At 61.4% G+C, this 57,671-nt stretch carries 48 protein-coding genes, 4 tRNA genes and 1 pseudogene (1 of these 53 cut by a window edge); 36 read left to right on the forward strand and 17 right to left on the reverse strand.

Annotation, left to right across the window (positions count from 1 at the left end):
• The 4 genes and pseudogenes from HMPREF2944_RS02350 to HMPREF2944_RS02365 all read left to right on the forward strand — a co-directional run.
• Nucleotides 1-233: pseudogene (locus HMPREF2944_RS02350) on the forward strand (ATP-dependent RNA helicase); the annotation flags it as partial.
• 258 nt (nt 234-491) lie between these two features.
• Nucleotides 492-563: transfer RNA gene (locus HMPREF2944_RS02355), tRNA-Thr, on the forward strand.
• 34 nt (nt 564-597) lie between these two features.
• Nucleotides 598-671 (forward strand) — tRNA-Met (locus tag HMPREF2944_RS02360).
• Nucleotide 672: 1 nt separating this feature from the next.
• A tRNA-Thr gene (locus HMPREF2944_RS02365) sits at nt 673-744 on the forward strand.
• Between the two features lie 181 nt (nt 745-925).
• Here the strand turns inward: HMPREF2944_RS02365 and HMPREF2944_RS02370 are convergent.
• Nucleotides 926-1,927: an LLM class flavin-dependent oxidoreductase gene (locus HMPREF2944_RS02370; protein WP_070649891.1), complete on the reverse strand. Its 1,002-nt coding sequence runs from the start codon at nt 1,925-1,927 to the stop codon at nt 926-928.
• 193 nt (nt 1,928-2,120) lie between these two features.
• Here HMPREF2944_RS02370 and HMPREF2944_RS02375 point away from each other — a divergent pair, with 193 nt between their 5' ends.
• The 3 genes from HMPREF2944_RS02375 (at nt 2,121) to HMPREF2944_RS02385 (ending at nt 4,375) form a co-directional block, all read left to right on the forward strand.
• A complete protein-coding gene (locus tag HMPREF2944_RS02375) occupies nt 2,121-2,573 on the forward strand; it encodes a MaoC family dehydratase N-terminal domain-containing protein (RefSeq protein ID WP_070483612.1) in 453 nt (150 codons plus the stop codon).
• Nucleotides 2,573-3,034, forward strand: a complete 462-nt coding sequence (locus tag HMPREF2944_RS02380) for a MaoC family dehydratase (protein WP_049346397.1) — start codon at nt 2,573-2,575, stop codon at nt 3,032-3,034. The genes HMPREF2944_RS02375 and HMPREF2944_RS02380 overlap by 1 nt, the downstream gene beginning before the upstream one ends.
• A gap of 234 nt (nt 3,035-3,268) precedes the next feature.
• Nucleotides 3,269-4,375 (forward strand): UDP-N-acetylmuramate dehydrogenase, encoded by a 1,107-nt coding sequence (locus HMPREF2944_RS02385; protein ID WP_070680113.1) that lies wholly within the window; start codon nt 3,269-3,271, stop codon nt 4,373-4,375.
• Nucleotides 4,376-4,518: 143 nt separating this feature from the next.
• Here the strand turns inward: HMPREF2944_RS02385 and HMPREF2944_RS02390 are convergent, their stop codons facing one another.
• Both HMPREF2944_RS02390 and HMPREF2944_RS02395 read right to left on the reverse strand, forming a co-directional pair.
• Nucleotides 4,519-5,508: a histidine kinase gene (locus tag HMPREF2944_RS02390; RefSeq protein ID WP_070680116.1), complete on the reverse strand. Its 990-nt coding sequence runs from the start codon at nt 5,506-5,508 to the stop codon at nt 4,519-4,521.
• Between the two features lie 118 nt (nt 5,509-5,626).
• Entirely contained in the window at nt 5,627-7,030 is a 1,404-nt protein-coding gene (locus HMPREF2944_RS02395) for an MFS transporter (RefSeq protein ID WP_070680119.1), read from the reverse strand.
• 212 nt (nt 7,031-7,242) lie between these two features.
• Here HMPREF2944_RS02395 and HMPREF2944_RS02400 point away from each other — a divergent pair, with 212 nt between their 5' ends.
• A complete protein-coding gene (locus HMPREF2944_RS02400) occupies nt 7,243-7,620 on the forward strand; it encodes a TIGR02611 family protein (RefSeq protein ID WP_070680122.1) in 378 nt (125 codons plus the stop codon).
• Between the two features lie 154 nt (nt 7,621-7,774).
• Here HMPREF2944_RS02400 and asd read toward each other — a convergent pair whose 3' ends face one another.
• From asd to HMPREF2944_RS02435, 7 genes are all read right to left on the reverse strand, one after another.
• Nucleotides 7,775-8,914 carry an aspartate-semialdehyde dehydrogenase gene (gene asd, locus HMPREF2944_RS02405; RefSeq protein ID WP_049331813.1) on the reverse strand — a complete coding sequence of 380 codons (1,140 nt, stop codon included), beginning with the start codon at nt 8,912-8,914 and terminating at the stop codon, nt 7,775-7,777.
• Between the two features lie 204 nt (nt 8,915-9,118).
• The gene (locus HMPREF2944_RS02410) at nt 9,119-9,793 is read right to left on the reverse strand and encodes a dihydrofolate reductase (protein ID WP_070680126.1); all 675 of its coding nucleotides are present in this window, start codon (nt 9,791-9,793) and stop codon (nt 9,119-9,121) included.
• A 24-nt stretch (nt 9,794-9,817) separates the two neighbouring features.
• A complete protein-coding gene (locus tag HMPREF2944_RS02415; protein ID WP_070680129.1) occupies nt 9,818-10,702 on the reverse strand; it encodes a thymidylate synthase in 885 nt (294 codons plus the stop codon).
• Between the two features lie 135 nt (nt 10,703-10,837).
• Complete coding sequence (locus HMPREF2944_RS02420) at nt 10,838-11,848, reverse strand: NUDIX hydrolase (protein WP_070680132.1); 1,011 nt, start codon at nt 11,846-11,848, stop codon at nt 10,838-10,840.
• A gap of 255 nt (nt 11,849-12,103) precedes the next feature.
• Nucleotides 12,104-14,374, reverse strand: coding sequence for an RNA degradosome polyphosphate kinase (locus HMPREF2944_RS02425; RefSeq protein ID WP_083313054.1), 2,271 nt, complete (start codon nt 14,372-14,374; stop codon nt 12,104-12,106).
• A gap of 114 nt (nt 14,375-14,488) precedes the next feature.
• On the reverse strand, nt 14,489-15,523 hold the full coding sequence (mshD, locus tag HMPREF2944_RS02430; protein WP_141755725.1) for a mycothiol synthase: 1,035 nt from the start codon (nt 15,521-15,523) through the stop codon (nt 14,489-14,491).
• 122 nt (nt 15,524-15,645) lie between these two features.
• The gene (locus tag HMPREF2944_RS02435; RefSeq protein WP_049343273.1) at nt 15,646-16,323 is read right to left on the reverse strand and encodes a winged helix-turn-helix transcriptional regulator; all 678 of its coding nucleotides are present in this window, start codon (nt 16,321-16,323) and stop codon (nt 15,646-15,648) included.
• A gap of 503 nt (nt 16,324-16,826) precedes the next feature.
• On the opposite strand from HMPREF2944_RS02435, the gene HMPREF2944_RS02440 reads away from it, so the two are divergent.
• Nucleotides 16,827-17,519, forward strand: coding sequence for a heme-binding beta-barrel domain-containing protein (locus HMPREF2944_RS02440; protein WP_049331824.1), 693 nt, complete (start codon nt 16,827-16,829; stop codon nt 17,517-17,519).
• A 70-nt stretch (nt 17,520-17,589) separates the two neighbouring features.
• Nucleotides 17,590-18,843, forward strand: coding sequence for a CAF17-like 4Fe-4S cluster assembly/insertion protein YgfZ (locus HMPREF2944_RS02445; protein WP_070680138.1), 1,254 nt, complete (start codon nt 17,590-17,592; stop codon nt 18,841-18,843).
• 97 nt (nt 18,844-18,940) lie between these two features.
• Here HMPREF2944_RS02445 and HMPREF2944_RS02450 read toward each other — a convergent pair whose 3' ends face one another.
• On the reverse strand, nt 18,941-19,972 hold the full coding sequence (locus HMPREF2944_RS02450) for a 6-phosphofructokinase (RefSeq protein ID WP_049343271.1): 1,032 nt from the start codon (nt 19,970-19,972) through the stop codon (nt 18,941-18,943).
• A gap of 356 nt (nt 19,973-20,328) precedes the next feature.
• On the reverse strand, nt 20,329-21,531 hold the full coding sequence (locus HMPREF2944_RS02455; protein ID WP_070680142.1) for a pyridoxal phosphate-dependent aminotransferase: 1,203 nt from the start codon (nt 21,529-21,531) through the stop codon (nt 20,329-20,331).
• Nucleotides 21,532-21,894: 363 nt separating this feature from the next.
• On the opposite strand from HMPREF2944_RS02455, the gene HMPREF2944_RS02460 reads away from it, so the two are divergent.
• From HMPREF2944_RS02460 to HMPREF2944_RS02515, 12 genes are all read left to right on the forward strand, one after another.
• Nucleotides 21,895-21,967, forward strand: a tRNA-Trp gene (locus tag HMPREF2944_RS02460).
• Nucleotides 21,968-22,043: 76 nt separating this feature from the next.
• Nucleotides 22,044-22,322 carry a preprotein translocase subunit SecE gene (gene secE, locus HMPREF2944_RS02465; RefSeq protein ID WP_049331833.1) on the forward strand — a complete coding sequence of 93 codons (279 nt, stop codon included), beginning with the start codon at nt 22,044-22,046 and terminating at the stop codon, nt 22,320-22,322.
• A 124-nt stretch (nt 22,323-22,446) separates the two neighbouring features.
• Nucleotides 22,447-23,193 (forward strand): transcription termination/antitermination protein NusG, encoded by a 747-nt coding sequence (gene nusG / locus HMPREF2944_RS02470; protein ID WP_049331835.1) that lies wholly within the window; start codon nt 22,447-22,449, stop codon nt 23,191-23,193.
• 287 nt (nt 23,194-23,480) lie between these two features.
• On the forward strand, nt 23,481-23,909 hold the full coding sequence (gene rplK, locus HMPREF2944_RS02475) for a 50S ribosomal protein L11 (protein ID WP_049331838.1): 429 nt from the start codon (nt 23,481-23,483) through the stop codon (nt 23,907-23,909).
• A gap of 136 nt (nt 23,910-24,045) precedes the next feature.
• The gene (gene rplA / locus HMPREF2944_RS02480) at nt 24,046-24,741 is read left to right on the forward strand and encodes a 50S ribosomal protein L1 (protein WP_049331841.1); all 696 of its coding nucleotides are present in this window, start codon (nt 24,046-24,048) and stop codon (nt 24,739-24,741) included.
• A 292-nt stretch (nt 24,742-25,033) separates the two neighbouring features.
• Nucleotides 25,034-26,008: a TDT family transporter gene (locus HMPREF2944_RS02485; protein ID WP_070680145.1), complete on the forward strand. Its 975-nt coding sequence runs from the start codon at nt 25,034-25,036 to the stop codon at nt 26,006-26,008.
• Between the two features lie 101 nt (nt 26,009-26,109).
• Entirely contained in the window at nt 26,110-27,306 is a 1,197-nt protein-coding gene (locus HMPREF2944_RS02490) for an ABC transporter ATP-binding protein (protein WP_070680148.1), read from the forward strand.
• 374 nt (nt 27,307-27,680) lie between these two features.
• Nucleotides 27,681-28,211, forward strand: coding sequence for a 50S ribosomal protein L10 (gene rplJ, locus HMPREF2944_RS02495; protein WP_049331849.1), 531 nt, complete (start codon nt 27,681-27,683; stop codon nt 28,209-28,211).
• A 152-nt stretch (nt 28,212-28,363) separates the two neighbouring features.
• On the forward strand, nt 28,364-28,738 hold the full coding sequence (rplL, locus tag HMPREF2944_RS02500) for a 50S ribosomal protein L7/L12 (protein ID WP_049331852.1): 375 nt from the start codon (nt 28,364-28,366) through the stop codon (nt 28,736-28,738).
• A 169-nt stretch (nt 28,739-28,907) separates the two neighbouring features.
• The gene (locus HMPREF2944_RS02505; protein ID WP_070680151.1) at nt 28,908-30,449 is read left to right on the forward strand and encodes a glycoside hydrolase family 32 protein; all 1,542 of its coding nucleotides are present in this window, start codon (nt 28,908-28,910) and stop codon (nt 30,447-30,449) included.
• Nucleotides 30,450-30,688: 239 nt separating this feature from the next.
• Nucleotides 30,689-32,680, forward strand: a complete 1,992-nt coding sequence (locus HMPREF2944_RS02510) for a PTS sucrose transporter subunit IIABC (protein ID WP_070680154.1) — start codon at nt 30,689-30,691, stop codon at nt 32,678-32,680.
• Between the two features lie 270 nt (nt 32,681-32,950).
• Entirely contained in the window at nt 32,951-33,613 is a 663-nt protein-coding gene (locus HMPREF2944_RS02515) for a GNAT family N-acetyltransferase (RefSeq protein ID WP_070680157.1), read from the forward strand.
• Nucleotides 33,614-33,738: 125 nt separating this feature from the next.
• Here HMPREF2944_RS02515 and HMPREF2944_RS02520 read toward each other — a convergent pair whose 3' ends face one another.
• The 5 genes from HMPREF2944_RS02520 to moaA form a co-directional block, all read right to left on the reverse strand.
• Nucleotides 33,739-34,833 (reverse strand): LacI family DNA-binding transcriptional regulator, encoded by a 1,095-nt coding sequence (locus HMPREF2944_RS02520; protein ID WP_070680160.1) that lies wholly within the window; start codon nt 34,831-34,833, stop codon nt 33,739-33,741.
• Between the two features lie 136 nt (nt 34,834-34,969).
• On the reverse strand, nt 34,970-36,265 hold the full coding sequence (locus HMPREF2944_RS02525; protein ID WP_049331865.1) for a molybdopterin molybdotransferase MoeA: 1,296 nt from the start codon (nt 36,263-36,265) through the stop codon (nt 34,970-34,972).
• A 69-nt stretch (nt 36,266-36,334) separates the two neighbouring features.
• Nucleotides 36,335-37,039 (reverse strand): molybdenum cofactor guanylyltransferase, encoded by a 705-nt coding sequence (locus HMPREF2944_RS02530; protein ID WP_070680162.1) that lies wholly within the window; start codon nt 37,037-37,039, stop codon nt 36,335-36,337.
• A gap of 1 nt (nt 37,040) precedes the next feature.
• The gene (locus HMPREF2944_RS02535; RefSeq protein WP_070483641.1) at nt 37,041-37,307 is read right to left on the reverse strand and encodes a MoaD/ThiS family protein; all 267 of its coding nucleotides are present in this window, start codon (nt 37,305-37,307) and stop codon (nt 37,041-37,043) included.
• A gap of 64 nt (nt 37,308-37,371) precedes the next feature.
• Complete coding sequence (moaA, locus tag HMPREF2944_RS02540; RefSeq protein ID WP_049343260.1) at nt 37,372-38,583, reverse strand: GTP 3',8-cyclase MoaA; 1,212 nt, start codon at nt 38,581-38,583, stop codon at nt 37,372-37,374.
• A 236-nt stretch (nt 38,584-38,819) separates the two neighbouring features.
• On the opposite strand from moaA, the gene modA reads away from it, so the two are divergent.
• From modA to gcvT, 14 genes are all read left to right on the forward strand, one after another.
• Nucleotides 38,820-39,611, forward strand: a complete 792-nt coding sequence (gene modA, locus HMPREF2944_RS02545) for a molybdate ABC transporter substrate-binding protein (protein ID WP_070680165.1) — start codon at nt 38,820-38,822, stop codon at nt 39,609-39,611.
• A gap of 163 nt (nt 39,612-39,774) precedes the next feature.
• Nucleotides 39,775-40,635, forward strand: a complete 861-nt coding sequence (locus tag HMPREF2944_RS02550; protein WP_070680168.1) for an ABC transporter permease — start codon at nt 39,775-39,777, stop codon at nt 40,633-40,635.
• 99 nt (nt 40,636-40,734) lie between these two features.
• Entirely contained in the window at nt 40,735-42,114 is a 1,380-nt protein-coding gene (locus HMPREF2944_RS02555; RefSeq protein ID WP_049345772.1) for a molybdopterin molybdotransferase MoeA, read from the forward strand.
• An 88-nt stretch (nt 42,115-42,202) separates the two neighbouring features.
• Nucleotides 42,203-42,697: a cyclic pyranopterin monophosphate synthase MoaC gene (gene moaC / locus HMPREF2944_RS02560; RefSeq protein ID WP_049345775.1), complete on the forward strand. Its 495-nt coding sequence runs from the start codon at nt 42,203-42,205 to the stop codon at nt 42,695-42,697.
• A gap of 56 nt (nt 42,698-42,753) precedes the next feature.
• The gene (locus tag HMPREF2944_RS02565; RefSeq protein WP_049345777.1) at nt 42,754-43,272 is read left to right on the forward strand and encodes a MogA/MoaB family molybdenum cofactor biosynthesis protein; all 519 of its coding nucleotides are present in this window, start codon (nt 42,754-42,756) and stop codon (nt 43,270-43,272) included.
• On the forward strand, nt 43,262-43,786 hold the full coding sequence (locus HMPREF2944_RS02570) for a molybdenum cofactor biosynthesis protein MoaE (RefSeq protein WP_070680171.1): 525 nt from the start codon (nt 43,262-43,264) through the stop codon (nt 43,784-43,786). The genes HMPREF2944_RS02565 and HMPREF2944_RS02570 overlap by 11 nt, the downstream gene beginning before the upstream one ends.
• A gap of 120 nt (nt 43,787-43,906) precedes the next feature.
• Entirely contained in the window at nt 43,907-45,100 is a 1,194-nt protein-coding gene (locus tag HMPREF2944_RS02575; RefSeq protein WP_070680174.1) for a ThiF family adenylyltransferase, read from the forward strand.
• A 76-nt stretch (nt 45,101-45,176) separates the two neighbouring features.
• A complete protein-coding gene (locus HMPREF2944_RS02580; RefSeq protein WP_070680176.1) occupies nt 45,177-48,896 on the forward strand; it encodes a nitrate reductase subunit alpha in 3,720 nt (1,239 codons plus the stop codon).
• On the forward strand, nt 48,896-50,509 hold the full coding sequence (gene narH, locus HMPREF2944_RS02585) for a nitrate reductase subunit beta (protein ID WP_070680179.1): 1,614 nt from the start codon (nt 48,896-48,898) through the stop codon (nt 50,507-50,509). Before HMPREF2944_RS02580 ends, narH begins: the two co-directional genes overlap by 1 nt.
• A 3-nt stretch (nt 50,510-50,512) precedes the next feature.
• Nucleotides 50,513-51,253, forward strand: coding sequence for a nitrate reductase molybdenum cofactor assembly chaperone (narJ, locus tag HMPREF2944_RS02590; protein WP_049343398.1), 741 nt, complete (start codon nt 50,513-50,515; stop codon nt 51,251-51,253).
• A gap of 23 nt (nt 51,254-51,276) precedes the next feature.
• Nucleotides 51,277-52,110 carry a respiratory nitrate reductase subunit gamma gene (narI, locus tag HMPREF2944_RS02595; protein WP_070680182.1) on the forward strand — a complete coding sequence of 278 codons (834 nt, stop codon included), beginning with the start codon at nt 51,277-51,279 and terminating at the stop codon, nt 52,108-52,110.
• Between the two features lie 30 nt (nt 52,111-52,140).
• A complete protein-coding gene (locus HMPREF2944_RS02600; RefSeq protein ID WP_070680185.1) occupies nt 52,141-53,364 on the forward strand; it encodes an MFS transporter in 1,224 nt (407 codons plus the stop codon).
• 306 nt (nt 53,365-53,670) lie between these two features.
• The gene (gene gcvP, locus HMPREF2944_RS02605) at nt 53,671-56,511 is read left to right on the forward strand and encodes an aminomethyl-transferring glycine dehydrogenase (protein WP_070680189.1); all 2,841 of its coding nucleotides are present in this window, start codon (nt 53,671-53,673) and stop codon (nt 56,509-56,511) included.
• A 162-nt stretch (nt 56,512-56,673) separates the two neighbouring features.
• A protein-coding gene (gene gcvT / locus HMPREF2944_RS02610) for a glycine cleavage system aminomethyltransferase GcvT (protein WP_070680192.1) crosses the window boundary here: on the forward strand, nt 56,674-57,671 show its 5' portion. 121 nt of this gene lie beyond the right edge of the window; the window shows 998 of its 1,119 coding nt (coding positions 1-998); the start codon lies at nt 56,674-56,676; its stop codon lies off the right edge, out of view.

The following is a 57,671-nucleotide window of genomic DNA, read 5'->3' on the forward strand; positions in this document are numbered from 1 at the left end:
GCCGTAATAACCGTCGTGACGATAACCGTCGCGAGGGCGGCTACCGCGGTAACCGTGACGGTGGTCGTGACTTTGGCGGCGACCGCGACTTCAAGCGTCGTGACGACCGCGGTGCTCGCCGCGATGACCGCGGCGGCCGCGAGTACGGTAACCGCGACTTCGGCGGCCGTAATAACCGTCGTGACGATAACCGTCGCGACGGCTACCGCGGCGGTCGCGGCAAGCGCTACTAAGCGGGCGTTGTATCCCGGAAGCCGTATCCCGCGCCGCGTGACCGGAGCGTCGCGTAGCGCGGGGAGGGCTCAAAGCGTCCAGGCCGGTGGGGGACGAATTATCCGTTTCTCCGCCGGCCTTTTGTTTGTCTCGCGCGTCCGATTGCGGCGGCATGGCGGGGAGCATGGAGGAGTGGATTCCCGAGGGTAAAATTGTGGTGTATGCCATACTATTCGCGCTTGCGGGTGCCCCTAAAGCCATGTATAGTTTTACCTGTTGCCCCGATAGCTCAGTGGTAGAGCGCCATCTTGGTAAGATGGAGGTCCCGGGATCGATTCCCGGTCGGGGCTCTGTCATTAGCCCGTTATGCGGCGTTAATGATGTGGCGGTGTAGCTCAGCTGGTTAGAGCGCACGACTCATAATCGTGAGGTCGACGGATCGAGCCCGTCCACCGCTACGCCCCGATAGCTCAGTGGTAGAGCGCCATCTTGGTAAGATGGAGGTCCCGGGATCGATTCCCGGTCGGGGCTCAGATAAGCCTGTCTCTTCGGAGGCAGGCTTTTTTGTTTGCCAATTTTCTCTGCCTATTTTCTTTGCCTGAAGCCTGGTCTGCAGGTGCTCAATAGGTACTCAGCGCACGGCTCGATACCGGGCATAGCGAAGCCCCCGAGAAAAACTCGGGGGCTTCATCTTTATGCTCTGATCAAAGCGTTAGGAGGCGCGGCGCACCACCGGCAGCTGGGACAGCAGCTCGTAGGAGCGCAGGCGGTCCTCATGCTCCCATGCCTCGGTCATGACGATGAGCTCATCAGCGCCCGTGCGCGCCACCAGGTCCTCAATGCGAGCCTGCGCGGTGGCGGGGGAGCCTACGATTGCTTCGGCGGTCATGCGGTCGATGTGCATCTTCTCCGCGTCGGTCCAGACGGCGTCCATATCTTCCACGGGAGGTGCGAAAGACAGATTGCCGCGCACCACGCCCAGGAAGTGCTGCTGCTGGCTCGTGTACAGGTAGCGTGCCCGCTCATCGGTATCGGCGAGCATTGCGGTGGCGCCCACCATGACGTAGGGCTGCTCCAGGTGCTCCGAGGGCTTGAAGTTTGCGCGGTAGGTGTCTACCGCCTCCTGCAGCATTGCGGGCGCAAAATGCGAAGCGAACGCGTAGGGCAGACCCAGCTGTGCGGCAAGCTGCGCACCGAACAGGGAAGAACCCAGAATGTACAGGGGCACCTTCGAGCCCTGGCCGGGGATGGCGTGCACGCGGTGCATGGGGGAGGGTTCACCCAGGAAGCGCTGTAGCTGCTGCACCTCGGCGGGGAAGCTCATGGCGGCAGAATCGTCGCGGCGCAGAGCGGCGGCGGTCATCGGGTCGGTGCCGGGTGCACGGCCCACACCCAGGTCAATGCGGCCGGGGTGGAATGCGTTGAGGGTACCGAACTGCTCCGCCACCACGTAGGGTGCGTGGTTGGGGAGCATAATGCCGCCCGAACCCACGCGAATACGTTCGGTTGCGGCGGCAATCTCCGCCATGACCACGACGGTCGCCGAGGACAGCAGGGAGCCGGCATTGTGGTGCTCGGCGACCCAGAAGCGCTCGTAACCGTAGGACTCAGCCGCGCGGGCGGCATCGATGGTGTTGAGCATGGTCTGGTGCTGGCTCTGGTCGGGGCGGTGCGGCATCAGGTCAAGCACCGAAATTTTTACGTTGGAAGACACAATTTTTCCTTCTTGATTGATTGCGGGTACTCGCCCAGCCTACGCCTGCTTGGGCTGGATGGGTAGGGGCCTTCGCTAGCAGGTAAAAATGCGACGAAATACTGCACGCCTGCATGCCGGTTACTTGCACAGCGGTCTGTCCACTCTGCGCGTTCGAGCTGAACACTGTGCACAAGAACGGTAGACTGAAATCATGAGCATTAACCCTGAGATTGTGGGCAGGGTCTACCCGTCCGAGAACACCTACGTTGTCGGTCGCGAAAAGATCCGCGAGTTTGCCCGAGCAGTTCACGCAGAAAACCCCCTCCACCACGACGTTGAGGCAGCCCGCGCGGCAGGGTACGCAGATGTGATTGCCCCGCCGACCTTCGCCATTATCCTGGCGCAGGCAGCCGACGCGGCACTCATCAACGACGAGTCCGCGGGCATCGACTTCTCGCGCGTCGTGCATGCCGACCAGCGTTTCACTCACCACCGCCCCATCGTGGCCGGTGACGAGCTGCGCACCGAGGTTCACGTGGACTCCGTGCGCGTTATGGGTGCCGGCGCAATGCTGACCACCCGCGAAGAAATCGTTGACGCCCAGGGCGAGCCGGTCACCACCTGCATTTCTTCCCTGCTGGTTCGTGCCGAGGAGGAAAACTAATGGTGCGTTTTGAAGATCTTGAAAAGGGCCAGGACATCGGTTTGCGTACCGTGGAGCTTTCCCGCGCTTCGCTGGTGCGTTACGCTGGCGCATCCGGTGACTTCAACCCGATTCACTGGAACGAGCGTTTTGCTCAGTCGGTGGGTCTGTCCGGCGTGATTGCTCACGGCATGCTGACCATGGGTACCGCCGTGCAGCTCGTGAGCGACTGGGTGGGCGACCCCGGCGCGATTGTGGACTACCAGACTCGATTCACCAAGCCCGTTCCCGTGGCGGATGCACCCGGCGGCGAAAACCCCGACACCCCCACGAACGCCCTGACTATCAGCGGTAAGGTGGGCGCCCTGAATGAGGAGGAGCGCACCGCCCGCATCGACCTGACCGTCACCGCGCGTGACGAGGAAGGCAAGGAGCAGAAGGTTCTGATGAAGAGCCAGGCTCTGGTGCGTCTTTCGGCATAGTCCCTCGGCACAGAGTTTCTGTGCTCGCAGATAGCTGCGTGAAGGCCCCGACGCTGCCCGTTGCGGTGGTGCCGGGGCTTTCACGCGCTCACCGCTTTTGTGCGCTTACCGGCGGGGTAGTTGCGTTTTCTGAGAAAGGTGCGGCGGAAAATGAAGGCAAAATCACCATAAGGTTTCAGTGACTTTAACGCGTGGCGGGTGTTGACCTCCCGCAACGCCCGCTATTCTTAACCTATGACTGAAAAGCTGTTGAGCGAACTGACCACCGCCCAGGTAGGCGGCCCCGCCAAAACCTACGTCCGTGCCACCTCCGAGGCAGAAATCATCGAAGCAGTCTCCGCTGCAGACGCCGCCGGTGACCCCGTCCTGATTGTCGGTGGAGGCTCCAACCTGCTGGTTTCCGACGCGGGATTCGACGGAACCGTCGTGCACATCGCCTCCGACGGCGTGGAGAAGCTACCCATTCCCGCCTGCGGCGGCGCCAACGTGCGCGTGCAGGCTGGCACCATCTGGGACGACTTCGTAAAGCTCAGCATCGAGAACGAATGGGTCGGCCCCGCGGCTCTCTCCGGCATTCCCGGCACCGTGGGTGCAACCCCCGTGCAGAACGTGGGAGCCTACGGCGTGGAGGTGGGCGAGTTCATCGCCTCCGTACGCACCTGGGACCGCGAGAAGAACGCCCTGAAGACCTTCGCCGCCGCCGACCTACGCTTCGGCTACCGCGACTCGGTGCTCAAGCGCGCAACCGTCAACGGCTCGCCCCGCTACGTGGTGCTGACCGTCGATTTCCAGTTCACCCTGGGGAGCCTCTCCTCCCCGATTAAGTACGCCGAGCTGGCTAAGACCCTGGGCGTGGAGCCCGGTCAACGCGCCGACTCCGCGCTGGTACGCCAGAAGGTTCTGGAACTGCGCGGCTCCAAGGGCATGGTGCTCAACCCCGGGGACCGCGACACCTTCTCGACCGGTTCGTTCTTCACCAACCCGATTGTGCCCCGCTCGACCCTGGAGTCCCTGCCCGAGGGCGCCCCGAACTTCCCGGTCATTACCAAGGTGAACCCCTTCGGCCCCGGCACCGAGGACCCGGACCGCGTGAAGCTCTCTGCGGCCTGGCTGATTCAGCACGCCGGTTTCGACAAGGGCTTCGGTCTGGAGGGCGAGTCCCGCGAGATTGCCCACGGCCGCGCAAGCCTGTCGACCAAGCACACCCTGGCCATTACGAACCGCGGTGGCGCCTCCGCCGAGGATATCTTCGCGATTGCTCGCGCCGTGCGTGACGGCGTGCGCGAGCGCTTTGGCGTAACCCTCATACCCGAGCCCGTCGTGGTCAACGGCGAAATCTAGACGCCATTGTAGTGACGATGCCCCGGTTCCGTTTCGTGTGAAACGGAACCGGGGCATCGTGCGTTTATGGAGAAGCGGTCATTCCACCCGGAGCCTGCCTGACCGCAAGCGACTGTGCCGGAAGTGACCGTGCCGGATGCAACCTAACGGGGATCGGCCGAAGGGGACTCGCCGGGGGCCGGTAGGTTCTGGCTCCGCGGAGGGGCCTTGCGGCCGGTAGCTGCGGGAGCCTCGGGCAGATGCTGCACGAGTGCCTGTACGGCAAAGGGGACCCGTTCGCGGGGGCAGGGAGCGTGGAAAATCGGCTTGTGCCTCACGGGACGGTAGGGGAAGTATTCGGCGTCCTCGCGGGTGGACCAGACGATATTGCCGAACTCGTTCGGCACGGGCGAGAGCACGTTGGCGTAGTAGGCGCGGGCCTCCCCGCCCGCGGATTCATCCTGCTCAATGATGAGCGCGCGCACCATGCCCGCGGAAACCTCCCGGCCCGCCTCGGTCCCGCCCGGGCGTTCGGAGGGGTTCAGATGTACAGCCCGCAGCCTGTCCCCGAGCTCGTCCACGCGGGCCTCGCCGGGGGCCAGAACAGAGGCCTGTGCCGCGAGAGATGCGCAGAGGCCCTCACAGAGGGCACGAATCAGTGCCATGCGGGCCGGGTAGATGTCGGTGATATCCCAGCCGAGCAGAGGCGGGGCGGAAGAGACCGCGGGGGAAGAAGCCCCCGCCTCGCCCCGGTTCTCATCGTGCCGGGGCGTTCCGGGCGCATCCAGTGGAAGGTAGCCACGAGGTATCAACCCGCACTCCACCACGCGACCGTCACGCTGCTCCCAGAAGCTACGCGAGGACACGCTGAAAAGGAGTTGCGCATCGCGCACCTGCACGGTGAGCACGAAGTCCTGCGGGTAGGAGTTCTTGTACCGGGGCCTCAACGCAATCGGCTTATCGGTGGGTCCGAAGTTCTCGGGCCAGTCCAGGTAGTAGCTCATGGAAGCCCCGTCGCTACGATGCACCGTGAGCTCGCCGGGGAGCAGCTGGGCCTCGGGCGTTCCCGCGCGGCGGGCGGTGGCGTAGCGCTCGCTCACGGGCCAGGGCGTGAACTCTGTCCGGTAGGCGGTGGGTACAAAAGAATCAAGCATTGCGGTGACCCCTCACAGACGTATTCTAGGTCTTCAACCATTATGGCCCACAAGAACGCCGTGCCCTCCCCCAAAAGCTGCGGGAGGGCACGGCGTGCGGGTTTACAGCGAATCGCGGTTAGAGCGACTGGCCGCGACGTTCAGGCAGGAAGAACACCGTGGTTGCGGCGGTCAGGAAGGCCAGAGCGAAGAGCGTGAACAGCAGTGGGGTTCCGCCGAAGGCCACGAGCGGGGGCACGATGAGCGGTGCCGCAATCGAGGCCAGGCGTCCAATACCGGCCGCAGCACCGGTGCCGGTGCCGCGCAGGTGGGTCGGGAAGATTTCCGGGCTCAGGGCGTAGAGCGCACCCCAGGCACCCAGGTTGAAGAAGGAGAGCAGGCAACCCGCGATGATGATGAACACGTCGGAGTGTGCCAGGCCGTATCCCGCCGCGGCCAGCGCGGATCCAATCAGGAAGGCGGCCAGGGTGGCGCGGCGGCCCCACTTCTCGATGAGGTAGGCGGCCACGGCGTAACCGGGCAGCTGCGCGAGGGTCATGATGAGTGTGAACGCGAAGGACTTGACCAGGCTGAAGCCCTGAGCGCTCAGCAACGCCGGAATCCAGATGAAGGCACCGTAGTAGGAGAGGTTAATGCAGAACCAGATGATGCACAGGGCGATGGTCTTGCGGCGCTGACCCGCGGCCCAAATCGAGTGGACCTTGGCGGATTCGGCGTTGTCGGTGCTCTCCTCGGTGCCGTGGACGGCGGTCTCCTCGGCCTTCTGCGCCTTGGGGAAGAGAGCGGGGGAGGCTTCGAAGCGTTCGACGACGCGGCGGGCGTCATCGTGCTTGCCGACGGACTCCAGGAAGCGCACGGACTCGGGGGTGCCCATGCGGACCACCAGCGAGTAGATGGCGGGAATCAGGCCGATGGCCAGGGCCCAGCGCCAGCCGTTGGCCTGGGGAACGACAAAGGTGCCGATGACGGCGGCCAGAATCCAGCCGACGGCCCAGAATGCTTCAAGAGCGACCACGACGCGACCGCGGATGGAGCGGGGCGAGAACTCGGAGATGAGCGTGGAGGCCACGGGCAGCTCGGCACCCAGACCCAGGCCGACCAGGAAACGGAAGACGAGCAGTACACCCAGGGAGGTTGCCAGGGCGGAGGCGCCGGTCGCCAAGCCGTAAATCAGCAGGGTGAGGGCGAAGATATAGCGGCGGCCGAGCTTATCGGCGAGCAGACCGCCGAAGGTTGCGCCGAGTGCCATGCCGGCGAAACCGATGGAGCCGAGCCAGGAAGCCTCGGTGGGGCTGAGGTGCCATTCCTTGAGGAGCGCGGCCATGACGAAGGAGATAAGGCCTACGTCCATGGCGTCGAGTGCCCAGCCGAGGCCCGAGATGCCCAGGAGCTTGCCGTGGGCGCGGGTGAAGGGGAGGTTTTCGAGGCGCTCGTTGAGAGTGGGTGCGGCGTTGCGTTCCGTGGCGGGCGCAGCGGCGTTGGTGCTGGATGAGTCCGTTGAGACGGGACGGGAGGAGGACACGGTGGTGGGTCGCTTCCTTAGTGTTTAGGCGTAATGCCGGTGAATTGTTTCCCCTACAGTGTATAAAGGTATTTTCGACTTGAACACTATAGAAACGAAAAAACGTGAAGATGACAAAAAATCTCATAGATTAAGAAATCCTTCACAGCCCCCGCCCAGCAGCAGATGATATTCTCTAACCAGCCCGCCGCTCGGCGAAACTCGCCGCCCGTTTGGAAGGACCACCCCTGAAAACCATCGAAGACGAAGTCAAGGAAAGCGAAACCAGCCGCTTTCACCGCTGGCTCGAAGCCCGCAAGGAGCGTATGAACGCGCATCCGGTCCTGCGGCACCTCTACAAGCCCCTCGTGATCGGTGTGGGTGCCTTCTGCTTCATCGCCGGGCTCATCATGCTCGTCACCCCCGGCCCCGGCTGGCTCTTCATCTTCATCGGCCTGGGCATCTGGGGCACCGAATTTCCCTGGGCCCGCCGCGCCAACCGATTCATGAAGCACGTGGTGCTCACCGCCTGGTACCGCTACCGCGCCTGGAGCCAGCAGCGTAAGGAACGCAAAGCCGCACGCAAGGCGGCCCGAGCTCAGCAACGCTAGAGCCCGCCTCACGCCTGCATCCCACCCGCCGGCGCTATTGACAGAGCAAAAGCCCTCGCCTCCATCCGCCGGCGCTATTGACAGAGCAAAAGCCCTCGCCTCCATCCGTCCGGGATGGAAAGCGAGGGCTTTCGTATGTGCTAATCAGCGAGCTTTAGAGCTTGCCCACGGCAATCTGCAGCATGCGGCGAATCGGCTCGGCGGCACCCCACAGCAGCTGGTCACCCACGGTGAACGCGCTAATGTACTCGGGGCCCATGGCCAGCTTGCGCACGCGGCCAACCGGAATCTCCAGGGAGCCGGAGGCGGCCACGGGGGTCAGCTGCTCCATCGAGGCCTCGCGCTCGTTCGGCACGAAGCGAACCCAGGGGTTATCCTCGGCGATGATACGCTCGATTTCCTCCAGCGGCAGGTCCTTCTTGAGCTTGATGGTCAGCGCCTGAGAGTGCGAGCGCATCGCGGCGATACGGACGCACAGGCCGTCCATGGTGACCTTATCGTCGGCGGAACGGCCCAGAATCTTGTTGGTTTCGACCTCAGCCTTCCACTCCTCACGGGACTGGCCGTTACCCAGATCCGAATCAATCCAGGGAATCAGGGAGCCGGAGAGCGGCACACCGAACTGGGTGGAATCCAGCTCGCCGGAACGCTGCTTGGCCAGAACCTTGCGGTCAATGTCCAGAATTGCGGATGCGGGGTCGTCCAGCTCGGCGGCCACCTCATTGCCCAGGTCGCGGAACTGTGCGAGCACCTCGCGCATGTGGCGGGCGCCGCCGCCGGAAGCGGCCTGGTAGGTCATGGAGGTTGCCCACTCGACCAGATCGTTCTTGAAGAGACCGCCCAGACCCATCAGCAGGCAGGAGACGGTGCAGTTGCCGCCGATGTAGTCCTTCACGCCGGAGGCCAGGCCGCGGTCGATGACGTCGCGGTTAATGGGGTCCAGCACGATGATGGAGTCATCGTTCATGCGCAGGGTAGAGGCGGCGTCAATCCACAGGCCGTCCCAGCCGGCCGCGCGCAGCTTCGGGTGCACGGCCTCGGTGTAGCCACCGCCCTGAGCGGTCACGATGATGGAGTGCTTGCGCAGCTCATCAATGTCGTAGGCGTCCTTCAGCTCGGACGGCTCGAGAACGCCGTCGAAGGTGGGCGCCTGGCCACCAACGTTAGAGGTGGTGAAGAAGACGGGGGTAATGCCCTCGAAGTCGCCTTCCTCAACCATGCGCTTCATGAGGACCGAGCCCACCATGCCGCGCCAGCCAACAAAACCTACAGAGTCACCGGGATTAAAGTTCATGGTTCCCAGTGTACTCTCAGGTTGGCGCATCCGGGATAACACCGTACAAAAAATCTGGTATTCGGAACGGAACATCCCGCGGAGGCGCGGAGCTTACCGCCGGGGCTTATCCTCGGGGCGCTCGGGGCGGGTTAAACGCTCAAGCCCGCGGCACTCCGGGTGAAGTATCCGCGGGCTTGAGATGCAGTTTACGGGATGCGTCCTTTAGGGGAGACGTTCGAGCCTCTGGAAGGAGAAGTACATGGGGTTCTTCGTGCCCGACTCATCGAGCAGATACCCCTTCTCGCTCTTCTCCCAGGCCGTCTCGGAGACCACGTGCCAGCATCCGTTCGGGGAGCCTACCGCGCAGTTTCCGTGAGAGTCCGCGAGCTGCAGTTCGGGCGCTCGCGTATCGCCGGTAATCTCGTTGCCTTCCTGGCAGTAGAAGAACGTACGCTCCACCACTTCCACCCGACCGAAGGCGGGCAGGTCGTTGCGGGAGAGCGCCTCCGCGTACACGGAACCGCCGCCAATAATCCAGGCATCAACGGTAGGGGTGTTAGCCGCGGTGCTTTCCGGCAGCTCGGGATTCGGCTCAATCGGTGCGCCCACGGCGTCGCGAGCCGCGTACAGGGCCGCATCCAGCGAGGGAACCCACAGGGCACCATCGCGTTCTTCAGCCTCAGAAACCGAACGGCTAATCACAATATTCGTGCGGCCCGGCAGCGGACGGAAACGCGGCGGGAAGGACTCCCACGTGCGGCGCCCCATGATGACCGGAGCCCCCAGGGTGACCGCCTTGAAGTGCGCCAAATCCTCCGGGGCGCGCCAGGGCATATCCCCCGCGCGGCCAATGACTCCGGCATCGGTTTGAGCCCAAATAGCACCCAGACAATACATCATGCCTCCTAGAGCTACCTGCAGTTAGACCGCAATCGGGGCGGCAATGCCCGGGTGGTGCTTGTAATCCACCAGCTCGAAGTCTTCGTACTCGTAATCGAAAATAGAAGGCTTCTTGGTTTTAATAACGAGCTTCGGGTACGGGTAGGGCTCGCGCGGCGGGTAGGGGTTGCCCTCCGGATCGGTGCCGTAACCCAGCTGCTTCTTCACCTGCTCCAGGTGGTTCGAGTAGATGTGGCAGTCACCGCCGGTCCACACGAACTCGCCCGGAACCATGCCCACCTCTTCGGCAATCAGGTAGGTCAGCAGGGCGTAGGAGGCGATGTTAAAGGGCACGCCCAGGAACATGTCCGCGCTACGCTGGTACAGCTGGCAGGAGAGCTCCTTCACGCCGTCCGGGCGCTCGTGCACGTAGAACTGGAAGAGCGCGTGACAGGGCGGAAGCGCCATGTTGTCCACCTCGACCGGGTTCCACGCCGAAACGATGTGGCGGCGCGAGGCGGGGTTGTTCTTGAGCGAGTCGATGACCTTGGCAATCTGATCGATCGTGCCTCCGTCGGGGGTCGGCCAGGAACGCCACTGCACGCCGTACACCGGACCCAAGTCACCGTTCTCGTCGGCCCATTCATCCCAAATGGTCACGCCGCGCTCCTGCAACCAGCGGACGTTCGAGGAACCGCGCAGGAACCACAGCAGTTCAATTGCCACCGACTTAAAGTGCACGCGCTTGGTGGTAATCAGCGGGAAGGAATCCCGCAGGTCGAAGCGCATCTGGCGGCCAAACACGCCGAAGGTGCCGGTGCCGGTGCGGTCGGAACGCTGAGCGTCGGCGGCGATGGCGTCCTTGTTTTCCTCCAGGATGTCGCGCAGAAGATCTTCGTACGGGGTGGGGATGGGTGCGTCGCTCATGATAAGCCTTCGTGGTAGTCCGTGCGGGATGGCCGGGCGCGGTTCGTGCCGGGCCGTTTATCCATTGTAGAAGCGCGCGAACGCGCCGAGGAGTAAGAATCGGCGCGTTCGCGGTCAGAAGTTAAAAGCGGAGGGCTAGTCCAGGGCCGGGCGTACCCGCTCCACCGAAACGATGCGCGGGTTCTCACCCTCGGTCACCTGCAGCACCAGGGCATCGCCGGGCTCCAGGTAGGGGTCGGCGGCCGGCAGGATATCAGCGGGCGATCCCTCCCACAGGTGCTCGCCCAGAACCTCCATGACGATGGGCAGCACGGGGCGGTGCGTGCACAGCAGCGAGGGGGCGTCCTTCTCGAAGAGGGAGGCCACGGTACGGGTCGTGCGCGCCGGGTGACGCTGAGCGCCGGCCTCCGAGAGGGACTTCTTCTCCTTGACCGCCACGCCGTGCTCCACGGAGTAGGGGGTCACCGTCTGCAGGCAGCGCAGCCACGGCGAGGAGAGGATTCGGTTGGGCGCCCAGGCGGCGTACAGGCCGCTGGAGGCGAGGGCCTGGCGCTTACCGGTGCCGGCCAGCGGGCGGTCATCCTCGGCTGCGGCCCAGTGCGAACGCGGCTTGGCCTTCGCGTGGCGGGCAATGATGACGGGGCGGGTGCGCAGCGCATCCGCCTCGCGCAGAGCCTCGAGGGAATCCAGCGGGCCTAGATCATCACGGTTGGTCAGCAAGGCGCGGGCCACCTCGGGGGTCACCCAGCGCAGCTCGTCCACTTCACCCTCATCGGCCAGGGCGAGAGCACCCTCGGGAAGCTGAGCGGACCAGTAGAAGACATCCTTGGGGCGGCCGCCCACGGGGTAGGAGGTGACGGCCAACGGCACGCCCAGGGTCACCTGCAGGCCCACTTCCTCACGAATCTCGCGGATTGCGGTTTCTGCGAGGGACTCGCCCGGGTCCTGCTTGCCCTTGGGCCAGGACCAGTCGTCGTAGTTGGGTCGGTGAATGATGAGCAACTCGAAGACATCGTCGCGCACGCGCCAAATCAGCGCGCCGGCAGCAACGATTTCTGCGGTGTTGGCGGGGGAACGGTCGACGCTGTTCACCGCGTCGAAGCGTCGGGCCGAGTAGTAGATGGAGGAGGAATCCTGCGGGGCCATGTCTCTCTAGTCCTTGGTGGTTGGGTCTGCACGGCGCGGTGGAAGCGCCGGGTTCCGCGTCTTATTGTACGGGAGAAAAACCACAACCTGTCACCTTGACGTAACCTTCTGTTCACCTTTGCGTCCGGGTTGCATTCGGGTTATGTCTGGGTGGGCGTGCGGGAACCGGCAAACCGACGCAGGATAGCGAAGGAGCCCCGCTCCCCACCGTACGGGGTGGGAAGTGGGGCTCCTTGTGGAAGGGACGATACCGGCCTAGACCTTGTCCACGTTCTTACGCGAGCGCGAACGCAGGTAGTAGGACTGCACATCCTGCAGGGGCTTGCCCTCGCTATCGGTGTTGTGACGGGTCCAGGTGCCGTCCGCGGCCAGGTGCCAGGTGCGCGAGGAATCACTCATGTAGGTGGTGAACATATCGAGTAGGTACTTGATGTGGCGCGGATCCTTGATCTGTACGAGCGCCTCGATGCGGCGGTCCAGGTTGCGGTGCATCATGTCGGCCGAGCCGATGTACACGACCGGATCGCCCGCATTCTCGAAGGCGAACACACGCGAGTGCTCCAGGAAGCGGCCCAGAATCGAGCGCACACGAATGTTTTCGCTCAGACCGGGAACGCCGGGGCGCAGGGCACAGATACCGCGTACGACCACATCCACCGGCACGCCCGCCTGGGAAGCGCGGTAGAGCGAGTCGATGACGGCTTCGTCCACCATCGAGTTGCACTTGATCTGAATCTTGGCCGGCTTACCCGCCTGGTGGTTCTCAATCTCGCGGTCGATGCGCTCAATCAGGCCGCTACGCAGGGAGCGGGGTGCAACCAGCAGCGACTTGTAGCTGGTCTTCGGGGCGTAGCCGGAGAGCTGGTTGAACAGGCGCGAGACGTCCTCGCAAATCTGCTCGTCGCAGGTGATGATGCCCAGGTCCTCGTAGAAACGGGCCGTGGAGGGGTGGTAGTTACCGGTGCCGATGTGGGCGTAACGACGCAGGTGGTTGCCCTCGCGGCGCACCACCAGGGAGAGCTTGCAGTGCGTCTTCAGACCCACGATGCCGTACACCACGTGTACGCCGGCGCGTTCGAGCTTGCGAGCCCACGAGATGTTGGCCTCCTCGTCGAAGCGGGCCTTAATCTCGACCAGCGCCACGACCTGTTTGCCGGCCTCGGCGGCCTCAATCAGGGCGTCCACGATGGGGGAATCGCCGCTGGTGCGGTACAGGGTCTGCTTGATGGCCTGCACGCGCGGGTCGGCGGCGGCCTGAGCCAGGAAAGCCTGCACACTGGTGGCGAAGGAATCGTAGGGGTGGTGCAGCAGCACGTCGTGGTCGCGGGCTGCGGCGAAGACATCCGCTTCCTTGGCGGTCTCGGCGGCGTTGAGCCAGCGGGAGGTGTGCGCAATGTGCTTGGGGTAGTGCAGCGCCGGACGGTTGGCGCGCACGATGGCACTCAGACCACGCAAATCCAGCGGGGCCGGCAGGCGGTACACCTCGGACTCGTCGATGTTCAGTTCAGAAATCAGCAGGTCGAGGATGGTGGGGTTAATAGTATCCTCAACCTCCAGACGCACCGGCGGGCCGAAGCGGCGGCGCAGAAGCTCCTTCTCCAGGGCCTTCAGCAGGTTCTCGGCGTCGTCCTCTTCCACCTCGAGATCCTCGTTACGGGTCACGCGAAAGACGTGGTGCTCCACAACCTCCATGCCGGGGAAGAGCGTGTCGAGATGCTCCGCGATGATGTCCTCAAGCGGAATGTAGCGGCTCTCGCGGCCGGCGGTGTTGGCGGCGCGGGCACCGTCCACGGAGACCATACGGTCCAGCTGATCGGGTACCTTGACGCGGGCGAAAAGCTCCTTGCCGGTCTGCGGGTTGCGCACCAGCACGGCAAGGTTGAGCGAAAGACCCGAGATGTAGGGGAAGGGGTGAGCCGGGTCCACGGCCAGCGGGGTCAGAATCGGGAAGATGTCGCGCATGAAATCCTGGCGCAGGCGTACCTTGGCGTCGGTGTCCAAATCCTCCCAGCTCACGATGCGGATGTTCTGCTCCTCCAGGGCGGGCAGCACCTGCTCGTGGAATACCTTGGCGTGGCGCTCCTGCAGCTTGTGGGCGTGCTCGGCGATCTCCTCCATCTGCTCCTCGGGGCTCAGACCGGCGGCGGAGGGCACGGCCAGCCCGGTGGCGATGCGGCGCTTCAGGCCGGCCACGCGCACCATGAAGAACTCGTCGAGGTTGGACGCGACGATGGACAGGAAGTTCAGGCGCTCCAGCAGGTACAGGTCCGGATCCTCCGCCAGCTCCAGCACGCGGGTGTTGAAGTCGAGCCAGCTGCTCTCGCGGTCGAAGAAACGCTCGGGGCCGAACTCTTCCTCCAGGCTGAAGTAGGATCGCTTCTCGCCCTTCTCGATGCGGTCGCCGCGGGAGTCCGCGCGCTCGATCTTGGAGATGTCGTTGCCGATGTGGATAACGCCGGTCATGGGCGCCGGCTCGGTGGGCTTGGGTTTGGGTGCCTTATTCAGACCGTTAGGGGCGGGTACCATACTGTACTTCCTTTCCTGTGTAGTGGTTAGCTAAATCGGTGGGCGCACCCGCGGCTGCGCGCCGGGGCGGGCCCGGCATGTAATGAGGCCTGAGCGGGCTCGCGTGCGGGAGGGCTAGGCGGCGTGACCGGGAGCGTACATACGGTCCACCGTGGCCACGCTGAATCCCAACGAGGTGTACAGCGAGTAGGCCGCAGTGTTGTCGGCATCCACGTAGAGCTCGATGGCGTGCAGGGGCTCGCCCGACTCGTCGGCGGCCAACGCCAGGTAGGCCAGCGCTCGCAGGGTCAGGGTGCGGCCCAAGCCGCCTCCCTGCGAGTCGGGGTTCACTCCCACCACGTAGATTTCGCCGGCGGGGGAGAGCTCGCCCCTCACCTGCCCGGTCGGAATCTTGGTCCAGGTAAACGCAGCAATCGAAGCGTCGTCTTCCTTCTCGGAGGCGATGAAGAAGCCCTCGGGACGGAACCAATCGGAGCCGGTGCGCTCGCGCAAATCGGCCAGGGTGAGCTTGCCCTGCTCCGGGTGGTGCGCAAAGGCGGCCGCGTTGACCCGCAGCCAGGGGAACTCGTCCGCGCCCGTGTAGGTTCGCATCCGCAGGTTCTCGGGGAGCGCGCGCGCGTCGGAGCGTTCAACGAGGTCCTCGCGGGTTGACTCGTCCAGCGGCAGAACCATCTTGTACAGAACGCGCACCGGGCTGAACCCGTGCAGGGTCGCGAAGGCGTGCGCGGGGGTTTCGATGCCGGTGTCGTTGGCGCTTCCGTGCACCCAGAGGCGGTATCGCACGGCATCCTCCCCGAGCTGACGGACGGCGTGCTCGAAGAACGCGCTTCCCGCGCCGCGACCGCGGTAGGCGGGGGCCACGGCCGCCTCGATGACGCCGCCGTCCTCATCGGAGATGGGAGTGAGGGCCACGAAGGCGGCCGCGATGGTGCCGCCGTCCTCGGCCAGGAAGAGGCGGGGAGGGGTGAGGGGGCGCTCGCGCAGGGCCTTGGTGAGTTCGATGCGGGTCTGCTCGGAGAACGCCGAGACGCCGTCGTGGAGCGCAACCTCGCGGGCAAAAGTATCGAAACGGTCCAGCAGCTCGGCGGTGAGTGCGGGTTCGGTGTAGACAAGGTCGGTTGAGGGAGGGGTTGTCTGACTGGTGGCCATCATTGCCTTCTTTCGTAGCCTTCCCTTTAACTCTACCGGGGAATATTGTTCTTTGAAGAGTTTGGTCTAGGTTACGAACGAATATGACGGGAACCGACCGTCCTACGCCCCTCGCGTGTCGGTTAACGGGTCGAGCTGAAGGAATATCCCACGTTGCGGACGGTCGAAATCATCTGCTCGTGCTCGGTGCCCAGCTTCGATCGCAGGCGACGCACGTGCACGTCGACCGTGCGGGTGCCGCCGTAGTAGGAATCGTAGCCCCAGACCTCCGAGAGCAGCTGCGCGCGCGAGAAGACGCGGCCCGGGTGCATGGCCATGAATTTGAGGAGCTCAAACTCCTTGAAGGTCAGGTTGAGCGCGGCCCCGGAGAGATGTGCCGAATAGGCCTGCGTGTCGATAACCAGGTTGCCGGCCCGGATGATGCGTTCCTGCGTCGAATCGTCCTGGGGCTCGGCCTCACTCACGATGGCCAGGCGCAACCGAGCGTCCATTTCGGAGGGGGAAGCCTGATCCGAAACGATGTCGTCCACCTGCCAGGAGGAGGCAACCGCCGCCATACCACCCTCGTTAAGAAGCGCGATGAGGGGGAGCTGTAGGCCGGATGCACGGAGCAGCTGGGCGCTGTGGCGAGCCTGCACGAGCGCGGTGCGGGCATCCAGTATGACCAGGTCAAACCCCTGATCCTCGAGGACCTTATGCGCCGTGTCGAGGGGGAAGAGCTGCACCCGGTGGCTGAGGAGGCTCAGAGAGGGAACGACGTCCTGAGCCGTGGTGTCGCTCAGAAGCGCAATACGGTACACGTTCTCTCCCTTCCTACACGTCACGCGGCGGCTTGATAAATCTCTTCTAGTGTACCCGCCCGGCCCCCAACCGCCGGGAGCGGCGCCAGCCTCAGACTAAGGACACCCCGCCGCCAGCCCCCCCGTGCGCTCTTTCGCGCTGGGGCGTGTGGTAGCTTTAAGACATGGATAACAATCTTATGGCTCTCGAAGCTTTCTTCATGGTGCTGATGGCTATCATCTCCGTGTGCATCGCAATCGGTGCTTTCGCGGTGTTGCGCGGCCTCTTCAGCGGTCAGAAGTAATCTTCCGATAAGGGCAGAAGCATAAGCCTGACATAGGGCATTGGGCGGTTCGCGAGCCGCCCGCGCCAATGACGGCGTAAACCCCCGTCCGGGTTCATCCGGGCGGGGGTTTCCTATGCCTGTTTTCTCCGGTGGGCTACCGGCGGTAGGCTTCTGGGCCGCTGGCGAACTCGTAACATATCTCTATCCGTTACCTGCCCTAGCCGGTAAAATGTGGGTATGGCTATTGAAATTCCTTCCAACCTAACCCCTGAACTCGTTCCCTTTGCGTGGCTCCTCGGCACCTGGGAAGGCACCGGAACCATGTGGTACGAGGGTCAGGAAAACACCCCCTTCGGCCAGATTATTACCTTTGAGCAGGATGGCCTGCCCTTCATTGAGTACCGCGCCGAATCTTTCCTCCTCGACGACGAGGGTAAGAAGCTCCGTCCCATCACCGTAGAGACCGGCTTCTGGCAGATCGATCGCCCGCTCACCGATGCCGACGGCGGCTTCGGCATCGTGCCCAAGGACGTTGTTCCCGCCTTCGCCGACGCGGAGAGCGTCGAGACCCTGCGTAACGAGGACGACGGCTTCTCCCTGCTCGCAACCATCGCCCACCCCGGCGGTATCAGCGAGAACTACGTGGGCATGGTTAAGGGCCCGGTCGTGCGCATGCAGACCGGCAACCTGCTGCGCGACGAGATTTCCCACGAGTACGCCGGCTCGGTGCGCCTGTGGGGCCTGGTCAACGGTAACCTCATGTGGGACTGGGAGATTGCGGACGCCGAGGGCAAGTTGCACAAGCACGCTTCCGCCGAGCTGCGCAAGACCTCCTCGATGACCGGCGATTCCTTGGGAACCTCGATGTTCGGTTCCCTGGACGGCGAAGAGCCCACCGGCGAGCCTTCCGATAAGCCCGCCGCCGAATAGTTTGTGCCAATCATCAGAGCCTGCCCCGCTCCCCGGTGGGGTGGGTTCTTTCGTGTGAAAGGTTTCCTCCGTGACTGAATCTTTGACCGACCCGGTCCGGGCCGAACAGGACCGGACCGCACGCCTCGCAAGCCCCCTGCTTTCGGTGAGCGGGGCTTTCGCCGCCGGCGGCCCCGACGAGGGTGTGGCGGCCCACTACGGCGACCCCATCCACGAGCAGCGAGCCCTGAGCCGCGACCGTTCCGCCGGGGCGGACGAACCCCTGGTGGTGGTAGACCGCTCGTCCCTGGGTATCGTGCGAGTGACGGGCCCGGACCGCCTGACCTGGCTGACCTCCATCGCCTCGCAGATTCTGAGCGATATGAAGGCCGGCGATAGCCGTGAATTCCTGCTGTTGACCCCGCAGGGACGCATCGAATACGCCCCCGCAGCCTTCGAAGACGGTGAGGCCCTCTGGCTCATCGTCGAGGGTGACCAGGCCGAATCCCTGGAGGAGTACCTCAACCGCATGAAGTTCATGTTGCGCGTCGAGATTCAGAATCTCAGCGACGAGTACGCGGTGCTCGAGACGAGCCGCGATCCCCGCGGTGCTGATGGAGTAGTACATCCGGCCCTGGCCGCGGCGCTCGCCGGTGCCTCCGCCGAAGGCCTGCCGGTGTGGGAGGACCCCTGGAACACCCCCGCCCCGGGTGGCTACCGCTACGACGAGGCCGGGGATGCGCACCCGGGCGCCGACTACGTGCGGTTCTGGACGATTATTCCCCGCGGGACGCTGAACGCCCTGGCGGAGAACCGCGAGGGCGTTCGCCTCGCGGGTGTATGGGCCGCCGAGGCCCTGCGCATCGAGGCCTGGCGTCCCCGCTACGGCACCGAGGTGGATGACAAGAGTATTCCGCAGGAGCTGGACTACTCCCGCACTGCGGTGCACTTCGATAAGGGATGCTACAAGGGGCAGGAGACGGTCGCGCGCGTGCACAACCTGGGCCGCCCGCCGCGCCGCCTGGTATTCTTGGACATCGATGGTTCGGAGCACACCCTGCCGGCCGTCGGTAGTGAGCTCTTCGTGGAGGGCAAGGCCCGCCCGGTTGGCCGTATCACTTCGGTGGCGCTGCACCACGAGGCCGGGCCCATCGCCCTGGCCGTCATTAAGCGTGGCGTTGATTCGAAGGCGCCCCTGCGCGCGGTAGACGGTGGGGATTTCCTGCCCGACGGGTCCCCGGCACCGGCCACGGAGTATGCGGTGGCTCAGACGACTGTGGTTTCGCCCGATTCGGGCGAGGTGGCGCGCCGCTCCCTCTCCGGCCAGGAGTTCTTGAAGCGTTAGAAACCGACTCTCTGTTCTTTCTGGAAGCGTAGAAACCGCTGAGGCGGGCACTCGCGATGGAGTGCCCGCCTCAGCGGTTTTGTGTACGGGGAGCGGCTTAGCGGCCGAAGAGAACGGAGGCCTCGTCCCAACGTTCCTGCGGAACGGACTTCAGGCCGTCCAGAGCCTCTTCCAGCGGCACGTACTTGACGACGGTGCCCTGGACCGAAACCATCTTGCCCCACTGCTTCTGGGCAACCATGTCCACGGCGCCCATGCCCAGGCGGGTTGCCAGCACGCGGTCGAAGCCGGTGGGGGCGCCACCGCGCTGGATGTGGCCGAGGATGGTGTTACGGGTCTCGATGCCGGTCATGCGTTCGATTTCGTGGGTCACGTATTCACCAATGCCGCCGAGGCGCGGACGACCGTCCTTCTCGGTGCCCTTGTTGGCCATGACATCGTCGAAGCCCTCGGGGATGAAGCCCTCGGCAACGACGACCAGGGGAGAGCGGCCGCGGTCGTGTACCTCGGTGACCCACTCGGCGACCTGGTCCATGGAGACCTTGACCTCGGGAATCAGGATGGCGTGTGCGCCTGCCGCCATGCCGGAGTGCAGCGCAATCCAGCCGACGTGACGACCCATGACCTCTGCGACCATGCAACGGTGGTGCGACTCACCGGTGGTGCGGATGCGGTCCATAGCCTCGGTTGCGATGGAGACTGCGGTATCGAAACCGAAGGTGTAGTCGGTCGCGCGCAGGTCGTTATCAATGGTCTTGGGCACGCCGATGACGGGCAGGCCGGCGTCGGCCAGGCGCTTGGCGCCGGCGAGGGTGCCTTCACCGCCGATGGCGACGATGGCGTCGATGCCGTGACGCTCCATCATGATTTCGATGTTTTCGGGGCCGCCGTTGGGGCCGTCGAAGGGGTTGGTACGGGAGGTGCCGATGATGGTACCGCCCTGGGCTGCCAGGCCGCGGACCTTCTGGCGGGGCAGGTCCATGTAGTCGCCCTCGACGACGCCTCGCCAGCCGTCACGGAAGCCGACGAATTCGTAACCGTACTTCTTGACACCGTTGAGCACGGCACCTCGAATGACAGCGTTCAGGCCGGGGCAGTCGCCGCCGGAAGTAAGCAGACCGATCTTCATGTTGGCTCCTTGTGAATGTCTGCGCGTCGGGGGTGTGTTGCGCGCGTATATAACTATGGCCTCCACGAAGTCGGCACGCACGAAAGTGCCGCTCGGGAGGTCATTCTCTTGGTCTCTATTTTAGCGGGGTTTGGGATGTGTGGGTAGTGGTGGATTGGGGTGGGAATGGCCTCATTCCGGCATAAAAGTTCAGGTGCTTTACACCCTCAGTCGGCATATTTTGAGCGGGTGATTGCCGCATCCGCGCCCTGACAACGAAGAGAGGCCCGGGGCCTGCCTCCGCCGCAGCGGTAGAGGCAGGCCCCGGGCGCTCAAAAAATATTTAACGATTCATGAAACGCACTCGCGAGAGGCGACTAATCGCGCGCACGACCCAGTAGTTCCTGCAGGCGGGCAACGCCCTCGGCCAGGTCGTCATCTCCCAGGGCGTAGGACAGGCGCAGGTAGCCGCTGGGGCCGAAGGCCTCGCCGGGGACAACGGCAACTTCGGCCTTCTCGAGGATGAGCTCGGCGAGCTCGGCGCTGGTCTGCGGGCGTACGCCGTCGATTTCCTTGCCCAGCAACTCGCGAACGTCCGGGTAGGCGTAGAACGCGCCGGTGGGAACGGGGCAGTGCACGCCCTCGATAGCGTTGAGGCCCTCGACGATGGCGCGGCGGCGGCGGTCGAAGGCGGCGTGCATGACCTTCACGTCGTCCTGCGGGCCGGTCAGAGCGGCCAGGGCGGCACGCTGGGCGATGTTATTGACGTTGGAGGTCATGTGCGACTGCAGGTTAGAAGCCGCCGCGATAACGTCGCGAGGACCAATCATCCAGCCCACGCGCCAACCGGTCATGGCGTAGGTCTTGGCCACACCGTTGAGGATTACGCAGCGATCGGCCAGCTCGGGCACAGCCTTCAGAATCGAGACCGAGTCGGCGTCATCGTAGGTGAGGTGCTCGTAGATCTCGTCGGTCAGAACGAAGATGCCCTTCTCCAGAGCCCACTGGCCGATGGCGCGGGTTTCCTCTTCGGTGTACACGGCACCGGTCGGGTTGGAGGGGGAGACGAAGATGAGCGCCTTGGTTGCGGGGGTGTAGGCTTCCTCGAGCTGCTCGACGGTGACCTTGTAGTGCTGGTCGCTACCGGCAAAAACCTCGATGGGGTTACCGCCGGCCAGGCGGATGCATTCGGGGTAGGTGGTCCAATAGGGAGCCGGCAGCAGAACGTCGTCGCCCTCGTCAATGACCGTGGCGAAGGCCTGGTATACGGCCTGCTTGCCGCCGTTGGTCACGATGACCTGGGAGGGATCGACCTCAACGCCGGAGTCGCGCAGGGTCTTGTCCGCGATGGCCTTCTTCAGCTCGGGCAGGCCGGAGGCGGGGGAGTAGCGGAAGTTCTTGGGGTCCTTCAACGCTTCGTGGGCGGCATCCACAATGTGTGCGGGGGTAGCAAAGTTGGGTTCGCCGGCGCCGAAGCCGATGACGGGGCGTCCCTGAGCCTTGAGTGCTTTGGCCTTTGCATCAACGGCAAGGGTTGCGGAGGGTGCAATGGCACCGATACGGCTGGAAATGCGCGCCATGGGGGCTCTCTTCTCTCTTATTGTGTGTAGCGGGGGCGAAACGCCGGTGAGGTCGTAGCCGGCGGGCCCGTTGGAGGGCGTACGGGTGCGTCACCTCGTGCGTTCCTCGTGTGTAAAGATGCGTTCTTCCTTATAGGATACGGGGCATCGCCGGAGATAGGATACCTCCGAAAGAAAGAATGGACAGCCTTTTTCTGAAAAAATATTGCGTTTTGGAGTTGCACGAGCGCGTCGGCATGGTTTAGAGTTAGTTCTGCACCCGCAAGGGTGTAATTGTTTGCCCCTCTAAAGCCCACTGGCTTAGGAGGCAATGGAGGAGCGAACGAGTGAGAAGCAACTCTCACACCGAAGCTCAGGCTTCAAAGGGTGGTGGCTCAATTGGTAGAGCAGCGGTCTCCAAAACCGCAGGTTGCAGGTTCGAGTCCTGTCCGCCCTGCTCAAATTGCCTCAATAAACGATTGTACGCCCGCACTCCGGGCGTACTTTTTTAGATACAGAAAGGGGCAGAAGAAATGGCATCGTCTGCTACTGCCACTCAGGCTGCTGAGTCTGGCGCATCCTCAAAGAGCGATGAGAAGCGCGGTTTCTTCGGCCGTATTTTTGCATTCCTTCGCGAAGTTATCGCGGAGTTGAAGAAGGTTACCACTCCCACCGGACGCGAGCTGATTGGTTACTTCCTCGCGGTTCTGCTGTTCGTCGTGGTGATGCTCCTGCTGATTTCCGGCCTGGATTATCTGTTCGGCCAGGGAGCATTCTGGATCTTTGGTAACGGAACGATTCAGCGTAACTAGCTAACCGATACCGAGCGCATCCCCGGTGGGGTGTTGCGCTGAGTATCATAATTTTTCCCGGATTATTGATCGGTGCTGCGTATGCAGTGCAGCCAGATCGTAAGCGATAGAAAGTAGGAGCGACGTGTCCGAGCAGGAACTGGTATCCGAGATTGAAGAGGTCGAGGTAGCCGCTGCTGAGGCTGCCGAAGAGGCCGAAGCTGTCGAGCAGCTGGCCGAGGAGGCTACCGAGGCTGTTGAGGCAGCCGAGGAAGTTGCCGAGGTGGCTGAGGAAGTCGACGCTCTGGAAGAATTCAAGTCGAAGTTGCGCCGTCAGGTGGGCGATTGGTACGTGGTGCACACCTACTCGGGTTACGAGAACAAGGTGAAGACCGGTATCGAGACCCGTATCCAGAACCTCGAGGCCGAGGATGAGATCTTCGAGGTCCAGGTTCCCATGGAGACCGTGGTCGAGTTCAAGAACACCGTGAAGAAGACCATCCGCCGCGTGCGCGTTCCCGGCTACGTGCTGGTCCGTATGGAACTGACCGACCACTCGTGGGGCGTTGTGCGCCACACCCCGGGCGTGACCGGCTTCGTGGGCCAGGATGCGTACAACCCGGTTCCGCTGCGCATGGAGGAGGTCTTCGAGATGCTCCTGCCCGTCTTCGAGGAGCAGCAGCAGAGCCAGGGCCTGCCCGTCTCCAAGCCCGTCGTTGAGTCCGACTACACCGTGGGTGAGAACGTCCGCGTGAAGTCCGGCGCATTCGAAGGTATGGACGCCACCGTGTCCGAGATTAAGGCCGAGGCTCAGCAGATTGTCGTGATGATTTCCGTCTTCGGCCGCGACACCCCCGTGACCCTGAGCTTCACCGAGATCGAGAAGATCTAGCGAGGCTGTAGCGCATGAGCGAGCCCGGTACCCGAAAGGGGCCGGGCTCGCTCTGCGTTAACCCGCATCTTTTCATTCCCGCCGCCGGTCGTTCGTTCCGGCGCGCGCCTCCGATATTAGTGAATACCGATGAACACTGGATTAAGCGGCGGATTAACGCTAAAATTTTGGTTTGTGTATGCGCACGTCACGCTTTCGTGCGCGCACGCCGATGGCCGCGCCACGGTCATCACCCTGCCGGCGTACGCTCCTGTGCGTCGGTTCCCAGCTAAGAAAAGGACCCTACATTGGCTCCCAAGAAGAAGGTCACTGGCCTCATTAAGCTGCAGATCCAGGCAGGCGCCGCTAACCCGGCTCCCCCCGTCGGCCCGGCACTGGGCTCGCACGGTGTGAACATCATGGAGTTCTGCAAAGCATACAACGCTGCAACCGAGTCGCAGCGCGGTAACATCATCCCCGTTGAGATTACCGTCTACGAGGATCGCTCCTTCACCTTCATCACCAAGACCCCTCCGGCTGCCCAGCTGATCAAGAAGGCTGCTGGCGTTGCTAAGGGTTCCGCTGTTCCCCACACCACCAAGGTTGGCTCGCTGACCGAGGCTCAGGTGCGCGAGATCGCAGAGACCAAGATGCCCGACCTGAACGCAAACGACCTGGATGCAGCATCCAAGATCATCGCAGGTACCGCTCGTTCCATGGGTATCACCGTCGAGTAATTTCGGTTCGCCGAATAGCCGAGTGATCGGCACCGTAGATTTTTCTACACAGAACTTGTAAATGCCCGTCGAGTGACGGGATGTGGCAGAGCCGAGCGCGGCTCACGAGACCACAACTGCATAAGGAGAAAAGCAGATGGCAAAGCGCAGCAAGGCGTACAAGGCAGCTGTAGCCAAGATTGAAGAGGGTAAGCTCTACACCCCCGCCGAGGCAGTCGCCCTGGCGAAGGAGACCTCTTCCACCAAGACCGACGCAACCGTTGAGGTTGCAATGCGTCTGTCCGTTGACCCCCGTAAGGCAGACCAGATGGTTCGCGGTACCGTGAACCTGCCCCACGGCACCGGTAAGACCGCTCGCGTGGTCGTTATCGCAGCAGGCCCCAAGGCTGCTGAGGCCGAGGCAGCTGGCGCTGACTTCGTTGGCTCCGACGACCTGATCGCAAAGATCGCCGGCGGCTGGACCGACTTCGACGCAGCGGTTGCAACCCCCGACATGATGGGCAAGGTTGGTCGCCTGGGTAAGATCCTGGGTCCCCGTAACCTGATGCCGAACCCCAAGACCGGTACCGTGACCATGGATGTTGCAAAGGCTGTTGCAGACATCAAGGGCGGTAAGATCGACTTCCGTGTTGACCGTAACTCCAACCTGCACTTCATCATCGGTAAGGCTTCCTTCACCGCTGAGCAGCTCGAGGAGAACTTCCAGGCAGCGCTGGAAGAGATTAACCGTCTGAAGCCCTCTTCGGCTAAGGGTCGTTACATCTCCAAGGCAACCGTTGCTACCACCTTCGGCCCCGGTATCCCCGTTGATCCGGCTTCCGTTGCTGCCTAAGGTATGCACCTGTAGCGTCTAGCATTCGCTAGTGATCGCCCCCGACGTTTAGGCGTCGGGGGCGATTTTTTGTGCATGATTTTGTCTATGTGAGGATTCAAAACACAGTGTGAAGATTCAAGACATTGCGTGACCGGCGTCAGTTAAAGTGCGTCATGGACTTCCAGTTTTTATAGGCTTAAAACGTAGAATGAACTCCTGGCCGTGATTACCCCGGCACCTCTAAAACCGATGGCGGAGGAAGCCCAAGCGCTTCCTATCCGCTCCCAATCTATGACGAGAGATAGAACCCATGTCTTCTTCCACCCAGAACGCGCAGCTGGCCCGTTGCGGCCTCAGCCTGCCGGTCAACTATTTTGCCGTGGCACTGGGCACCGGGGCCCTGGGTGCGGCCTGGCGTACTGGTGCTTCGAAGGGTATGGCGCCTGACTGGGTGGGTGAGAGCATCCTGGCTTTTAACGCCGTGGTGTGGCTGCTCCTTGTGGGTTTCCTGGTTCACGCGGTGGTGAAGTACCGCGCATGGGTGTGTAGTTTTTGGGAGCATCCGGCGCGTACTTGCTTCTTTTCGCTGATTCCGGCGACGACGGCGCAGGTGGGCGCGGCTCTCTACCCGTATGCGGAGGTTCCGGCTCTCACGCTGGTTGTGCTGGGCGCTGTGGGTCAGTTGTATTTCGCCTCTCATCGTATTGCCGGTACGTGGCGTGGCGGGCATGCACCTGAGGCAACCTCACCGGTGCTGTATCTGCCGACGGTTGCGACAAACTTCGCGACTGCTACGGCGATGGGCTTTGTGGGTTGGCATGATATGGCGATGCTCTTCTTCGGCGCGGGCCTGATTTCGTGGTTTAGCATTGAGGGCGCGATTCTGAGCCGCCTGCGCACCCTGACCCCCTTGCCGCAGGGGGAGCGCGGCATTATTGGTATCCAGATGGCACCGCCTTTTGTGGGTGGTAACGCCTACCTTGCGGCTAACGGTGGCACGGTGGATTGGTTCTTCCTGGTGCTGACCGGCTACGGCATTTTGCAGCTGATTTTCCTGATGCGTCTGCTCCCTTGGGTGCTTGAGGGTGGCTTCTCGATGAGCATGTGGGGCTTCTCCTTCGGTATGGGTTCCATGGTTGCGGGCGGTATTCGCTTGACGGCGGTTGGCATGCTGGGGTTCGTGGGCCCCGTCTTGACTGTGGCGGGGACTGCTTTCTTGATTTTCCTGTGGGCGGGTACGCTGTACTTGGCTGTGAAGGGACGCCTGTTGGTGCGCCCGAACTAAGGTTCCCGTGTGAGGTGCCGGCGTGAAGTTAGTGCGCTGTTGTATGACGGCGCTTATCTTCTGCGCCTATGCCGTGGGTGGGTTTCGGCGATAATGGGGGAATGACTTCTGCATCCTATTCTTCTGCCGCGGCGGAGCCTTTTGAGGGCCTGCGTATTCGAGGCGTCGCGAAGACCTTTGGCGCCGGTACGACGGTTCTGAATGAGATTGACCTGGATGTGCACCCCGGCGAGTTGATTTCGCTGGTTGGTTCCTCGGGTACCGGTAAGTCAACGCTTCTTCGCATTATTGCCGGCCTGGAGGACCCCACGACGGGTCGGGTGACCTACGGCGGTCAGCCTCTGGAGCGCGGCTCGGTGGGTGTGGTGTTTCAGCGTCCCATTCTGTACCCGCACCTGAGCGTGAAGGATAATGTTCTCTTCCCCACGCGTCTGCATGGTTTTTCCGGTGAGGCCGATATTGACTATTACCGCGAGCTGCTGGCAGCCCTGAAGCTTGAGGGCTTGGAGAACCGCAAGCCTTCGCAGCTGTCGGGCGGTCAGGCCCAGCGCGTGGGCATTGCCCGAGCCCTTATCCGTCGTGCTCCCGTGGTTCTTTTTGACGAGCCCTTGGCCAGCGTTGACGAGGAGATGAGCGCGAGCATCCGAGCCGATATTGTGCGCCTGCACGAGCGTTACGGTTTCACCGGCTTGTACGTGACTCACGATCAGAACGAGGCGCTCATGCTGGGTCACCGTGTGGCGGTCATGGACTCCGGCTACCTGGTGCAGGTGGATACCCCGGGTCGTCTTTTGGACTATCCTCACACCCTGCAGGTGGCGAAGCTGCTTTCGGCCCCCGCGCTGAATCTGCTGGATATCGAACCGGAGGATTCCCTGCCCGCCGATTGCCGCTTGGCGATTCGTGCCTCCTCCTTCTACGAATTGGGTGGGGGAGAAGCCGAACAATCGCACGGTGTCCTGTCGGCGCAGGTTCTGGGGCAGCGTCACCTGGTGGGCGGTATGCTCTACCGCGCGGCTCTGAATGAGACCGCAACTTTGCCTGTGGCTTCGGAACAGCTGGGGGCGGACGGTCATCCCGTGGAATCCTCGAATGTTGAAAATGTTGAGTACTCGGTGCGTGTGCCGGCCGGTCAGGAGCTGGAATTCTTTGTCTCTGATGCCGAGGGAATCTCCTACGCAATTGGTAGCGATGTGCAGCTGGGCGTTGCTCCGCAGCGGTGCTTCCTCTTTTCCGGGGGCAAACGCTTCACCTGGGTGGATAGCTCGAGTTTCGGCGTTGTTTCGATGTCGAGCTGAGGCCGGTAAATCCCGCTGTTGGCAGGGGTTAAGGGCTTTTTAAGTGATTAACCCCGCTTAACGGCAGGATTTTCCTGTTTTAACTTGCGGCCTGTCCGAGAACCTGAGATGATAAACGAACCAAAGACCGCCGGTCTAGAACTATGTCCTTTATCGCCACCTCGATGGAGACGAAGAACAGGGTTCTGATAAGAGCTGATTTCCCTCAAGAAATCGCCGCCCGCGTAGGTGACTCGAAGTGAATAGCCGCAAACCCCCTGAGGGTTTCGTCTATCGTGCCTCGTACGCCTGCGCGTCGAGGCATTTTTTATTGCTTGCAATAGTGCTTCGAGGCTCTACCGGCGACCTTACAAGAATCGGAAGAAGGAACTACCATGGCGACTCAGGAAAAGATCGCTGCAGTATCCGAGCTGAAGGAACTCTTCGAAGCTTCGAACGCAGTCATCCTGACCGAATACCGCGGTCTCACTGTTGCACAGCTCAAGGAGCTGCGTCGCGCACTCGGTGCAGAGACCGAATACGCCGTGGTGAAGAACACGCTGGCTGCTATCGCAGCTAAGGAAGTTGGCATCGACGCATTCGAAGGCCACCTCCACGGTCCCTCCGCACTGGCATTCATCAAGGGCGACCTGATCGATGCTGCCAAGGGCCTGCGTGACTTTGCCAAGGCTAACCCCCAGCTGATCGTGAAGAACGGTTACTACGAAGGTGCCGCTCTGTCCGAGGACGACGTCAAGCGTTACGCTGACCTGGAATCCCGCGAGGTTCTGCTGTCCAAGGTTGCAGGTGGTGCAAAGGCTACCATCGCACGCATCGCACAGGTTGTGGACGCACTGCGCGTCAAGCTGGAGGAGCAGGAAGGCGCAGCTCCCGCTGCTGCCGAGGAGGCTTCGGAGGAGGCATAAGCCCCTTCGTGCTACTGCACCAGCCGCTGAGATACTCAGCAGCGCACAACGCAACAGCGTATGCGCACCCTTAGTTTGACCGACCCCTACGGGGTGGGTACCCAAGATTTACACAGCGGGGCGACCCGCACAGATAGTGAAGGAGCCAAACAATGGCTAAGCTGTCCATCGAAGAACTCATTGCAGCATTCAAGGAACTGTCCCTGGTTGAGGTTTCCGAGTTCGTCAAGGCATTCGAGGAAGAGTTCGACGTCACCGCAGCTGCTCCCGTTGCAGTTGTCGCAGGCGGCGCAGCAGGCGAGGCTGCTGAAGAGAAGTCCGAGTTCGACGTTGTCCTGGAGTCCGCTGGCGACAAGAAGATCGCAGTGATCAAGGAAGTTCGTGCCCTGACCTCCCTCGGCCTGAAGGAAGCAAAGGACCTGGTTGACGGCGCTCCCAAGACCCTGCTCGAGGGCGTTTCCAAGGAAGACGCTGAGAAGGCTAAGGAGCAGCTCGAGGCTGCCGGCGCATCCGTCACCCTCAAGTAATCGACTTCTTCTCGATTCTTACGCGGGCGGTACATCCACTGGATGTGCCGCCCTGCGGCATTTAACGTCCTCTGTGGTGCCTCTCTCCTTGGCCCGGTACGGGGCTCCGGGGTGCCGTATGATGGGATGAGACAACCCAGACATTCTTCCTGACGAAAACGGATAAGACATGAGCGAGCAGAAGAAAAAGAATCAGAAGTCCTCGCCCCGCCCCGCCCGTGACCTGGCGGCAGAGGCACAGCAGATCCTGGATGCTTTTGGTGCCGGAGTTCGCGAAGATCGCGACTACCCCGCCCTGCACCTGGCTCCTCCGGTCGGCCGCCTGAACGACCCGAACGGCCTTGTCTTTGACGGCAAGCGCTACCATGCTTTCTACCAGTACTCGCCCCTGCACCCCGAGCGTATGGTGTACTGGCGTCACGCCGTGAGTGAGGACCTGACCCACTGGACCGATGAGGGTACTGCTCTGGTCCCGGATAGCCGCTACGACTCGCACGGTTGTTACTCGGGCTCCGGAATTAAGGTTCCCGGCGGTTTTGAGTTCTTCTACACCGGTAACGTCAAGGACTCCAAGGGTAACCGCGAGACCTACCAGATTCTTGCCACCGCCGGTGAGGACGCCAAGCCGACTCGTCAGCTGCCCCCGCTGATTTCCGGCCCCGAGAAGGGCTACACCGCCCACTACCGAGATCCGCACGTGTTCCAGCGTGATGGCCTCTGGTGGATGGTCATTGGCGCGCAGCGCGAGGATAAGACCGGTGCCGTGGTGGTGTACACCTCCGAAGATCGCCGCGACTGGACCTTCCGCGGCGAGATCGGCATTAAGGACAAGACCCTCAAGGGCAGCTATATGTTCGAGTGCCCCTCGTTGCTGACCCTGCGTGACGAGCTGACCGGCGAATTGCGTGATGTGCTGATCTTTAGCCCGCAGGGACTGGAGCCGCTGGGGGAGAAGTACAACAATATCTTCCAGAGCGGTTACATTGTGGGCTCGCTGGATAACAAGACCCTCAAGTTTAAGGTGGAGACCCCCTTCACCGAGCTGGATGCGGGCTTCGAGTTCTACGCCCCGCAGACCATCTCGGGCACCGGTCTGAGCGCCGACCCGGAGGCACCGCACACCGCAAGCGGCGATGCCCCGGTGATGATCGCCTGGCTCGGCAACGCGGATCAGGATGACCTGCCCTCGTGGAGCCACCGCTGGGTGCACATGTTCACCTACCCGCGTGAGCTGCACCTGCGCAACGGCAAGCTCTTCCAGCGTCCGGTTCCGCAGCTGAACGACGCGATGGAGATGAAGCCGCTGTACCGCGAGGAGGAGAAGGGCAAGCTCGTCGAGCTGAAGAACGCCCTGACCTTCCGCCTGCGCGGCCGCGTGAACGTGGCTGATGAACGGGTGAAGATCAAGATTAAGGACACTCACGGCGTGGCCCTGAGCATCGTTCTGGATAAGGACTTTGTGCAGATGGACCGCGGCGGTACCCGCTACACCGAGGGCGGTAGCCTGCGCCGTCGCAGCCTGAAGCGTTCGAAGATTCGTGAGTTTGACCTGCTCGTGGACGGCTCGGCAACCGAATTGTACGTGGGCGGCAAGCTGGCCGCCTCTATGGGTGCAGAGGTTATGACGGCTCGCACCTTCTTCAAGGGGGATAAGCGCCGCGTCCGCCTGACCGGTGGCGAGGTGCTGTCCCTGGAGTACGGCCGTCTCTAAGCCGTTTTCTACACGTTAGGAGCCGCCCGCACGGGTGGTTTCCGGTAATTTCTGAATATGTCTGAGGGCTCACTCTCCATGTGGAGGGTGGGCTCTCGCTTTTAAGAACTTTCCCGTGATACCATGTCTTACATCCGGTATGTCAAACGTATGACATATACATGACATGCACACACAGACATATCTCACCTCATTCACAAAGCATCATACGGTGGTGCTCCAAACAAAGGAGAGCGAGCGTGGACCACAAGTCAGTGGCACAGCGCGTGCTGAAGGACGTCGGTGGCGCCAGCAACATCGTTGCAGCCGCACACTGCGCAACCCGCCTTCGCCTCGTCCTGAAGAACCAGGACAAGGTCGACCAGGCGGCAATCGACAACGACGAAGACCTCAAGGGCAGCTTCCTCAATGCTGGCCAGTTCCAGATCATCGTCGGCCCCGGCGACGTCAACGAGGTGCACAAGTACCTGATCGCCGCTGGCGCACCCGAGGCATCCAAAGACGACCTCAAGAGCATCGCCGCGAAGCAGGGCAACATTGTCTCCCGCTTCATCAAGACCATTGCTGACATCTTCGTGCCGCTCATCCCGGTGCTGGTCGGTGGCGGTATGCTGATGGCGCTCAATAGCCTCCTGACCTCTAAGGGTATTTTTGGCCCCCAGGCAGTTATTGAACTTTTCCCTGAATGGGCTGACTTCGCGGATATCGTGAACCTGCTCTCCGCGGCTCCCTTCGCCTTCCTGCCCGTGCTGGTCGGCTTCTCCGCCACCAAGGTCTTCGGTGGTAACCCCTACCTGGGTCTGACCATGGGTGCCGCAATGGTCTCCCCGGCACTGATGAACGGCTACAACGTCGCAGCATCCCTGGCGGGTGCCGAGGGTACCGACCCGATGAAGTACTGGAACCTCTTCGGTCTGCAGGTTCAGCAGGCGGGCTACCAGGGCACCGTGCTGCCCATCATGCTGGTTGCTTTCATCCTCTCCCACATCGAGAAGTTCTTCCACAAGGTCCTCAAGGGCACCATCGACTTCATCTTCACCCCGACCCTCACCATCCTTATTACCGGCTTCCTGACCTTCCTGCTGGTTGGTCCGCCGATGTTCCAGCTGGGTACCTGGCTGGGTGAAGGTATCAACTGGCTCTACACTGTTGCTGGCCCGCTGGGCGGTCTGCTCTTCGGTACCTTCTACGCATTCATCGTGATGACCGGTATGCACCAGGCATTCCCGCCCATCGAGATGAGCCTGTGGGCTACCGGTGGTTCCTTCATCTTCGTCGTTGCCTCCATGTCTAACGTGGCCCAGGGCGGTGCCGCAGCCGGTGTCGCACTGACCACCAAGAACAAGAAGATCAAGGGCATCGCTTCTGCAGCTGCACCCTCCGCGTTCCTGGGCATTACCGAGCCCGCAATGTTCGGTGTGAACCTCGCTCTGCGCTGGCCCTTCTACATTGCAATCGTTTCCGCGGGTATTGGTTCGATGGTTACCTCTATTCTTGGAATTAAGGCGGGTAAGCTGGGTGCTGCTGGTTACCTTGGCTTCCCCTCGATTGAAGCAACCGTTGGTGCAGGTATCCCGGGCTTCTTGGGCTGCCTCGTCCTGACCACCGTCATCGCCTTCGTTGCCTCCTTCATCTGGGGTAAGAAGGTTGAGGCTGGTAACACTGAGGAAGCCGAGGCTCCTGCCGCTCCTGTAGCTACCGAAGCTTCCGCCGAGGCTCCTTCGGCAGCTTCTGCTGAGACCTCCGGCGAAGGCGTTGAGCTGGGCGCTCACCTGGTGGGTACTGTGGTGCCTCTCGTGGACGTCAAGGACCCCACCTTCTCCTCCGGCGCACTGGGTGCAGGCACCGCAGTGGAGCCCACCGAGGGTAAGCTCTACGCACCGGCTGACGGCAAGATCACCGTCGCCTTCCCCACCGGCCACGCATACGGTCTGCGCACCGAGGACGGCCTGGACCTGCTGATGCACATCGGCATGGACACCGTGGAGCTGGACGGCAAGCACTTCACCCCGAAGGTCGCTAAGGGCGACACCGTCAAGCGCGGCGATGTCATCGCTGAGTTTGATATTCCCGCGATCAAGGCAGCCGGCTACCCGCTGGCCACTCCGCTGGTTATCACGAACTCCAAGAAGCTGGCCGAGTCGGTGCAGGACGCTCAGAATTCCGGCGCGGCTGTGACCAACGCTGACTCCGTACTGAAGGTTGTTCTGAAGGCTAAGGCTAACGCATAGTCTGTACACAGAGTGAGTAGATAAACTCTCCATTTTTGAACACCCCGTATCTTTTCCTTGAAATGATGCGGGGTGTTCAAATTTTTTATGGGCAGCTAAATAGAAAGGGCGAATAACTATTCATATAAATTATGCATAATGGTGCAATATTTGCTACCGGGAGTCTGTGCATATGTATGTAAAATGTCTTGATTAGGCACGATTCGTTAGCCATGAGGACGGAATACAGCTAATATTTATGTAGACTTCAAGCTTTCGTAAAGGGTGAATATGTCCTCGGAATCCTATACCGTCCGCACCGCCGAACCTCACGAGTACTCGGAGGTAGTGGAGGTGCTTATCTCGGCTTTTGACGGTGACCCCGCCATGATGGCCATCATCGGTGGCAAAAACCGCCGTAAGGAGATGGAAAAGCTCCGCGCTATTATGACCCTGCAGGTTTACGGTAATTTCAAGGACCGCGGACGAATCGACGTTGCCGTGGATGATTCCTCGGGCAAGATTGTTGGCGTCTGCCTCTGGAATACCCCGGAGTCCCAGGAGGGATCATTCCTCAACGAAATCAAGCAGATTAGCGCCTACTACCGTGGACTGGGGCCGGTTACCCTGGTTCGCGCCATCATGATGGAGCTACACCTGCTCAAGTATCGCCCCTCGTACAAGCACTGGTATCTCTTCAACATTGGTGTGCTGGAGGAGCTACGCGGCCGCGGTATCGGCAGCAAGCTCCTCGACTACGGTACCGCGCGTCTTGAAGGCTACCCGGCCTACCTCGAGGCCTCGACCTACGATAGCGCTCGCCTCTACGAGCGTCGCGGCTTCCTCTCCCTGGGGCCTCTCGGGGGTATCTTCCCGAAGGCTCACGCGGTCGGCATGGTGTATCCCGCAATCGGCCCCGCGGAAGTCGTCGCCCGTGCCGCCGGTCAGGCTTAGTGCGACGGCCCGGTCGTAACTCGGGTACTCAAGAGCCCCACAAGATCCTAAACGTAAAGATTTGCCCCACCGCTCCACGTTTGTGGAGTGGTGGGGCGAATCTTTGGAAGAAAAGCGGGGGAGAGCTACTGCAGTTCGTCCGGCGCCGAGGTGTCCGGCTCCACGAGCGAGAGATCGGGGATGGTTCGCACGGTGGCCCCCAGGTGTAGCTCGATGGGCAGCACATCCCCGGGAAGGTACGCGGAACCCTCGGAAGTCGAATCTGCGGGTGCCGCGGAGGCGGTCGATGCATCCTGTCTTTCGATAAGCTCCAGCAGGCGCTGAACGGCTCGTTGAGCGATTCCCTCGATGGGCTGAATGACGGTTGCGAGTTCCGGCATGAGCAGCTGAACGGTCTGTGTACCGTCGTAGCCGATGGCCTGGAAATCCTCGGGAACACGGATGCCTCGCGTGCGCGCCCAGCCCAGGGCCAGCGCGGCGTAGTTATCGTTGGAGGCGAACACTGCATCCACAGGCTCGGCGCTATCGGCTCGCTCGTCCAGGTAACGGTATAGCATCTCGCGCTTAAGGCCGAGGGAGGGGCGGAAGCCAAGCTCCACAAACTCGGGGGTCAGGCCAGCATCGAGCATTGCTTCGCGGTAACCGCGCTGACGCTCATTGTGCTCGCCCAGGGTGGAGGTTACGTGCACAATTGTCTGGGCGCCCGTGGCGATAAGGTGCTCCGTGGCCGCGCGTGCGCCGCCGTAGTTATCGGAGCGGATGTTGGGGTAAAAACCGGTCTCGCGACGGTCTATCGTCACCAGGGGGGCCTGGGCATGCGGGACGTTCACGAGCGCATCCGAATGGGCGCCGGTTATGATGCCATCCACCTGATTGGCGAAGAGCATATCGAGATAGCGCTTCTCCTGCTCGGGGTGGTCTTCGCTATTGCAGAGAATCACCCTGTACCCGGCATCGGCCAGATGATTCTCGAGCTGGTACACCATCTCTCCATAGAAGGGGTTGGCCACGGTGGGGAAGATGAGACCCACCGTCTGGGAGCGCTGACCCTGCAGGCTTCGGGCGATGGCGTTGGGCCGGTAGCCGAGTTGCTGGACGGCCTCGTGCACCTTGGTGCGGGTGGCCTCGCTCAGGTAACCGCGGTTGTTGAGCACTCGGGATACGGTGGTGGGGGAGACGCCCGCCAGTGCGGCAACGTCGCTGAGTTTGGGCTTCGCCACGGGGCTCCTTTGTGGTTGAGACAGGATATGCTAAACGATTGACATATCTCTATCAACTATACCTTCTGCTGGATGGGAACGCCGATAACACCCACGGTGAAACCAGCCTTCCCACCCCGCATGAAGTGTCCCAGGCTTAGAAGACCGGAATAATGCGCGCGCGTGAACCCGCAGGATGCGCCCCGCCGGTTACCGTGGAATCGTCGAGCACCGCAAAGTGCGTGGCGGCTGCCAGGGAAGATAGCATGTGCGAAGCCGACTTCGGTAGCGGATAGGCAACGCCCTCGGTCACCCGGACGGGCACCAGGCGAGTCGTCACAGCCTTGCGCAACGTGGGAACATCCTCGGCAAGAACGGCCGCGTCTGCTGCGGGCAGGGGCATGGAGCGCAGGCCGGCCAGAAGAGGCGGCAGGTAGGAGTAGAGAGCCGTATAGGCGGCCAACGGGTTACCCGGAAGGCCCAGTACGAAACGCTGGTGACCGGCGTTCGGCCCGGTTTCGGGTACCGGCAGGCTTGCGGCCAGGGCCGGGTGGCCCGGACGCACATCCACCGACTCGAAGATATAGGTCGCTCCCAAATCGTTGAGGGCCTTACGCACCATATCCACGCCCGAGGTGCTCGAGCCGCCCGTAAACACCAGGATGCGCGCGGTGGAGGTCGTCAGGAAGGTCGAGAATTCGGACTCGACGTCGGCCAGGCGGGCCGAGGGGCGAACCTCGCATCCGGCCGCGGCGATGGCGTGCTCCACGAAACCTCCGAAAGCGTCGCGCACCTGACCCGGGTCGGGCAGGCCAAAGGTAATCACCTCGTTACCGGTGAACGCGCAACGCACCGGGATGGGCGCGTAGACGGGCAGCTCGTCGAAACCGTTCGTGCCCAGAAACGCTGCCATGCGGGAGGAGATGCGCTCGCCGTGGCGAGCCAGGTAATCACCGTGCTGTAGCTCCACGCCGGCGAAACGAATATCGGTTCCGGGGGCGGGCGGTTCAAATCCCTCAGCCATCTCCAGGTAGTGGATGCTGGCTCGGGTATCGGCGGAGGCCAGGGAATCGGCTCCCTCGTAGTTGCTGGTGTGCTCCTCGCGCACGATGGCCTCGGTGCCTTCGGGAATCAGGCCGCCGGTTAGAATCGGGGTGGCCTCGCCCGGGCTAATCGGCACGGTGAGACGGTGAATATTGGCTCGAGAATCCTCCGGGTAGGAAGGCCGCACCAGACGCCAGGGCGGGTTGCCCGCCACAGCGTAGCCGTCCATCGCGGAGGAGCTGTAGTGCGGCACCGGCATCATGGCATGCACGTCTTCGGATAGGTAATGGTCAATCGTCGCTAAGAGAGGAAGAGCCTCGGCCTTGGTGTCCGGGGCGGCCTGTGTGCCGGCGGCGTGCAACAGCTCGCGCGCCTGATCCCATGAGACGGCGGGAATATGGTGGGACATGGTACCTCGTGTGTGCTGAAGCGGCGCTAGTCGGCCGCTGAAAGTAGATGCCCGTGGTAGCGGGGCGGTCTAGTAGCTAGACCACAGGGAAGTGGTGTACCCCAGTCGCTCCGCTTGCTCCCAGGTATCGACATCGGCGGTGTGCTGGGCGGAGAGCTCAACGCTGACCGGGTTGAGACGGCGCAGGAAGGAACGGACGGAGGCGTCGGTGGTGCCCTCTGAAAACACCGAACGGATGCTCTCATAACGGTAGATACCCACCAGCGGCTGGTAGATGCCCCCAGAAACCCCCCAGAAGCCCTCGGACGCGGGGGAATCCCCCTCATGGCTGAGAGGTCGGGCAGTCGCATCGTTGGCCGCGGCGGTACGCATAAGTCGCTGTACCGCGGGAGCGATGCGCGGGGTATCAACACCCAGGATGAGGCACCATTTCGGCGTCGGGGTACCTGAGCCCTCGCATTGGGCCGCCACACGTTCTAGGCCTGCGTGAATGGCCGCGGCCGGTCCAGAGAAGGGTGGGTCTTCTCGGGTGAGTAGAACGTCGGAGGGGACGGGCAGGGTATCGGGCCCGACCACAACTCGCGGCGAGGCCTGCCGTACCGCCTGCAAAGCGCAGCCGAGAAGCGTGTTCGTGCCGTCCGAGAGCGAGGCCTTGGGCACATGCCCCAGGCGGCTGGACTGCCCGCCGGCCACGACAACCGCGGCGCAGGAGAACTCGGGGTACTCGGGAAGAATCGGGGGAATCGCGGCGGGCGACGGTGAAGAATCGCTCATCTTAACCACCCGCGAAGGGGGGAAGGACATCAACTCGATCGCCATCGGTTAGTGGCGCGTCGGCATCGGAGCGGGTGCCGTTGACCAGGAAGGAACACTGCTCCATAACCTGGGCCAGGGTCAGGCCGGAGGGGGTGGTCCCCGTAAGCTCCCGGCCCAGGTAGGCGATGAGCGCGCCCAGGGTCGGCGAATCAATGTCGCTCGGGGCCACCGACAGCTCGGCGGTACCCGCCGCCGCGCGCGCGGCAGCAAAGAAATGAACCTGCATCATGCTCCTAATGCTATACGAGGGGGCGCGAAAAACAAGGGGATGCTCGGGACAGCGAGAGGGGTTAGCCTCCGATGGCGCTCATGGAGCGGCTCGCCTTGGCAAATTCCTCAATATCGAAATCTGCGTCTTCCTTGCCGTGGGCGCGCGGTTTGAACCACATGCCTTCACGCCAGCGCAGGGCCAGCTCATCGTCCGTGGCGCCGGAGCGCAATAGCTGCATGAGGTCGGTCTCGGTATCGGAGAAGAGGCAGGAACGTATCTTGCCGTCGGCCGTTAGGCGGGTGCGGGTGCAGGCGCCGCAGAAGGATTCGGTCACCGAAGCGATGATGCCCACGCGGCCCAGGGATTCGGTGCCGTCGACGGGGAACCCCGCCTCATCCAGCACGGTGCCGAGCGGGTAGACCTCCCACAGTCGGGCGGGGGAATCGCCGCGTGCTTCGCGTACCGAACCGAGCACGTAGGCGGCCGAAAGCTTCTCTCGAATCTCAGCAGCGGTGATGGTACCCTCACGGGTCCAGCGGTTGTCTGCGTCCAGGGGCATCTGCTCGATGAAGCGCAGCTGGTAGCCACCCTTGAGCGCCCACTCGAGGAGCTCGGGAGCCTGCCCGTCGTTGAGGCCGGGCATGAGCACGGCATTAATCTTGATGGGCCACAGGCCGGCTTCGGCGGCGCCATCGATACCCTTGAGCACGGCTTCCAGCTTGTCGCGTCGGGTGAGCTCGGCGAAGGTCTCGCGGCAGATGGTATCCAGCGAGACGTTGATGCGGGTCAGCCCAGCCTCGGCAAGGGCTGCGGCCCGCTTGTCCAGGCCGATGCCGTTGGTCGTAATGGACAGGGGAACCTCGGGGTGCTCCTGATGGATGCGGGAGATAATGTCGACCAAATCAGCGCGGACGAGGGGTTCACCGCCCGTGAAGCGAATCTCTTCGACGCCCAGCTGGGAGATAGCAATATCTGCAAGGTGCGCAATTTCTTCGGCGGAAAGCAGGTTTTCCTTGGGGAGCCACTGCAGTCCATCGGCCGGCATGCAATAAATGCAACGAAGATTACATTTATCGGTTAATGAGATGCGCAGGTCGGTTGCGGTGCGTCCCCAGCGGTCGAGGAGCGGACCGCTGTTCGTAATATTTGGGAGCTTCCTCCGCGGCTTTGTGGAGGTCTCAGATTTTTCGGGCGTCACAAAAGCAGCACCGCTGTTATTCGCAGAAGATAAGGTGCTTAACAAAGGGCCTGCAATCAGCTGAGAGCGGCCAGAATCTGCCGTGTACGCCATGGAAAACCTATGTAGAAAATTAGTATATTTCGGGTAACAATATGATTATTCCACGTTCGAAGACCCATTACATAGTGTGTGAAGGGTAAGTTACATTCGCGGTGACCCAAAGAAACCGCGATAACGTGTCATGGTGTACGCAAGCTAGGGGGCGTACATAAATTGTCACAAAAGCCTCGCGTGGAGCACCTCACCTCATGCAACTAACACGACTAGTTCAAGGACAAAGTACTTTCATGAAGACTCCTCTCGCCGCTCTTAGCGCACTGGCTGCTGCAACCCTGACTCTGACCGGTTGCGGCTCTTCCCAGGCCTCTTCCTCCGCTGCATCTCAGGCATCCTCCGGCAAGATTCAGGTCTTCGCCGCAGCATCCCTGAACAATGCGGGCGCCGACCTGGAGAAGGCCTACGAGGCAGCTAACCCCGGCGTTGACATCACCTTCGTCTACGAGGGCTCCGCAAAGCTCGTCACCCAGATCGAGCAGGGCGCAACCCCCGACATGCTTATCACCGCAGACACCAAGAACATGGACAAGGCTAAGAAGCTGGACGAGTTCTCTGGATCCGACTCCACCGTTCTGGTCACCAACAAGCTGGTTCTCGTTACTGCTGAAGGCAACCCCGGTAAGATCAACAGCCTCGACGACCTGAAGACCACCGAAGGCGTCGTCGCAGTCTGCAAGGAAGACGTCCCCTGCGGCACCCTGGCACACGAAGAGCTGAAGAAGCACGACATCACCCTCAAGAACGCAACCACCGAGGGTAAGGTCACCGACGTGGCCACCAAGGTCACCACCGGTAACGCCGATGCGGGCTTCATCTACACCACCGACCTCGCAGCAGCCAAGAAGAAGGGCGTAAACCTCGGCTCTGTCGACCTGCCGGACGTTGAGCCCAACGAATACCCTGCAGCGCTGAGCAAGACCGGCGCATCCTCAGATGCCGCTAAGAAGTTCAACGAGTGGCTGAAGACCTCCGACGAGGCCAAGAAGATTCTCGCCGGCTACGGCTTCAACACCACCAAGTAGTCTGTAAACGCTAACCCGCCCGCTCAGCGGGGTTAGCGCGAAAAGCCGGGATGCGGTGGCACCTTATAGAAGTGTGCCACCGCATCCCGTCCCAACTTTTACCCACTACTTGTGGGATACCCACTCCCATTCACCGCCTTCGCCCCCAACCCCTCACGAGTCCATGTCTGTATCTTCTCCTGCCCGCCGCTCGCCGCGATCTTCGGCTCGTCTTTTTGCGTCGGTTCCTCGCTCCTTTACCGTCCCGGCTTTCATCGGTCTTCTGGTGATTGCCGGTCCGCTCCTGGGCCTGTTCCTTAACGTCCCGTGGAGCCAGCTCGGGACCGTCTTCACTCCGCAGGTGATGGGCGCGGCTAATCTTTCGCTCTCAACGGCTGCCGTCTCAACCCTGATTTGCGGTCTTCTGGGTGCCCCCATCTCCCTGCTCCTGTCCAAGGTGCTGAATCGTTCGCGCCTGCACCGATTCGGTGCGGTTCTCTACGCCATCATCTACACCCCGGTGATTCTCTCCCCGGTGGTTTCGGGTCTGGGGCTGCTCTTCTTCTGGGGCCGTAAGGGTCTAATCGGCTCGTACCTCTATCAGGCTGGTATTTCGATTCCCTTCACCTCGAACGCCGTGATTATTGCGCAGACCTTTGTGGCTCTTCCCTTCTTCGTGGCCACCGCGGTTACCACGTTGCAGGCCATTCCCCGCGAGTACGAGGAAATCGCGCTGGTCGAGGGTGCCGGTCCCGCCGAGGTGACTTTTAAGGTGCTCCTGCCCCTGGCGGCTCCCGGTCTTGCCACTGCCTTTCTGCTCTCCTTTGCTCGTGCGCTGGGTGAGTACGGAGCAACCGTTACCTTTGCCGGTAACGTGCAGGGTAAAACCCAGACTATTCCCCTCGCGATTGACCTGGCCATCAACAGTAGTGACCTCCCGAGCGCCCTGGGTAGTGCCCTCATCCTCATCAGCCTCTACCTGGGAATCTTTGGCGTGCTGAGCCTGGCTCGCACGCTCAAGAAGCTACGCGAGCGCCTCGGGTAGCCAGGTTGCGGGGGCAGGCCGTTAGGTGGCACTGTATTTACCCGCCCCCGGGTGCACCGTACACTGTTTATATCCGTATGTCGCACGATAGGAACCGCAATGATCGCTCCCGAGTTCAACGGAACTCCCAACACCGAGGAATACCGCGCCTACCTGGCCCTTCTCCTGCGGGAGGTCTTCATCGGCACGGCGGAGACCGTTCCTCTCGATCATGCGGCAGGCCGAATCCTCGCCCAGGATGTCACCGCCCGCATGGATGTGCCCAGCTTCGACAACTCGCAGATGGACGGCTACGCGCTCACCGCGGCTGCCGTCGATCGTGAGGACCGCATCTTTACGATCGGCCGCGAGATTCCCGCGGGTCGGCCCCTGCAGCGCTCCCGCGCATCCGATGACCTGACCTACCCGATTATGACCGGCGCTCCCATCCCCAAGGGATACGATGCGGTGATTCCCGTGGAGCAGTCGGAACGTATCGAGTACCCCGACCTTCCCGAGTCTTTCGGCCGTCCTAGCGAGAAGATTAAGCTGGCCACCGGCCGCGTGGGGCAGTTCGTGCGCCGCCGCGGCGAGGATGTTGTGACCGGCCAGGTGCTTGCCCGCGCCGGACAGCGTGTGACCCCCGCTCTGCTGGGCGCGCTCGCCTCCCAGGGGTACGCACGTTTGACCGTTGCGGCGGGTCCTCGCGTGCTGGTGTGCACCGGCGGCGACGAGATTCGCTCCGGTACCGCCGGTGAGGACAACGCCTCCCCGGACGACCTCGCGCAGGGCCAGATTTTTGACGCCAACGGTCCGATGCTCAGCGCCATGCTACGTGAGGACGGCGCGACGGTTCGCCGTATCGCAATCGGTGACGACCCCGTTGAACTGCTACACCGCCTGGCTGCCGAGTACGAATCCTTCAAACCGGACATCATTATTACGTCCGGCGGTATCAGCCACGGCAAGTACGAGGTTGTGCGTAACGCCATTGCTAAGGCGCACGAGGCGGACATCCTGGTGCCCGTCTCATGGTTCGGCCACGTGAGCCAGCAGCCCGGCGGTCCCCAGGGCGTGAACGTCCTGGACTTCAAGGGGCACCGCGTCCCCATGATTTCCTTCCCCGGCAACCCCGTGAGTACCCTCATCTCCTACGCGCTGATTCTGCGCCCCTACCTGCGCGCTGGCGGCCCCTACGGTGTACCCCACGCGGTAGCCTCCGAGCAGGCCACCCTTGATAACGCACCCCGCGGCGTGCTGGTGACCGATACTTCGCTCACCGCACCGCCGACTAAGCGCCAGTTCCTGCGCGGCACCCTCGCCATGGTGGAAACCGAGCCGGGCACCTACCGCGTGGAGCTGTATCCGGACGTCCTCTCCGGTTCGCACCTGCTACATCGTGCCGCCCAGGCCGACGTGCTCATCGAACTTTCCCCGGGCATGACGTACACCGGGGGAGAGGCCGTACCCTACCACCGTATCCGCCTTACCGACGATTAATAGACACCCCTTGAGACGCGCCGAGGTAGCCCCTACGGTGCTCTGTCGACGAACACGATACGTCAATTTATAGATTCCAGGAGACACGATGACCTCTACCCCCGAACAGGACCTCACCCATGTGCGCGCCGACGGCTCGGCACACATGGTCGATGTGACGGAAAAATCCGTAACCACCCGCACCGCGGTGGCTGAGGCAACCGTCCACACCCGCCCGGACGTCATCGAGAAGATTTTTGACGCCGACCTGCCCAAGGGCGATGCTCTGCCTGTGGCGCGCGTTGCGGGCATTATGGGCGCCAAGCGCACTCCCGAGATCATTCCGCTCTGCCACCCGCTGCCCCTGGGCAAGATTACGGTGGATTTCGAGCGCGGACCCGACTTTGTGCGTATCGAGGCGTCCGTCAAGACTCGCGGTGTGACCGGTGTTGAGATGGAGGCGCTGACCGCGGTTTCCTCGGCCGCGCTGACCGTCTTCGACATGATTAAAGCCGTTGACAAGCACGCCGTGATTACCGATATTCGGGTCCTGGAGAAGAGCGGCGGTAAGTCCGGCGATTGGTCCGTGCGCGCAGATTCGTAGAATGAAGAAACGGGGTTGGCGTAGTGGTGCGCCGTCCCAAAGGAGGAAAGTATTCAATGAGCACTGACGATTTCACGATGCCTGAGAACCTGACCGGTCTGGTGATTGTTGCCTCGACGCGTGCGGCTCGCGGTATCTACGAGGATAAGTCCGGCCCCATCGCGGTGGAGTGGCTACGCTCGCGCGGTTTCGAGACCCCGGATCCCGTGGTGATTGAGGACCGCGAGATTATCGATTACTTCAACAACCTGGTGGCCGAGGGTAAGAAGAACGGTAACCTGCCGACTTTTATTCTGACCAGCGGTGGTACTGGCTTGAACTCTGATGATCAGACCGTGGAGGCCGTGCGCCCGCACCTCGATAAGGAAATCCCCGGTATTATGCACGCCTTCTGGATGAACGGTCTGAAGAATGTTTCTTCAGCTGTTCTCTCTCGCGGTGTAGCCGGCGTGATTGACCGTACCTTCGTGATGACCCTGCCGGGATCGCGCGGTGGTGTAAAGGATGGCGTGACCACTCTTGATCCGCTGGTCGAGCACATTTGCCGCCAGATGGAGGACTACCATGACCACTAAGCCGAAGGTCGATTCTGCGGTTCCCGCCGAGGCTCCTCTGGACCATTCCGGTGATCAGGGCGCTGAACCCAGCGGCTCGACCGTTATCTTCACCGATATTACCGAGGCTCCGCTAGAGCCCCTGTACGCCGCCGCGAAGACCGAGGTTATGACTGAAGCCATGGGAGCCCTCGTGATTTTTGACGGTATTGTGCGCAACCACGATCACGGTAGCGCGGTACGCGGGCTGTCGTACAGTGCGCATCCGCAGGCTCGCGAGTACATTGCTGAGGTGGCTGCCGAGGTGGCTGCCGAGCTGGACGGTGTGCGCTTGTGGGCGGTACACCGCGTTGGCCCCATCGCCATCGGCGAGTCCGCTCTGACCGTAATGGTCGCAGCCGCCCACCGCGGCCGCGCCTTCGATGCCTGCGAGCTGGTGGCGGATCGAGTCAAGGCTCGTGTACCCATCTGGAAGGAGCAGGAGCTGCTCGATGGAAGCATCGAGTGGGTTGGCGTGGACACCTCGCCCTGCTAATCCGCAATCCTACATATTCTTATATTTTCATATAAGCCTGCCAGAGAGGTATCCTCTGTGGCAGGCTTTCTTTTTCTCAATGTATCGCTTCGCTGAATACACCTCAGAAAGGTTGCAGCAATGTCCCATGTTTCTTCACGTGATGTCGAGGAACTCTCCGATGCCGAGCGTGCGTTTTACTCTCGTCAGCTGATTCTGCCCGAGATGGGGTACGAGGCCCAGCTGGCACTCAAGGGCGCGCGTGTGGTGGTGCTGGGAGCCGGCGGCCTGGGGGCTCCTTCTCTGCTATATCTGGCGGGTGCAGGTGTGGGGCACATCGTTGTGATCGACGACGATCGGGTGGATACTTCCAACCTGCACCGCCAAGTGATTCACACGTATGCTCGCGTCGGCAACTCCAAGGCTGAGTCGGCGGCGGAGTCTCTTCGCGCTCTGAACCCTCACATTCAGGTTGATGCGGTGTGCGCACGCCTGGCGGCTGAGAACGTTGATGAACTGCTGGCCGGCGCAGATCTCGTGCTCGATGGCAGCGATAACTTTGAGTCGCGTTACCTGGTATCGGAGGCTGCAGCTCGAGCCGGTATTCCTCACGTGTGGGCCGCCATTCTTGGATTCGATGCGCAGCTCAGTGTTTTCTGGGCAGGCCACGGCCCGGTGTACGAAGACCTTTATCCTCATGCTCCCGCTGAGGGGAGCGTACCCTCGTGCAGTACCGCGGGGGTCGTGGGGGCTATGGCTGGTGTTGTGGGTGCCGCGATGGCGATGGAAGCTGTAAAGCTTTTGACGGGGGTGGGTAACCCCCTTATAGGTGAGGTAGGCCTATATTCGGCATTAGGTGGAAGGTGGGAATATATACCCCTTGTAGCTAGTGCGCAAGCTGAGCCTAAGAAAACGCCTGAATTGCCCCAAAAAACGAACAAGAAGGCCCAAAATCGCGTAATAATTCGTAATATTCCAAATGATTTAACTGGCTCTTCCATACCTTCTACCCCCTCTGTGGTGAGTGCTCGGGAGCTTAAAACGATGCCAGAGGGCGAAAAGATTGCCCTTTTGGATGTTCGAGAACGAGTCGAATTTGCTGCTTTTGCTATAGAGGGGGCGATTAACCTACCCCTGACGGAGATTCTGGAATCGTCTCGAAAAGGTGATTTAAAGGCGCTAATTGGGCGTAAAATCCCTCCAAACGCTGGAGAAATCGTTATTTACTGCACCGGGTATACGCGAACAGTTGAAGCGGCACGTGAGATAGCGCCCTTGGAAGACCGTCCGGTGCGTATGCTCGAAGGCGGAATCTCGGCCTGGCTTACGGTTTAGATGACCTTTTAAATTCTTAATTAGGGTAGGTTTTTATTCTGTATTTTCTATGCTGAGTTTCCGATATATTGGCAGTATGGAACAAGCATCACAGATTAAGGGCCCGGACGGCCCCCTTACCGATCAGCTGATTAAGTTCGGTAAGTTCTTCTCCCGCTGGGACGAGACTGACGACGGCCGCGCTGTCTTCCGTGAAGGCGGCCGCGAAGGTGACGCCTTCTACCGCGACCGTTGGAGCCACGATAAGGAAGTTCGCTCGACCCACGGCGTGAACTGCACCGGCTCCTGCTCCTGGAAGGTGTACGTCAAGGACGGCATTATCACCTGGGAGGCGCAGGAAACTGACTACCCCTCGGTTGGCCCCGATCGCCCCGAGTACGAGCCCCGCGGTTGCCCCCGCGGTGCAGCCTTCTCGTGGTACACCTACTCGCCCACCCGAGTTAAGTACCCCTACATTCGCGGTCCCCTGCTGGAAATGTACCGCGAGGCAAAGGCTATCCACAGCGATCCCGTGGACGCCTTCCACTCCATCGTGTCCGACCCCGCTAAGCGTTCCCGCTACGTGAACGCCCGCGGTAAGGGCGGTTTGGTGCGCTCGACCTGGGCTGAGGCTCTCGAGCTGATGGCCGCTGCCCACGTGCACACCATTAAGTATTACGGTCCCGACCGCAACACCGGCTTCACCCCGATTCCGGCAATGTCCATGGTCTCCTTCAGCGCGGGTGTTCGCTACATCCAGCTGATGGGTGGCGTGATGACCAGCTTCTACGACTGGTACGCCGACCTCCCCGTGGCTTCCCCGCAGGTCTTCGGTGACCAGACCGACGTTCCCGAGTCCGGTGACTGGTGGGACGCTGCGTACCTCATCATGTGGGGTGCAAACGTTCCGCTGACCCGTACCCCGGATGCCCACTGGGTCTCCGAGGTCCGCTACCGCGGTACCAAGGTTGTCACCGTGAGCCCCGACTACGCCGACAACACCAAGTTCGCTGACGAATGGCTGCCCGCACAGGCAGGTACCGACGCAGCGCTGGCAATGGCTATGGGCCACGTCATCCTCAAGGAAAACTACGTCGACCAGCGTGTCGAGTTCTTCGAGGACTTCTCCCTGACCTACACCGACCTTCCCTTCCTGGTCACCCTGGAGACCCGTGAAGACGGTGTGAAGGTTCCCTCTAAGTTCCTGACCGCAGCTAAGCTCGCTGGCGAGGCTGAGCAGGCTAACTCCGACTTCAAGCCTGTCATGATGGACCGCGAGACCGGTGAGGTCTTCGTTCCTAACGGCACCATGGGTCACCGCTACGCAGCCGAGGACCAGGGCAAGTGGAACCTGGACCTGCAGGGCCGCAAGCCGATTCTGTCGATTCGCGACCTGCCCCAGGGCGAGTCGGCTGCCGTCGAGATTAAGATGCCGACCTTCGACGACCCGAAGGGTCACGGCGACGTCATCACCCGTGGTGTGCCTGTTGCCTACGTTGAGGGCCACGAGGTCACCACCGTCTTCGACATCATGCTGGCACAGTACGGTGTTGGCCGTGAGGGCCTGCCCGGTACCTGGGCTAAGGACTACGACGACTGGAGCGTTCAGAACACCCCGGCATGGCAGGAGCCGATTACCTCCGTGCCCGCCGAGGCCGTTATCCGCATTGCCCGTGAGTTCGCTAAGAGCGCCCTGGATTCCGGCGGCCGTTCCATGGTGATTTTCGGTGCGGGTATCTGCCAGTGGTACCACGCTGACACCACATACCGCGCTATCCTCGCCCTGCTGAACCTGACCGGTTGCCAGGGTCGTAACGGCGGCGGTTGGGCTCACTACGTGGGCCAGGAGAAGGCACGTCCGCTGACCGGTCTGACCAACATTGCAAACGCACTGGACTGGAGCCGTCCGCCGCGTCACATGATTGGTACCGGCTTCTGGTACATGCACACTGACCAGTTCCGTCAGGACGCATACTCCACCGACTACCTGCAGTCCCCGCTGGCTAAGGGCGAGCTGCGCAACGTTCACACCGCTGACGTCGTGGCACGCTCCACCCGCATGGGCTGGATGCCGTTCTACCCGCAGTTCCCCGAGAACTCGATGGACCTGGCAGACAAGGCAGAGCAGGCAGTGGCACGCGGCGAGGCATCCTCGAACGCAGACTACATTGCTCAGCGCCTGAACTCCGGTGACCTGGAGTTCTCCGTCGAGGACGTTGACAACCCCGTCAACTGGCCCCGTACCCTGACCCTGTGGCGTTCGAACCTCTTCGGTTCCTCTGCAAAGGGTGAGAGCTACTTCCTGAAGCACCTCGTCGGTAGCATGGACAACGTCCAGGGTGAAGACGCAGAGACCCACCCGAAGGAAGTTAAGTGGGTTGACGAGGCTCCCCAGGGCAAGCTGGACCTGCTGGTCACTTCGGACTTCCGTATGACCTCCACGACCCTGCTGTCCGATATCGTTCTGCCGACCGCTACCTGGTACGAGAAGCACGATATCTCCTCGACCGATATGCACCCGTTCCTGCACGCGTTCTCCCCGGCAATTGACCCGCCGTGGGAGGCAAAGACCGACCACGAGACCTTCAAGGCACTGGCGTTCGAGTTCAGCCGCCTGGCTAAGAAGCACCTCGGCGTCCGTAAGGACATCGTTTCGGTCCCGCTGCTGCACGACACCCCCGGCCAGATTGCTCAGCCTGGCGGCCACGCACCCGACTGGAAGAACACCCCCGGTATGGTGGGTGTACCCGGCAAGAACATGCCGAACTTCGTCACCGTCGAGCGCGACTACGGTGCACTGTACGACATGTACACCACCGTTGGTCCGCTGTTCGACAAGCTCGGTGCTACCACCAAGTTCGTGACTTACGACCTGAAGCACGAAGTTGCCAAGATGGCTAAGGAATTTGGTGTGATGGACTCCGGTAAGGGCGCAGGCCGTCCCGCACTGGACACCGACGTGAAGATTGCCGAATCCATCATGATGATTTCGGGTACTTCTAACGGTGAGGTTGCTGTCAAGGGCTTCAAGGAGCTCGAGAAGCAGACCGGTCTGCACCTGATGGACCTGGCAGAGGGTAACGAGGAACGTCGTATTACCTTCCCCATGACCCAGGCCGCACCGCAGCCCGTGATGACCTCTCCCGAGTGGTCCGGTTCGGAGACCGGCGGTCGCCGCTACGCTCCGTTCACTGTCAACATCGAGAAGAAGAAGCCGTTCCACACCCTGACCGGCCGTATGCACTTCTTCCTCGACCATGACTGGATGCACGAGATGGGCGAGGCCCTGCCGATTTACCGTCCGCCGCTGGACATGACCGGTCTGTACAACGAGCCCGAGCTCGGCACGACCGATGGTGTTTCGGTTGCTGTTCGCTACCTGACCCCGCACAACAAGTGGGCTATCCACTCGCAGTACTTCGACAACCAGTACATGCTGAGCATGTTCCGTGGTGGTCCGGTCGCTTGGATGAGCCCCCAGGACGCCGAGAAGATTGGCGTCAAGGACGGCGAATGGGTTGAGTGCGTGAACACCAACGGTGTCTTCGTGGGTCGTGCGGTTGTCTCGCACCGTATCCCCGAGGGTATCTCCTTCGTTTACCACGCTCAGGAGCGTATGGTCAGCCCGAAGTCTGAAATCACCGGCAAGCGCGGTGGTATTCACAACTCGGTGACCCGTATTCTGCTGAAGCCCACCCACATGATTGGTGGCTACGCTCACTTGGCGTTCGCCTTCAACTATCTTGGACCGACCGGTAACCAGCGAGACATCGTCTCGTTCATCCGTCGCCGTAAGTCCCAGGAGGTAACTTTCTAATGCGCGTTATGGCACAAGTTGCTATGGTGATGGCACTCGATAAGTGCATCGGTTGCCACACCTGCTCCGTGACCTGTAAGCAGGCATGGACGAACCGAGCCGGTACCGAGTACGTCTGGTTCAACAATGTGGAGACTCGCCCCGGTCAGGGTTACCCCCGCCGTTACGAGGACCAGGAAAAGTGGAAGGGCGGCTGGGTGCTGAACAAGCGCGGTCGTCTGGAGCTCAAGAGCGGTAACCGCTTCCAGAAGCTCTTCTCGATCTTCGCTTCCCCGATTCAGCCCGAGCTCAGCGACTACTACGAGCCCTGGACTTACGATTACCAGAACCTGACCACCGCGCCCCTCGGTGATGACTTCCCGGCAGCAAAGCCGGTCTCCCTCATCACCGGTGAGGACACCAAGGTCGAGTGGGGTATGAACTGGGACGACAACCTGGCTGGTGCAACCGAGTATGGTCACCTGGACCCGCTGGTTGAGAAGGTCCGCAAGAAGGCTGAGGACAAGATTAAGTTCGAGTTCGAGCAGACCTTCATGTTCTATCTGCCTCGTATTTGTGAGCACTGCCTAAACCCCTCCTGCATGGCTTCCTGCCCCTCCGGCGCTATCTACAAGCGCGCCGAGGACGGTATCGTGCTGGTGGACCAGGACCGTTGCCGTGGTTGGCGTCAGTGCATCACCGGTTGCCCCTACAAGAAGGTGTACTTCAACCACAAGACGGGTAAGGCTGAGAAGTGTACCTTCTGCTACCCCCGTATTGAGGCTGGTATCCCGACCGTGTGTGCTGAGACCTGCGTGGGTCGTATGCGCTACATCGGTGTCTTCCTGTACGACGCAGACCGTGTGACCGAGGCTGCTTCGGTTCCGGACGAGAAGGATCTCTACGAGGCTCAGCTGTCGCTGATGCTTGATCCTAACGACCCGGCCGTGATTGAGCAGGCGCGTAAGAACGACATCCCCGATGCGTGGATTACTGCGGCTCAGAAGTCTCCCGTGTACAAGCTGGCCAAGGAGTGGAAGGTGGCTCTGCCCCTGCACCCCGAGTACCGCACCATGCCGATGGTTTGGTACGTGCCGCCGCTGTCCCCGATTGTCGACCTGCTCAAGGAGCAGGGCCACGACGCTGAGAACAGCAACAACCTCTTCGGTGCTATTGAGGCTCTGCGTATTCCGGTGGAATACCTGGCTGAGCTGTTCACCGCAGGTGATACCGAGGTCGTGACGAACGTTCTGCGTCGCCTGGCTGCTATGCGTTCGTACATGCGTGACATCAACCTCGGTGGCGAAGGCAATGAGGAGATTGCCCAGGCGGTTGGCATGACCGGTCAGCAGATCTACGAAATGTACCGTCTGATGGCTATCGCAAAGTACAACGAGCGTTACGTCATTCCGAAGGCTCACATGGAGGACGCCCACAACCTCGAGGAAATGGGCTGCTCCCTGAGCGTGGATGGCGGACCCGGCATGTACGGCGATGCGTTCAACGACATGGAGGGTCGCCCGACCCCCGTGTCCACCGGTGTCTACGAGGCTAACAACAAGGTCAGCTTGTTCAGCTGGGACGGTTCTTCCCGCCCCGACGGCCTCTTCCCGAATACCACCGGAAAGAAGTAATAAGTGGCTGGATTCTTTTCCAAGCTCATGGGCAAGGCCGGTTCCGAGGCTCAGGCCTCGGAACCGGCTCAGCCGGAGAATCCGTTCGATATCGACTACGGACCCGGCGAAGACAAGGACTCGGTGATTTACCAGGTCAGCGCTATGCTCCTGGGCTATCCCGATGAGCAGATGCTGGAGGTTCTCCCCGAACTGGTCGCCATCACCGCGGCTACTGAGGACGAGTCCTTCATCGCAGCTGTTGATGCGATGCAGAAGTGGCTTACCTCCAAGGATCTGGAGGACGTGCAGTCTGAGTACGTGCAGGAATACGATCTTTCGCGTCGTCACTCCCTGCACCTGTCGTACTGGACTGATGGTGATACTCGCCGTCGCGGTGAGACCCTTCTGCGTTTCAAGCAGATGTACCGCGACTCCGGCATGCTGACCGTTTTGAACGGTGAGCTTCCGGATTACCTGCCGCTGGTGCTCGAATTCTGTGCGCTGGTTGATCGCCGTAAGGGTCGCTCGGCTCTGCAGGCGTACCGTCCTTCCCTTGAGCTTCTCCGTCTTGCAATGAAGGACGGAAGCTTGCCCCACTACGGGTTGTTGCAGAGCATCTGCGCGACCCTTCCCGGCGTCTCTCCCGAGACCCAGGAAGAGGTCCAGCGGATGGCCGGCTACGGCCCGCCCGTCGAGACTGTTGGCCTGAATGGTTACGCTGATCATCAGCTGCTCCAGCAGGCGCAGGCTCGTTCTAACTAGTTTTATCCCTGAGGAGACAACACGTGTACGTACTTGCTTCTGAGAGCGCAGAACACGCTGCACACGCTGTAGCCGACCCGGGCGTCGTAGACATCCTGCTGTGGGGCGTTCTGCCCTATGTTGCACTGGTCGTTCTGATTGGCGGCACCATTTGGCGTTACCGTACCGACCAGTATGGCTGGACGACCCGTTCGTCGCAGATTTACGAAGGCAAGTGGCTTCGCATCGGTTCGCCGCTGTTCCACTACGGCCTGGCCGCCGTCTTTATGGGCCACGTTGGTGGCCTGGTGGTCCCCAAGTTCCTGACTGACCTCGTCGTTTCGGATGAGACTTACCACATTGTGGCGCTGGTTGCAGGTTCTGTAGCGGCTGTTGCCACCATCGTTGGTATGTTTATCTTGCTGGGTCGCCGTGCAACGAACTCTGAGGTTCGTGCGGCTACCACCCGCAATGACGTTTTCATGTACATCGTCCTGGTTCTGGTGATTCTTGCCGGTACCGCGGCTACCCTGATTTCGGCAGTGAACCCGTCGGGCGGTCTGCCCCCGGTCAATGGCCACGAAGTTCACTTCAACTACCGTGAAACCATTGCCGTGTGGTTCCGTTCGCTGTTCTACTTCCACCCCGAGGTGGCTCTGATGGTGAACATCCCTGTAGCTTTCAAGATTCACATCATTGTGGCTATGGTCCTGTTCATTATTTGGCCCTTCACCCGCCTGGTGCACGCACTGACCGTGCCGCTGCACTACGTCTTCCGCCCCTACACCGTGTACCGCACCCGTGGCGGTCAGCGTGTGGGTGCACGTCGAGGCTGGGACCCGATTGGTACTCTCCCGCGTGAGCGTGCCGACCGCTAATACACATATCCATATTGCAAAAGAGGAAATATGAGCACCCCTGCTGCACCGAGCTACGACCTAAAGAAGGGTCAGCTTTTTAACGTTCTGCTGGCAACGTTCATCTCGACCATCGGCTTCTGGGCCTGGACTATTGTTGGTCCGCTGGCCAAGCTGTACGCCAAGCAGATGCACCTGGACGCTGGTATGACCAGTGTTCTGGTGGCTATGCCGATCTTCATCGGCGCTATCGGCCGTATTCCCGCCGGCGGTCTGACCGACCGTTACGGTGGTCGTATTATGTTCACCATTGTTCTGGCTGTCAGCGCACCGCTGGTTCTGCTGGTGGGCGTGGCTGGTCAGATGAACTCGCTACCCATGCTGCTTGTTGTGGCGTTCTTCCTGGGTATTGCGGGTACCGTGTTCGCTGTGGGTATTCCCTTCAGTTCCGCATGGTATGACGCTTCCAAGAAGGGTTTTGCGACCGGTGTGTTCGGTGCGGGTATGGTGGGTACCGCGGTTTCCGCATTTGCTACCCCCCGCCTGGTGCAGGGTATCGGTTACTTCCCGACTCACATCCTGATTGCTGTGATTTGTGCAGTAACCGCCGTGATTTCTTTCGTGTTCCTGAAGGATTCCCCGGCAACCATTGGCCGTGAGGTCACCCCGCTGATGCCGAAGATTATTCGCGCATTCAAGGTGAAGACCACTTGGCAGCTCTGCTTCCTCTACGCAGTTGTGTTCGGTGCCTTCGTGGCATTCTCGAACTACCTGCCCACTTACCTGAGCAACATCTACCACTTCGACGCTAATGACGCTGGTCTGCGTGCGGCTGGCTTTACCGCTGCCGCTGTGGTGGCTCGTCCCTTCGGTGGTGTTCTGGCTGATAAGTTCGGTCCGAAGATTATCTCCTTCATCTCCCTGGGCGGTGTGGTGATTCTGGCAGTTATTACCGCATTCCAGCCTAATGCTGAGCACGTGTACGGTGCTGTCTTCATCCTGATGGGTGCTCTGCTGGGTCTGGGCCACGGCTCGGTCTTCGGCTGGTTGGGTCGCGTTGCTGACCCGAAGAACGTTGGTGCGGTGTCCGGTGTGATTGCTGCTACTGGCGCGCTGGGTGGCTTCTTCCCGCCGCTGGTGATGGGTGCAACCTACAACCAGGAGCACAACAACTACTTCATCGGTCTGATGCTGCTGGCCGTGACCGCGTTCCTCGCCTTCCTGTCGGTATTCCTCGTGCCGCACGGTGGCAAGCCGGATCACGCTAAGAAGTAATCCATTGAAGATATTTAGATATTCCTCGTAAGAGGTATATCTGAGCTTGTTTTCATAGGGGCCCCGGTTCGTTCTTCCGGTAACGGAGAATGAACCGGGGCCTTGCTCTGTTCGGTATCAGGGGCGAGAGAATCCTTCGAGTCGTCAATATGAGGGTTAGGAGAAGAGTTATCGTCTCCGAGTATGTCAAATCGTGATAATGGTGAGAAAAATGTGCGGAGATGTGGGACACTTAAAGCGTTCGACTCGTCGCAATAGCGCGACGTAACCCCTCTACGGTTTGCGCCGACCAATAGGAGAATCCCTATGTCCTTTATTGATCGTCATCTCGGCCCCCGTTCCGCAGACGCAGAGCAGATGCTCGAAACCCTGGGATATTCTTCCCTGGATGCGCTGATGGACGCTGTTGTCCCCTCGCAGATTCGCCTCGACGGCGAGCTGCAGCTTCCCGCCCCGCTGTCGGAGCATGAAGCTCTTTCGAAGATTGCCGGCTACGCCGCTAAGAATAAGGTCCTGGCACAGATGATTGGCGCCGGTTACTACGACGCTGTGACCCCCGCTGTTCTGCGCCGCAATATTCTGGAGAACCCCGGTTTCTACACTTCCTACACTCCCTACCAGGCTGAGATTTCTCAGGGTCGCCTGGAAGCTCTGCTGAACTTCCAGAACACCGTGATGGAGCTGACCGGCCTGGAGATTGCTAACTCCTCGCTGCTGGATGAGGCTTCCGCTGTCGCTGAGGCCGCAGTTATGATGCACCGTGCGAACCGCAAGGTGAAGAACGGCTTCTTCGCTATTGACTCTCGATGCCTGCCCCAGGTTATTTCGGTGACCCGCGGCCGTGCGGAGATGCTCGGTATTCCCTTTGTCATCACTGATTTCTCCGAGGGCCTGCCCGAGGGCGACCTGTACGGCATTATCCTGGCTTACCCCGCCCAGGACGGCGAAATCCGTGATATCGAACCGCTCATCAAGGCTGCTAAGGAACGTAACGCCCTGGTGACGGTGGACGCCGACCTGTTGGCTCTGACCCTGCTGAAGTCTCCCGGTGAACTGGGCGCAGATATCGCAGTTGGTAACACCCAGCGCTTTGGCCTGCCCTTCTTCTTCGGCGGCCCCCACGCCGGCTACATGGCCGTTCACAAGGGCATGGAGCGCACCATGCCGGGCCGTCTGGTGGGTGTCTCGAAGGACCCGACCGGCAAGCCGGCCTACCGCCTGGCCCTGCAGACTCGTGAGCAGCACATCCGCCGCGAGAAGGCTACCTCTAACATCTGTACCGCTCAGGCTCTGCTGGCCATCGTCGCGGGTGCTTACGCGATGTACCACGGTCCCGAGGGGCTGCGCGCTATCGCGAACCGCCTGCACACGAACGCTGCACGTATGGCAACCGCTCTGGAGGCTGCAGGCTACGGCATCGCTCACGAAACCTTCTTCGACACCATCGTGGTAGAAGCCCCCGGCCGCGCTGATGAGCTCGTCGCAAAGGCCCTGGACGCCGGTATCAACATCCGTCGCTTCGACGAGGACCGCGTAGGTATTTCGGTGGGCGAGTCCCACGACGACGAGGTGCTGAAGGCCCTAGTTTCCGCTCTGGGCGGCACCCTCGGTGAGGCAGATTCGAAGTACGACCTGCCCTCCGACCTGCTGCGTACCGACGACTATATGCAGCACCCGGTCTTCCACAAGTACCGCTCCGAGACCGAGATGATGCGCTACCTGCGTCACCTGGCAGACAAGGACCTGGCCCTGGATCGCACTATGATTCCGCTGGGCTCGTGCACCATGAAGCTGAACGCCGCAGCTGAGATGGAACCCATCTCCTGGCCCGGTTTCGCCAACATCCACCCGCTGGTTCCTGATGACCAGGCAGAGGGCTGGCACGAGCTGATTAAGGACCTGAGCGATTGGCTGGTTGCTATTACCGGTTACGATGCAGTGTCCCTGCAGCCGAACTCGGGCGCTACCGGTGAGTACGCTGGCCTGCGCGCTATCCGTTCCTTCCACGAGGCTAACGGTGACCACGAGCGCGATACCGTTCTGATTCCGCTGTCTGCTCACGGCACCAACGCTGCATCTGCAGCTCTGGCTGGTCTGAAGGTTGCCGGTGTGGCAACCGCTGCTGACGGTTCGATTGATGTTGATGACCTGAAGGCAAAGATCGAGAAATACGGTCCCAAGGTTGCCGGCATCATGATTACTTACCCTTCCACTCACGGTGTGTTTGAGGAGCAGGTTGCTGAGGTCTGCCAGCTGGTTCACGAGGCGGGCGGCCAGGTGTACCTGGATGGCGCGAACCTGAACGCTCAGATGGGCTTCGCTCAGCCGGGTAAGTTCGGCGGCGACGTTTCGCACCTGAACCTGCACAAGACCTTCTCCATTCCTCACGGTGGTGGCGGCCCCGGTGTTGGCCCGTTGGCTGTTCGTGAGCACCTGGCGAAGTTCCTGCCCGGCGACGCATACCGTGCTGACTCTGAGGGTAAGCTCCCCAACGACGCTGCACTGCCGATTTCGCAGGCGTTCTTCGGTTCTGCCGGCGTTCTGCCGATTAGCTGGATGTACATTGCGATGACTGGTGCTCAGGGTCTGAAGGACTCTTCGCAGTACGCGGTGCTGAACGCAAACTACATTGCGAAGAAGCTTAACGACAAGTACCCGGTGCTGTACACCGGCCCCGGCGGTCTGGTCGCTCACGAGTGCATCCTGGACCTGCGTCACCTGACCGATAAGTCTCACGTGACCGCAGAGGACGTCTGCAAGCGTCTGATGGACTACGGCTTCCACGCACCGACCCTGGCGTTCCCGGTTCCCGGCACCCTGATGGTTGAGCCGACCGAGTCCGAGTCCAAGGAAGAGCTCGACCGCTTCATCGAAGCGATGGAGACCATCTACGATGAGATCATCGAGGTCGCCGAGGGTAAGGTCGCCGTTGAGGATTCCGTCCTGCGCAACGCACCGCACACCGTTGATGTGGTCAGCGCAGACGAGTGGGATCGTGCGTACACCCGCACCCAGGCTGCCTTCCCGGTTCCGAGCCTGCGCGTCAACAAGTACTTCACTCCGGTGGGTCGTATTGACGGTGCCGGCGGTGACCGTAACTTCGTGTGCGAATGCCCCCCGATGGAGGCTTTCGACCTGGAAGCATAAGGAGCGTTTGATGCTCTAGGGGTAGCCACTGGGCTCACCCCGCCCCGCCCGTCTCCTCGCGAGACGGGCGGGGTAGGCTCCCTACCTGGTCCTCTGCCGGAGAGGGAGATATAACCACAATGATTGCAATAACAGCACAAAGCTGTGCGTGAGGAGAATCTAATGTCCCCCAAGAAGACCTCCCTGTACCCGGTTCACGAGAAGCTGGGCGCATCCTTCACCGATTTCGGTGGCTGGGATATGCCCCTGAAGTACTCGAACGACGTTGCCGAGCACGAAGCCGTTCGTACCCGCGCGGGTATCTTCGACCTCTCTCACATGGGTGAGTTCCGTGTAACCGGTCCGGACGCCGCAGCATTCCTTGACTACGCTCTGGTCTCGAACATGTCCGTTCTGAAGGTTGGCAAGGCAAAGTACTCCATCCTGGTCAATGACAAGGGTGGCGTTATCGACGATCTGATTACCTACCGCCTGGGCGACGAAGAGTTCATGGTTGTTCCCAACGCGGCCAACATTGACACCGATTACGCTGCTATGAGCGAGCGCCTGGGCGACTTCAACGTTGAGTTCGTCAACGAGTCGGATCAGACCTCCCTGATTGCTGTTCAGGGCCCTCGCGCGGAGGAGATTCTGCTGGCAGCCGGTGCCTCTGACGAGAATGCCGTGCGCGAGCTGAAGTACTACGCGTCCGTACCGCTGACCATCGCCGGCGTTGACGTTCTGCTGGCCCGCACCGGCTACACCGGTGAGGACGGCTTCGAGCTGTTCGTACCGAACGAGCACGCAGTTGAGCTGTGGGACAAGCTGGCTGCCGCCGGTGAGCCCTTTGGCCTGACCCCCGCGGGTCTGGCTTCCCGCGACTCCCTGCGTCTTGAGGCCGGTATGCCCCTGTACGGCCACGAGCTGGGTCTGGACATCACCCCCTTCGAGTCCGGCCTGGGCCGCCTGGTTGAGATTGCGCTGGAGAAGAAGGCCGCCGACTTCGTGGGTCGCGAGGCACTGTCCGAGCTGGCAAAGTCCGAGTCTAAGCGTATCCTGGTGGGTCTGAAGGCTCAGGCGAAGCGTCCTGCTCGTGCCGGCTCCAAGCTGGTGGACTCCGAGGGCAATGAGATTGGTGAGGTTACCTCCGGTATTCCTTCCCCGACTCTGGGCTTCCCGAT

The sequence above is a fragment of the Rothia sp. HMSC072E10 genome (assembly GCF_001813965.1).
Classification (GTDB): domain Bacteria; phylum Actinomycetota; class Actinomycetes; order Actinomycetales; family Micrococcaceae; genus Rothia; species Rothia mucilaginosa_A.

What these genes read in the sequence shown, in the direction of transcription:
- HMPREF2944_RS02375 (WP_070483612.1), top strand. Translation starts at nt 2,121, where the DNA reads ATGAGCATTAACCCTGAGATTGTGGGCAGGGTCTACCCGTCCGAGAAC.
- HMPREF2944_RS02380 (WP_049346397.1), top strand. Translation starts at nt 2,573, where the DNA reads ATGGTGCGTTTTGAAGATCTTGAAAAGGGCCAGGACATCGGTTTGCGT.
- HMPREF2944_RS02385 (WP_070680113.1), top strand. Translation starts at nt 3,269, where the DNA reads ATGACTGAAAAGCTGTTGAGCGAACTGACCACCGCCCAGGTAGGCGGC.
- HMPREF2944_RS02390 (WP_070680116.1), bottom strand. Translation starts at nt 5,508, where the DNA reads ATGCTTGATTCTTTTGTACCCACCGCCTACCGGACAGAGTTCACGCCC.
- asd (WP_049331813.1), bottom strand. Translation starts at nt 8,914, where the DNA reads ATGAACTTTAATCCCGGTGACTCTGTAGGTTTTGTTGGCTGGCGCGGC.
- HMPREF2944_RS02410 (WP_070680126.1), bottom strand. Translation starts at nt 9,793, where the DNA reads ATGTATTGTCTGGGTGCTATTTGGGCTCAAACCGATGCCGGAGTCATT.
- HMPREF2944_RS02415 (WP_070680129.1), bottom strand. Translation starts at nt 10,702, where the DNA reads ATGAGCGACGCACCCATCCCCACCCCGTACGAAGATCTTCTGCGCGAC.
- HMPREF2944_RS02420 (WP_070680132.1), bottom strand. Translation starts at nt 11,848, where the DNA reads ATGGCCCCGCAGGATTCCTCCTCCATCTACTACTCGGCCCGACGCTTC.
- HMPREF2944_RS02425 (WP_083313054.1), bottom strand. Translation starts at nt 14,374, where the DNA reads ATGGTACCCGCCCCTAACGGTCTGAATAAGGCACCCAAACCCAAGCCC.
- mshD (WP_141755725.1), bottom strand. Translation starts at nt 15,523, where the DNA reads ATGGCCACCAGTCAGACAACCCCTCCCTCAACCGACCTTGTCTACACC.
- HMPREF2944_RS02440 (WP_049331824.1), top strand. Translation starts at nt 16,827, where the DNA reads ATGGCTATTGAAATTCCTTCCAACCTAACCCCTGAACTCGTTCCCTTT.
- HMPREF2944_RS02450 (WP_049343271.1), bottom strand. Translation starts at nt 19,972, where the DNA reads ATGAAGATCGGTCTGCTTACTTCCGGCGGCGACTGCCCCGGCCTGAAC.
- HMPREF2944_RS02455 (WP_070680142.1), bottom strand. Translation starts at nt 21,531, where the DNA reads ATGGCGCGCATTTCCAGCCGTATCGGTGCCATTGCACCCTCCGCAACC.
- secE (WP_049331833.1), top strand. Translation starts at nt 22,044, where the DNA reads ATGGCATCGTCTGCTACTGCCACTCAGGCTGCTGAGTCTGGCGCATCC.
- rplA (WP_049331841.1), top strand. Translation starts at nt 24,046, where the DNA reads ATGGCAAAGCGCAGCAAGGCGTACAAGGCAGCTGTAGCCAAGATTGAA.
- HMPREF2944_RS02485 (WP_070680145.1), top strand. Translation starts at nt 25,034, where the DNA reads ATGTCTTCTTCCACCCAGAACGCGCAGCTGGCCCGTTGCGGCCTCAGC.
- HMPREF2944_RS02490 (WP_070680148.1), top strand. Translation starts at nt 26,110, where the DNA reads ATGACTTCTGCATCCTATTCTTCTGCCGCGGCGGAGCCTTTTGAGGGC.
- rplJ (WP_049331849.1), top strand. Translation starts at nt 27,681, where the DNA reads ATGGCGACTCAGGAAAAGATCGCTGCAGTATCCGAGCTGAAGGAACTC.
- rplL (WP_049331852.1), top strand. Translation starts at nt 28,364, where the DNA reads ATGGCTAAGCTGTCCATCGAAGAACTCATTGCAGCATTCAAGGAACTG.
- HMPREF2944_RS02505 (WP_070680151.1), top strand. Translation starts at nt 28,908, where the DNA reads ATGAGCGAGCAGAAGAAAAAGAATCAGAAGTCCTCGCCCCGCCCCGCC.
- HMPREF2944_RS02515 (WP_070680157.1), top strand. Translation starts at nt 32,951, where the DNA reads ATGTCCTCGGAATCCTATACCGTCCGCACCGCCGAACCTCACGAGTAC.
- HMPREF2944_RS02525 (WP_049331865.1), bottom strand. Translation starts at nt 36,265, where the DNA reads ATGTCCCACCATATTCCCGCCGTCTCATGGGATCAGGCGCGCGAGCTG.
- HMPREF2944_RS02530 (WP_070680162.1), bottom strand. Translation starts at nt 37,039, where the DNA reads ATGAGCGATTCTTCACCGTCGCCCGCCGCGATTCCCCCGATTCTTCCC.
- HMPREF2944_RS02535 (WP_070483641.1), bottom strand. Translation starts at nt 37,307, where the DNA reads ATGCAGGTTCATTTCTTTGCTGCCGCGCGCGCGGCGGCGGGTACCGCC.
- moaA (WP_049343260.1), bottom strand. Translation starts at nt 38,583, where the DNA reads ATGGCGTACACGGCAGATTCTGGCCGCTCTCAGCTGATTGCAGGCCCT.
- modA (WP_070680165.1), top strand. Translation starts at nt 38,820, where the DNA reads ATGAAGACTCCTCTCGCCGCTCTTAGCGCACTGGCTGCTGCAACCCTG.
- HMPREF2944_RS02550 (WP_070680168.1), top strand. Translation starts at nt 39,775, where the DNA reads ATGTCTGTATCTTCTCCTGCCCGCCGCTCGCCGCGATCTTCGGCTCGT.
- HMPREF2944_RS02555 (WP_049345772.1), top strand. Translation starts at nt 40,735, where the DNA reads ATGATCGCTCCCGAGTTCAACGGAACTCCCAACACCGAGGAATACCGC.
- moaC (WP_049345775.1), top strand. Translation starts at nt 42,203, where the DNA reads ATGACCTCTACCCCCGAACAGGACCTCACCCATGTGCGCGCCGACGGC.
- HMPREF2944_RS02565 (WP_049345777.1), top strand. Translation starts at nt 42,754, where the DNA reads ATGAGCACTGACGATTTCACGATGCCTGAGAACCTGACCGGTCTGGTG.
- HMPREF2944_RS02570 (WP_070680171.1), top strand. Translation starts at nt 43,262, where the DNA reads ATGACCACTAAGCCGAAGGTCGATTCTGCGGTTCCCGCCGAGGCTCCT.
- HMPREF2944_RS02575 (WP_070680174.1), top strand. Translation starts at nt 43,907, where the DNA reads ATGTCCCATGTTTCTTCACGTGATGTCGAGGAACTCTCCGATGCCGAG.
- HMPREF2944_RS02580 (WP_070680176.1), top strand. Translation starts at nt 45,177, where the DNA reads ATGGAACAAGCATCACAGATTAAGGGCCCGGACGGCCCCCTTACCGAT.
- narH (WP_070680179.1), top strand. Translation starts at nt 48,896, where the DNA reads ATGCGCGTTATGGCACAAGTTGCTATGGTGATGGCACTCGATAAGTGC.
- HMPREF2944_RS02600 (WP_070680185.1), top strand. Translation starts at nt 52,141, where the DNA reads ATGAGCACCCCTGCTGCACCGAGCTACGACCTAAAGAAGGGTCAGCTT.
- gcvP (WP_070680189.1), top strand. Translation starts at nt 53,671, where the DNA reads ATGTCCTTTATTGATCGTCATCTCGGCCCCCGTTCCGCAGACGCAGAG.